The sequence below is a fragment of the Shewanella sp. Iso12 genome, from assembly GCF_012030025.1.
In the GTDB taxonomy this organism is placed as follows: Bacteria; Pseudomonadota; Gammaproteobacteria; order Enterobacterales; family Shewanellaceae; genus Shewanella; species Shewanella algae.
Genome location: NZ_JAAUHW010000003.1, coordinates 230,687 through 288,357, shown reverse-complemented (window position 1 = coordinate 288,357; position 57,671 = coordinate 230,687). Strand labels below are relative to the sequence as shown.

Below are 57,671 nucleotides of genomic sequence, written 5' to 3'. Positions count from 1 at the left end.
GGTTGCTCTGTGGTTTGTTGGCCTGGCACCTGGGCAAGCCGCTGCGTTCGTTGAAACAGAGTGCCAACGCTCTGGCGCTGGGGCAATTGAACAGCCGGGTCGACGATGCCACGGCCGGACGTCACGACGAAATCGGCGAACTGGCCCAGGCCTTCAACAGCATGGCGGCCGCCATCGAAACCATGGTCAATAATCAGCAGCGACTGATAAGCGACATCTCCCATGAGCTGCGAACTCCGTTGACCAGGCTGCAATTGGCACTGGCCCTGGCGCGCAAGAAGGGGATGGCCGGAGATGAAGCCGAACGTATCGCCTATGAGGCCGACCAACTGGAAAAAATGATTGCCGAGCTGCTGGAGCTTTCCCGGGTGAAGCTCAAGGCACAGGACAACAAGCTGAAGGTGGGGTTGGCCGAATCACTGAGCCAGGTACTGGACGATGCCGAATTTGAAGCCGAACAGCAGCAAAAGGAACTCAGCATCCTGATACCGGAAGAACTGGAGCTGCCCATCTACCCAAGACCGCTGTCACGGGCGATTGAAAACCTGCTGCGCAACGCCATCCGCTACTGCCGTACCCAGGTAAATATCTGCGCCGAGGCCAAGGGGCCATGGGTAGAGATAAGCATTACTGACGACGGCCCGGGTATTGAGGAGTCTGAGTTGGAGGCTATTTTCAAGCCCTTCTATCGACCGCATTCAGCCAGGGAAAGAGAGAGTGGCGGTTGGGGGCTGGGATTGGCCATTGCCGATGCCGCAGTGCAAGCCCACGGCGGCAATATCCAGGCAAGCAATCGCGCCCAAGGTGGGCTTGAGGTCGTCATCCATTTACCACGCGACTGAGACCTTCAGGCTCATACTCCAGACTGGGTTGGCGGCTTAGCCAGGCGGCAAACTGTTGCTTGGAGGGGCTGCGCTTATCTGAGTGCCCCATCAGATGGATCAGCGCATAACTGAACTGGTAATAGAGCTGCGGGTCGTCGTGGGCCTTGCAGGCATCGTCGGTATTGATCATGGCGCCACGCAGATAACTCATCACCAGCTCGACCCGATCGAATCCTGGCACCTCTCCCACAGCGGAAATGGTCTTGGCATTCCACTGCATATATTCATCGAAACGTCTTTCACAGCCATGCCGATAAAACTCGGTCGCCAACAACAACAGAGCTTGATTCGGCATTATCCGCTCAATGACAAATTTATTTGTCGACAAGACTTCATAGAGCCGCTGACAATGATGAAATATAAACCTTTCCAGAGGGTCTTTATATTGTATTTCATCCTGTTTGGCCTGCTTGAGCCAATACTCATATTCACTGCAAGCTACTGCCACCATGAGATCGGCTTCTGTAGTGAAATGATTATATACAGTGCCTTTGGATATTTGGCTGGCTTCAACAAGATGAGAACGACATAAACCAAAAGTCTTCTGTCCTCTTAAACAACGTTGCGCCACTTCAACCAAATAGTTTCCCCGTCGTTCCCATTTTCCCATTGGCCACTCCTGAGCAAAGCTTAAATACAAACTCTCCCAACTTCACAATAAAATAGTAACAAGCTTTCTGCGACTGCGATATTGAGTAATACTGATACCATTATGAGTCACGCCAATAGCCAATGTTAAAAATAGAATTGCTCGAGAGTTTTATTGCTGTGGCCGAATGCGGCAATTTATCCAAGGCTGCAGAAAAAATCTGTCGTACCCCGTCGGCATTGAGCTTACAGATCAAAAAGCTGGAAGAAAGTGTCGGTCAACCGCTGTTGCTCCGAGACAATCGAGGCGTGGTGCTGACCGAATCCGGCAATACCCTGCTCAACTACGCCTATAAGATGATGCAACTCAACACCCAGGCCCTGGATGAGCTGAAAGACTGCCAGAATCGCGAAGTGATTCGCCTTGGCGTTCCCACAGATTATATTACCTATTATCTGGACAACTGCCTGCTGGAATTTGTCCGTGAGTTCACCTGTATTGAGTTGGTCATAGACACAGATGTCAGCGGCAATCTGTATAAGCGGTTGCATCAAGGGGAATTCGACCTGATAGTGGCGACCCATTGGCAGCCTCCGGTGCAGGGAGAGCTCCTGTTCGAACGACGTTTTCATTGGGTGGCCGCCAAGAACGGCAGTGCTCATAAACGGGAAACGATTCCCATGGCACTTTACCCGGAAAACTGCCCCATCAGAGCTCAGGTGTTTGCCAACCACCAACTGTCGATGCGGCCCATCAATGTGCTGCTTTCTACCCCCTCACCCCAAGCCTTGTGCATGGCGGTTGAAAATGATTTGAGCATAGCTCCGATTGCCGAATTCAGGATCAACGACAAGATGCAGATCCTCGATCCCATAGAGCATGATCTCCCTCCCTTGCCCGTGTTTAATGAATCTCTCTATCTCAATCCGGAGAGCCAGACTGAAGCCTGCAATCAACTCATCGCCCTGTTGAAGGCCAATCTCAAAAACAGAAACACCACCGTAGAATAAGATGAAAGCCGACTCAATGCCGGCTTTCATCTTGATTAACTACCACTTGAGCTTACTCAGATCGCATTGAATGGTTTCGCCCTTTTTGGCCGGTGTGCCCGGCTGCTGCGCTGATTCACACAAGAGTGTTGTACCATAGTCATTGCGTGTGTCGTGGGCATTGCTTCTGGCCCAAACCGAGACTATCGCTCTCTCTTCCGGCTTGGCTTCACAGCTGCCATCAACATCGAAGGCATGGATGGTGTTCTGGTGAAAATACAACAGGGGATCGCGTTCGCTGCTGCCGGAAAGCCACATGGCATCGACATTGGGTTGCCCGGCATCGAAGCGGACCCGGCGCATCTTGTCATTCTCTTTTACAGTTTCCAACAAAGGTGAATCGGCTTTGACTGCCAGGCTCTTGAACTGATTGGTGCAAGCCGGCAGCCTCATGTTGTAGTACATTTCAGAAATGGCATGGTTGTGAAACGGGTAAAGAGTATCGACCGACTGTACTGTCATACCTACTTCGGCGCCGACTTTCTCACCATTGATGCTGTCAATTCTCAGTAGTCCCCAGTGACCGAAGATCTCTGCATAAGCATAACCGCCACGAACATTATTGAAGTTCTTGTCATTGCGCTTGCTTTCTTCGGCATACATGGGGAACCAACCGGCAGCGGCCCACAAGTTGGGCAAGGCGTTGGCGCTGATGTCATAGGGGAAAGCCGATGGCATCTTCACCTCATCACCTGTGACCATTTTGTAGAAGTTATCAGTAAAGATTTTTCCCTGCTTTTGCACCTGTTTATTGGTGACTTTCTGCTTGAAGAATTCATTAAAACTCATGCGTTTCGCCCACTGAGCCACCGGGGATTTTTGCTCCAGTTCCCCACCTGGGCTGTAGATCCAATTGACATCACGGCGAGCCCCGAAACAAGTTTTGGCACTTTGGGGATTGTGTAATACCTGATAGATATTTTTCACCATCAGCTGCATATCGCGGCGATCCATTACGCAGAACTTTTGTCCACCGGCGCTGGTGTCGTAAATAGCCTCATCCGAGTTCAGGCAATGAGCTTGCTCGCCATTGGTGAGCGCCTGGGCAAAGCCATTTAAATAACGCAAGGTTTCATCCCAGAGAATATCGACATACTTTTGATCTTGTTTGGAATACTCTGGCGTTTCACCCAAACAAACAAAGCTTGCATTTTCAATATCAGCCGGGTCTAAAAAATCCGGCAACTTTTCTGCCATCGCTGTATTGGAAATCAGCAGTGAAATTAATATTAGTTTCTTATTCATCACCTGGAACCTCAATTATATTTAGAGTAAATATCAGGCGAAGCATATACTTGGAATCCATTCCAAAAATGTTGTCTGAACACAGGCAACAAAAAAGATAACAGAATGAAAAAGAGTTGTGAGCCAGCAAACAAAAAAGGCCCACTTGTGATCAAGTGAGCCTATCATTGAATTAAAACAGCAATTGCAGGGACTATTTTAATCAAAGATATTTACGGGTCATGCTGCCGGTGGAGGAAACTTGAGGCAGCATATAAACCCTTTCATTATTCCTTATGTTTATCGTATTTAAAGGTATGGCAATTACTGCACAGAGGTTTTTTAGGCTGGTGTTCACCATGACACTCAACACAAGGCAGGTCTTTACCATAATGCAAGTTGTCATGGGGATTTTGCCATCTGTCCTCACCACTGCGGGCTGTCTTTTTTGCCAGCTCATCGACATCGTGGCACTTCAGGCAGGCACCATCTGAAGGGTACTGCTTAAGCCCTTGGTCGTGGCATACCTTACAATCCTTGCCTATCACTGCCTTGTGATAATCGCGCTGCTGAACGGCATGAACCGATACCGAAGTTAGCCCTGCCAACAGCAGTGCCCATACTAAGTTTGCTTTCTTCATTATTGAGTCCTCTCTCACCGTTCAATTCAGGCTTGCATCATGCTGCGGGCCGCAGTCATACCCATCACCATACATTCGGGGATAGAGCAGCTTCCCAGGCGGCTAACGCCATGGATGCCGCCACAGACTTCCCCTGCGGCATAGAGTCCGGCAACCGGCTTACCTGTGAGGCTGTCTTTGACTTCAGCCTTGGTGTTCACCTGGACTCCGCCCTGGCAGTAGTGCACCTTGGGCCATAGACGCACCACAGTGAAAGGCGCTTCAATATACTTATCTTTTGCCTTGGTCATGTTCTTGCCAAACTGCTTGTCTTCACCGCTATTGACATAGCGGTTGTACTCTTCGATTTGTGCCTTGAGTGGTTTCAAAGGCACCTCAAAGTGCTTGGCCAGTGCCTCCAGTGAGTCAAACTTCCAACCCACATTGTATTTGAGCACCTTGGCGGTATTGGGGTGCTGTTTGGAGTCCTTGTAGCTGGTGATCAAGATAGGTGGCAGCGGTTCTCCCTTGGCGTCGCGACAGGCCAACTCAGCATCGGCGCGGGTCTTGCGGTCGGCAATTTCATTCATAAAGCGCTTACCCGTCATGCGGTTAATCGCAATTGAATGAGGGAAGTTGAAGATGGAATAGTTGGAAACATAACCAAAACCGCCCTCATCGGGAGAGGCCCAGGGCCCGGACTGAATATGTGCCAGATGCACAGGCACAGCGCCGAGGCGGAACATCTCCAACATACCTTCACCTGTGGCGCCGGGAGTATTGGTACAACCCACTTCATGGGTCAGAGTCGGATCCTGCGCCATTCGCAGGCCGATATTCTGGGCAAAGCCACCGGTTGCCATCAAGACACCACGCTTGGACTTGATATACACCAAATTGCCAGAGTCCTCTTCGCCGAAGTAATAACCCTGACGCATCTTCACCCCTTCGACGCGACCATCCTTGCCGAGGACAAAGCCCTCAAACTTGGAGCGGTTATGGGTCTTGACTCCGATACGCTGGCACTCTTTATACAAAGGCTGGGTAATACCTGCGCCGCAACTGACCGCGGTTTGATAAGTACGGGCAACCGAGTGACCACCCAATTGTTGCAGGTAAGGATGGTATTCGGCGCCGGCATCCAGGGTCATCTGCAAGGCTTCCACCGCGTGTGAAGCCACATGACGCAGCAGTTCCTCATCGGCGATACCCCGGCCCGATTTCAACTGATCGGCAACCATCTGTTCTACTGAATCCTTGACACCTTCCTGTTGCTGCATAGGTGTACCCGGTGCGGCGAACAAGCCACCGTTAATGGCAGAGTTACCACCGAAATAAGGCATTTTTTCAAAGATATGCACATCTTTGGCGCCTTTGCGGGTAGCTTCAATGGCCGCTGCCAAACCGGCAAACCCTGAACCGATAATCAGCACTTCAACTTCTTTATCCCAACTCACACCCGTGGCTTTTTCCGATACAGCCAACACGGGAGCAGCCACGGCAACTCCGGCAGCGGCGCCAACGCCCTTAATAAAGTTACGGCGTCCCAGCAGATCTACTTTGCTCATCTGTCATCACCTTTTTCGTTTTAATCGACACTGACATCTTAGGGATGGAATCAATTCCAAAACGGGAGTTAAGCGTCAGTTGCTTTTTAAACAAAAGGGCAACATTTAAAAATGACATCTGGCTTGGGTTTTAACTGCAAAGCTGGACAAGTGACATTTTTTGGAATGGTTTCCAAACTTCGCCACAGCCCACAAGACAGGTAAGAAATCAGGGGGAAATGAGAGCGACAGATAAACCGCTATGACTTTAGCTCTTTCCCTAGCTCAAAAGCTAATCGAAGTCAAAGTTAGCCAAGCACCGACTCAATAAGAGGGAATATCAACAGAAAAGCTGGGGTGGAGCCGTATTGTTGGGGCCTAACTGTATTCAGGACAAGTCACAACAAACTGTTGGGGGCCCAGAGGCCCCTTTAGGCGAGTATCAGCCGACTTTAATCAGAGTGCGGCCGCTGATTTCACCTTTAACGATTTGCGCTGCGGCCTCGGGGACCTGCTCCAGAGTGATTTCATGGCAAGCCGCTTGATAGTAACTCTCAGGCAGCAAAGCCACTATCTGCTCCCAGGCAGCGCGGCGTTTGGCGGCCGGGCACTGCACCGAGTCTATTCCCAGTAGGCTGACGCCACGAAGAATAAAGGGCATTACCGTGGTTGGCAGGGCAAAGCCACCCGCCAGGCCACAAATCGCGGCGACCCCACCATAATTCAGTTGTGACAAGGCGCTGGCCAGCACCTTGTTCCCTACGGTATCCACTACGGCGGCCCAGCGCTGTTTATCCAATGGTCTGGCATCCTGCTCAAGCTCGCTGCGCTCAATTAAATCGCTGGCGCCAAGCTGCTTGAGCCAAGCCGCATTCTGCTCCAGGCGCCCTGTACTGGCGACAACCTTAAAGCCGAGTTTGGCGAGCAGCGTCACGGCCACCGAGCCGACCCCACCACTGGCACCTGTTACCAACACCTCACCATCTTCCGGTTTGATCCCAGCTTGCTGCAGCGCTTGTACACACAGCATGGCCGTGAGGCCAGCGGTGCCTATCATCATCGACTTGGCGGCTGTGCAGCCCAGTGGCATAGGCACCAGCCAGTCACCCTTGACTCTGGCACTCTCGGCCATACCGCCCCAATAGTTTTCGCCAACACCCCAGCCAGTGAGGATAACCTCATCACCTGGTTCATAATCCGGATGGGCCGACTCTCGCACCACACCGGCAAAGTCAATACCCGGTACCATGGGGAATTGACGAATAATCTTGCCAAGCCCGGTCACCGCCAGGCCGTCTTTGTAGTTCAGTGAGCTGTAGGCAACATCGACCAGGACATCCCCCTCAGGCAGATCGCTGTCCTCCAATTGGGTTATCTGGGCTTGGGTCCGTTTATCGTTTTGGGTCAATACGAGTGCCTTAAACATGATTACCGCTCCTGCTGTTGAAAATATGGATTCAAGACTAGTGGAAAAACCACCGCCGAGACATCGGATAATTCGCAGAGTGTCGAGGCGTGCAACTCATGGGCTATTTCGCGGCTTGGTTCACACTCAATAATCGAAATCTGTTGCCTCGGCCTCAATCATTGACTGTACCACTGCGAGCTTACTAACAAAATACCAACATCTAAAACTACTTCAGCGCCAACGCCTTAAGCTTACGGTATAGGGTGTTGCGACTAATCCCCAAACGGCGTGCCGCTTCACTGACGTTACCATTGCAGGCCAGCCAGGTGTCGCGAATTTGCATCTGCATTTGGCTGTGCAGATTGTTGCCCGGCGCGGGTGCCAAGCCGGCCATCGCCTCTTCTGCAGTACCCAAGGTCTGCTGCAGGCTCTCAGGCAGCGTTTGCCAGTTGAGTTCAGGGAACTCTTCGGCCATCAAACAGGCTACCTGCATCAGGTTATCCAGCTCCCGTAGGTTTCCCGGCCAATGATATTGCAGCAATCGCTGCTCCAGCACAGGACACAGGCTCTGGGGCCGAACTCGATAGCGCTGGTGCAATTTGTGGATCAGACGCCGCAGGTCGCTTCGCTGGCGCAATGCAGGCAGTGTGACCTGCAAGCCATTGAGCCGGTAATAGAGATCGGCGCGAAAGGCCCCCTGCTGCACCAATGCTGGTAAGTCCATATGAGTGGCGGCAATCACTTGAATGTCGACGCTGTGTGCCTGATTACTGCCAATGGGCACCACCTCGCGCTCCTGCAACACCCTAAGCAAACGGCTCTGGGCCGCTAGGGGCATCTCGCCTATTTCATCCAGAAACAGGGAGCCCTGGTGCGCCTGACGTATTTTGCCGACATATCCCTGCCTGGAAGCTCCGGTAAAAGCACCCGCCTGATAACCAAACAGCTCTGATTCCACCAGCTCCGCCGGGATCGCGGCGCAGTTGACCGCCACAAAAGGCTGCTGGTGCCTGGGACTTTGCACATGCAGCTGTTTGACAAACTGCTCCTTGCCCACTCCGGTTTCCCCCAGGATCAGCAAAGGGATATTTCGTGCCAACACCTTACGCGCCTGCTGCCAGGCTTGCTCCAACCTGGGTTCTTTAAAAACAGCGCTGCTTTCTCCGCTCTGGCTTTCTCTGCTCTGGCTTTCTCGGCTCTGGCTCGCTCGAACCACAGGCTTGGTATTTTGAGGTAACTCCAACGCCTGGGTTCTGAACACCAATCCCTGCTGCAAGCGGCCGCTGCCCCGACTCAATACCTGAGGGGACAAGGCCTGATGAATTTGGCCCAGGTTGATGCCTTTGAGCAACTGCCTTGCCATAGGGTTAGCGCCCAGCACCCGTCCATCAAGGTCGAGCACTAATACGCCTTGCCAGCCTGAATGCAACAGGGCCTGCTGCGGCGCCAGATCCAATCGAACAGCAGCGCCGGGGAGTCGGCACAATAAGGCCAGCTCCAACTGCTGCGCCAAACTGGACACCAAGATGGCTGTCTTTGGGGTATGGATTTGCTGCTCACTGGTGACATCCAAGGCTCCCAGCAACTCACCGTCCGGGGAAAACAGCGGGCTGGCGGTGCAACTCATAAATCTGTGGCTCTTGATAAAGTGCTGCTCACCGATAACCGAAACACACTGGCGTTCGCTGAGTGCCGCGGCTATGGCATTGGTTCCCTTGTATTGCTCCAGCCAGTTGACCCCGGTATCCAGGGCAATATTGGCAAGCTTTTGTGAGTAGCGGCTCACGCCCCAGTGCTGCAGCACAAAACCTTGAGGATCCGAGAGGATGAGCCGGCTCTGGGTTCGCCCCATAAGTTGATTGAACAGTGGCAGTGCACTGTGCTCCACGGCTTGCAGCAGCCTGCCATGGCGCTGGCGCCGCTCATCAAGAGCAGCAGTATTGAGCCTGAGTTCATCGGGTATGGCGGCGGGATTGAGCCCGGCCCCCTGGCAACGTTGCCAGGAAGCTGATAACCAGGATTGGGAATGGGTCTTGAGTGTCATAGCCCTGCTCCATTCTGGTACACCTGTGTGTACCTTTTTGCCACAGTTTGCGCGATAGACAACTCGAGTACCCGGCACCACGCCAAGATACAGCAATCGCAAATTTAGTTTTTCATCATACTGTTAGCACAATAAATGAACAAGCAGGCTCACACTGGCCCGGCCTTTGCGTTTACCTGAGCCAAGGCCGCTGTGGCCGAACAGATAAATACAAGAAAAATCTTTCAACAAGACGAGGAAACTCACCATGATTTATGCCCAACCCGGCACTCAGGGTGCCCTGCTGCAGTTCAAGGATAAGTACGACAATTTTATTGGTGGAAAGTGGCTCGCGCCGGTTGGCGGACAATACTTTGATAACCGTACCCCGGTCACCGGCGAAGTCTTCTGTCAGGCCGCCCGCTCTGACGCCCGGGATATCGAGTTGGCGCTGGATGCGGCCCATGCCGCCAAAGAGAGTTGGGGCAAGACTTCAGTCACCGAACGGGCCAATCTGTTACTGCGCATTGCCGATCGAGTAGAGCAGAGGTTGGAGATGCTGGCAGTGGCCGAAACCTGGGAAAACGGTAAGGCGGTCAGGGAAACCCTCAATGCCGATTTACCCCTGTTGGTGGACCACTTCCGTTACTTTGCCGGCTGTATTCGCGCGCAGGAAGGCAGCGCTGCCGATATTGATGCCACCACGGTCAGCTATCACTTTCCCGAACCTTTGGGTGTGGTTGGGCAGATCATTCCCTGGAACTTTCCACTCTTGATGGCGGCCTGGAAGATAGCCCCGGCACTGGCGGCCGGCAACTGTATCGTACTCAAGCCGGCGGAGCAGACACCGGTTTCCATCATGGTACTGCTGGAGCAGATTCAAGATCTGCTGCCTGCCGGGGTGCTTAATGTCGTCAACGGCTTTGGCGCCGAGGCGGGTCAAGCGCTGGCCACCAGCAAACGCATCGCCAAGTTGGCTTTCACGGGGTCAACCGAAGTGGGTTACCACATACTCAAGTGCGCCGCCGAATCACTGATCCCCTCGACCGTGGAGCTGGGCGGGAAATCCCCCAACATCTATTTCGCCGATGTCCTGGAACAGGAAGACGATTATCTGGATAAGGCGGTCGAAGGCATGTTGCTGGCCTTCTTCAACCAGGGTGAAGTCTGCACCTGTCCCAGCCGGGTACTGATCCAGGAGTCCATCTACGACAAATTTATCGAGCGGGTCATCGCCAGAGCCCAGAGTATCAAACAGGGAGATCCGCTGGATACCGACACTCAGGTCGGCGCTCAAGCGTCACAGGAGCAGTTTGATAAAATACTCAGCTATCTGGAAATTGGCCGCAATGAAGGCGCCAAAGTACTGCTTGGCGGTCAAGCCAACAATCTGCCGGGCTCCCAGAGTCAGGGCTATTATGTTACCCCGACAATACTCAGTGGCCATAACCGGATGCGGGTATTTCAGGAGGAGATCTTTGGCCCAGTCGTTGCTGTAACCACCTTCAAAGATGAAGCAGAAGCTCTCAGCATTGCCAACGACACTCAGTATGGTTTGGGTGCCGGCGTCTGGACCCGGGATATGAATCGGGCACAGCGGATGGGGCGGGGGATTCAGGCAGGACGGGTCTGGATCAACTGCTATCATGCCTACCCGGCACATGCCGCTTTCGGAGGATACAAAAAGTCAGGTATCGGCCGGGAGACCCACAAAATGATGCTGTCTCACTACCAAAATACCAAGAATCTACTGGTGAGTTACTCCACCAGTCCCTTGGGTTTCTTCTAAACCAAACACAGTAAAAACAAGCCCGGCTTCTGCCGGGTTTTTTATTACACAAATTTAATACAGTAAATTAACATTTACGAATGCAAAACATACCAGCAAATCAACTATTGAAAGAGATTTTTACAAATACTAGTATTGTTTAGCTACAACAAGAAACATAAATAACAATATCTAAACAATTTCATAGGGAGTTGGTATGTTAAAAGAGAAATTGCTGGCGAACGCCATTCGCTTTTCACTTTTTGCAGCAACGGGTTTTGCTTCTCTGGCAGTGGCCTCTCCGGCCATGGCAGAGGAACAAAATGAGCAGCAGATTGAAAAAATCCAGGTAACAGGCTCACGTATTCTGCGTGAAGGTGCGATAGCACCAAGCCCGGTTACCGTAATTTCAGGCGAGTCTCTGATCAAAACAGGGGCCGTGAACATAGGTGAAGCACTCAACGAACTGCCAGCTCTGGCAAACACTTACTCACTGGCCAACTCAGGAAGTTCTATCGGTACTGCCGGTTTGAACTTGCTGGATATGCGTGGCATGGGCGCCTCCAGGACTCTGGTACTGGTCGATGGCAAGCGTCATGTAGCCAGTAGCCCAGGTACTTCTTCTATTGACGTCAACACCATTCCAACCGAGTGGGTTGAGAGTGTTGAAATCATCACGGGTGGTGCCTCGGCCATTTATGGTGCCGATGCGGTTACCGGTGTTGTTAACTTCAAGATGAAGAAGAAGATTGAAGGACTGACAGCCTCAGCCGCCGCCGGTATCGCCGATGACAGCGACTACAATAACCAGCGCTTTAGCCTGGCCTATGGCTCCAACTTTGATAACGATCGTGGTAACGCCGCCATCTCGGTCGAATACGCTCAGCAAGACCGCCTGGAGATGCTGGATCGCGACCAAACCGCTATCTCATGGTCTTCACTGACCAACCCACCCGGTAGTGATACTTACAAGACCCTGTACCAGAATGCCGGTTATTGGGGTATCAGTAATGCAGGTACCGTTGGCTTCTACGGTGGCACCCCAGGTGTTTATACCTTCAAGCCAGATGGCACGCCGGTCGAAGTAGGAACAGGTGAATTCACCGACGGTGTACTCTGTGCCGGTGAAGGCTGTGACTATATCAACCTGCGTCAGTGGGAAGAGCTGCAACCTGAGTTTGATCGTACCACCATCAACTTCAAGGCCAACTACGACTTTACCGATAGCCTGAATGGTTATTTTGAAGCCAAGTGGAGCCGAACCAACGCCACCACTTCAGGGCAGCCGGCGTTCTTCTTCTTCGATCCGGACAACACTCTGGTTACCCGTGATAACCCCTACATCTCTGATGAATTGGGTGCTTTGATGGATCAGGCCGGAGAAGGTTATGTTGTGGTTAACCGCTTTATGACCGATATGGGGCCTCGCGCTGAAGATGACGAGCGTACCACTCAAAGGTATGTGATAGGTCTAAACGGCGTTGTACTGGAAGACTGGGAGATGGAAGCCTATGCCATCTATGGCCAGACAGAGCAGACCCGTACCAACTACAACAACCTGATCTTTGAAAACTTCCAGCAGTCAGTCGATGCCATCCGCGATCCTGTCAGCGGCGAAATCGTCTGTCGTGACGCAGATGCCCAGGCCGCAGGTTGTGTGCCAGTCAATCTGTTTGGCGATGGAGCAGTAACCCGCGAAGCTGCCGACTGGTTCAGCACTACCACTGAAGGTACCGCCAAGATTGAGCAGTATGTCATTGGTGGCTCTATGTCCAACTCTGCCTTGTTTGAACTGCCTGCCGGTATGGTTGGTTTCGCTTCCGGTATCGAATACCGCAAGGAAAAGAGTAAGAGTAAAGAAGATCCATTTGCCGCCACCGGCGCCACCTTCTTCAACGCCCTGCAAAGTGAAGGCGGCGATTTCGATGTCAAAGAAATCTATGCCGAGATCTCTGTACCACTGCTGGAAGACCTGCCTGGTATCCAGAACCTGACGGTCGATGGTGCTATCCGTTACGCCGACTACTCCACTATTGGCGATGCCACCAGCTGGAAGTTGGGTCTGGACTGGACCATCATAGATTCACTGCGTCTGCGTTCAACCCTGTCTACCGCTCTGCGTGCACCTAACATTGGTGAATACTATGGTGCCCAAGGCCAGAACTTCTTCAGTGTTGATGATAGCTGTAAAGCCAGTGAGCTGTCGGGTCTGAGCCCGGATCAGCAGGCGATTCGTGCAGCCAACTGTGCCGCTCTCGGTATTCCGGCTGACTTCGATTCCAACTATGACAGCGCCACCCTAGAAGGAGTTTCAGGTGGTAATGACCAGTTGGAGCCTGAAGAGTCTGACAGCTACACTGTCGGTCTGGTTTTCCAGCCTTCATTCGTTGAAGGTCTGGTGATGACTGTGGATTACTGGAACATTGAAATCACAGATGCTATCGCCAATATCTCTGCACAGAATATTATCGATCGCTGCGTGGATTCACCCACAGGTATCAACAACCAATACTGTGACTTGATCACCCGTGATCCCACCTCACACGAGATCACTAACATCACTCAGATTGTGCAGAACGTAGCCAAGCAGGAAGCTTCAGGGGTCGACTTTGAAGTCGGCTATGACTTCCCACTATTTGGCGGCGATCTGCGCACCAACCTGCTGGGTACTTATCTGATTGAACGCAACGAGTATCCTTTCCAGGATGATGCGACCGATTTTGAAGAGTATGCCGGCACTCTGGGTGAAGCACAGTGGCAAGGTCAGTTGGTGCTGAACTACAGCTACGACGCCTGGAACCTGAACTGGAAGACACGTTATCTGGACTCGGTAGATCTGTATACACCACAGTTCCGCGCCAACTATGACGTGCCTTACTCCAATGTTATGAGCTATGGTTCATACAGTGTTACAGACCTGTATGCCACCTATGCCATGGATAATGGACTGGAGTTCGGTCTCGGGGTGGACAATGTGTTCGACCGTGATCTGCCAGGCAGCACCACTGGTACAGGTGCAGGCAGTGCCAGCTATGACAACATAGGTCGTTTCTTCTACCTGACTGTCAAATACGAGATGTAAGCGATTACCTCGCCTGAAAAAGCCCCGTAAGGGGCTTTTTTACTTTCTAGCGACTTTGCATTCTCACTGAGAGAGTACACTCCTTAGCGGAATGGTATAATGCCCGCATCTGCATGCAATAAGGTAAACCCGTGTTCCACATCGCCCTCTATGAACCCGAAATCGCCCCCAATACCGGCAACATTATCCGTCTCTGCGCCAACAACGGCTGCGAGCTACACCTGATAGAGCCTTTGGGTTTTGATCTGGAAGAGAAAAAACTGCGCCGGGCCGGGCTGGATTATGGCGATCTGACCCGAGTAAACCGTTACCCGGATTTCCCGCACTTTCTCGCAGCCATGGCGGGCAAACGCATTTTGGCTTGCACCACCAAGGGCAGCCGGCCACATTCTGAGCTCGAGTATCGGCAAGGTGATGTGCTCTTGTTTGGCCCAGAGAGCCGCGGCCTGCCTCAGGAAATATTGCAGAGCATTGCTGCAGAGCACAGACTGAGGATCCCTATGGTGCCCTCCAGCCGCAGCCTGAACCTTTCCAACGCAGTGGCTATCATCAGCTATGAAGCATGGCGTCAACAGGGTTTCAGCGGCGCTAAATAAATCAGCGATGTTGCAGTGAGATGGCTCTGTAGGTTTGATAGCTATCCGAGTCCTCATCCAGATAGTGCAAATTCTGGCGCCAGAGCCAGCCGTCATTGTCGGCTTCGAATAGCAGTTGGATCAACGCCGGGCGTCCGCCGGACTGCCCTTCACCCAACAGGGAAAATCCGCGGCCCTGATGGTAAAGAGTGAAGGATTGAAAGCGTTCTTCGGTCACACCATCAAAGTACCAGAGCCCCACGCTGGGGTCTTGGTCTCTGAACCACCAGGTTTCACTCAGGGGATGGCGTGCCCCTTCACTGACGCTGAGTAACAACTGACGCTTGTCTTTACTGCAGATGGCATCCAGGCTGAGCTCCTTCGGGGGTTGTCCGCTTTGGGCGCCATCCCCCTGCCAATGGCCATTGAGCGCTTCACAGAATTGGCTAAAGGAGGCCTTGCCGGCCCAGGCGGGTTGCCAGGCCAAGGCCAGGGAAATAATAAACAGGCGTAGAAAATCAGAAGAGTTCGATATCGTTGTTGTTTTGCTTGAGATGTTCATCTTGATACTGGCTCAAAGCCTCGTGTAGTGGCATTCCCTGCAGCACAAGATCAAACATTTTGCGTTCACAGTCCAGCGAGTATGTCGACTTAATCGTACGCTGTAACATTTTCCAGGCATGTTCCGAGGTGCGACTATGCTCATCCCGCAGAACTTCCTCAGTCAGCGCCAGCCCGGTCACCACATGGTTGAGCCTTTGTGACAGGCGATCATAGAACTGAAAAGCCACTATGCCTTCATTGACCTTACCGGCCAGATGGCGGCCATGATCGCAGATCTCGGCCGGAGTATTCTCCTGAGTTTCCAACCAAGCATTCACCTCACGCAATTGCTCCGCCATGTCGGTAAACAGACTCCCTAAACCGGTGACATTGTGTTCACCGTCAGTCAGGGTCAACTCTATCTGAGCTATCGACAACAACAAGAGTTTTACCGTTTCCGAAATATGCAGCCATTGGGCCGAATCGAGTGAATCCAGAGTCGTGGGCGTTTCGAGCTGCTTGTTATCTGTCATGGTCATGGGGATCTCTGTGGCTGAGTGGCAGGCATAAAGAAGTTTAGGACATAAAACGCCTTTTGCCTCTTACCTGGCGCGGCCGGCAAACGGCAACCCGGTGTCGTGACTATGCGTTAGTGCCCGGAAGCTTTTTAACTCCGCCAAATCCCACAGTCGAACAGCACCTGGCTCAGAACAAAGTTTCCCGATAAACAAGCCGATAAATTTCTGTTTTCGTAGCAGATCTATTGCACAGTTTCTGCGACAATCAATGCCAATGCTGTTATTGCCGGAGATCTCATGCACAGACTCAAGAGCCGTATCATCAGAGAGTGGGATTTCAACCACAAAGGCTGGTTGCTGGAGGCCGCACGCTTCCTGGCACCGCAGTTATTGGCGCTGACTCTGTGGGACGAGTCAGAGCGTAAGCCGCTGCTGGCCATTTGGCCTACCGAGGCGGACTCCCCCGGCTTGCTGCTGGATCTCACCCAATTTAAGGGGCATCCCCAGGTCTGCCTCTGGCATCAACAACTCACCTTGGTGGATGAAACCGGGCTCTGGATCTGGGATTCACTGACAGAAGATAAGGCGCAGCACTACCCCTTTGCCAATCCGGATGTGCTTTCCATGACTGTGGAGCAGCAACACTTCCACTTTCTGCCATTGCAGCTTTGCCCGCTGGATGACAATCAACTGCTGCTGCGAATGAGTTCCCCCAATACCCGTAAGGGCCGAGCCATTTCCTGGTTATTTATCAAGGATGATCAGTGTCACTTGGTCAACAGATACAAGGAGCCGGACGAACCTGAGCTCACCGCCTTAAAGCCGGGCAGCCCACACTGGCTGGAAGAGATCCAGGTATGTGACAGGCAGATTTTCTGCCTCTGTCAGGGGCAGTCTGCAGCGGACAGTCAAGAGACAATATTGGCAGAGTACAGATATGGCCTGCCGGACAGCCTCTTTGGCAAGCTTTCCAAAATGCTCGGCAGTGGTCAGGAAAAAGATCTGCTCTTGCAGTCGTCTCGCCTTCTGGCGCCCGGCAGCGCCCGTTTCAGCAATTGTGGGCCACAGCTGTGGTTAAGAACCAAGGGCAACAATCGCTTCGAGTGTCATCCACTGGCCGAGGATCAAAGCGCCTTTGAACTGGCACTAACCCAGGTTCAAAGTCTCGGTGACATCAAACCGGCCAAGGCTCAGGTCAGCTTTATGGATGACAGGCTGTTTGTCGTGAACGACAAACGCAGGCTGAACTTGTGTGAAGTTCAAGCCCCAAAGTAAAAGCGCGTATGCAGAATGATATAAAAAGCCACCTCAATTGAGGTGGCTGTCTGATTAAGTTGGTCGGGTTAACCGCCGAAACCGACATCCTTGATATCGACCCGGGTCACCTCGCCATACTTGGCCGCTATCGGGGCTATCTTGTCGCCACTGCCAATCAGCACCATCTGCAACTTATCCTTGGGGAAGTAGCTATCAACCAACTGCTTGGTCTGCGCCAGAGTCAGCCCATCCACCCGTTGCTGGAATTGATTGATATAAGACTCATCAAAACCGTACAAGTACATGTCTGACAGCAGACCGGCCAACTGACCACTGGTTTCAAACTTGGGCGGGAACTGGCCTTTGACGTAGGCCTTGGCCGAATCCAGAGTCTGCTGATCTATCCCTTTCTGCCACAGGCGACTGTAGGTCTTGAGTGCCAAGTCAATGGCTTCCTCTGTAGTAGCCGACTTGGTGAAAGTACTGATCATAAACACCCCTGAGTCACGATAGGGAACGAAACCCGAGCGCGCGCCATAGGTCAAACCGGCATTCACCCTCAGCTCATCGTTGAGCCAGGAGGTAAAACGGCCACCGAGTATGGTGTTGACCACAGTCAGGCCCACATAGTCAGGGTTATCCTGAGTCACACCCAGGCCACCTATGGTGAAGGTGGTCTCTATCGCGTCCGACTTATCCACCAGCAAGACTCGGCTGGCAGACAGAGTCGGCAGCCCCTGCTTGAGGTCGACGGCACGCAGCGATTCACTGTTGTTCCATTGACCGAATGCCGCCTGCAGCTTGGCCTTCATCTGCGCCGGGTCGAAATCGCCCACCACGCTGATAGCGGTATTGGCCGGTTGATAGTAGCCCTTGTGGAAGGCTCTAAGCTGGTTGACCGTCAACTGGGACACAGATTCACTGGTACCCGAAGTGGCATTGCCATAAGGATGCTGACCGAAGACCAGCTTGTTAAAGTAGCGCCCAATCACGGACTTGGGACTCTCTTTCTCCTGCGCCAGCTCGGCGACTCTGCGGCTCTTGAGTTTATCAAACTCAGTGGCATCAAAGTCGGGACGGGTCAGCACATCGGCAAACAATCCCAGCATGGTATCGACATCTTTGGCCATAAAATCGGCACTGAGGTAACTGCCCTCACGGCCGGCATCGGCATTCAGACTGGCACCGAGAAAGTCCACCTCCTGCTCTATGCTGGCCTTGGTGCGACCGGCGGCGCCAAGCAACAAGCCCTGAGCCGTCACCTCTGCCACACCGGCTGTGGTGTCATTGACGCTGCCGACTTTCACCACGGCGTTCAGGGTGATCAGCGGCACCTCTTTCTGCGGCATCAGCATCAGCGTCAGGCCGTTATCCAGAGTGACTCTTTCATATGTTGGCAGTACAAAGTGGCCGGTATCCTGGCTCACCTTCACCTGGGTAGACTGACAACCTGAAACCATTAAGGCTGCGGCAATGGCCACGGCGCCCAGAGAGGCCTTGAGAGAAAAAACCTTGCTCATTGATCCGCCTCCTCTTGTGCAGCCAGTACCCCCACAGTGCGGTTGGCACGGCGCAGGTATGTTTCTGCCACCCTTTGAATGTCGGCCACTGTGACCTGGTTATAGGCATCCGGCGCCTGGAACAGCTTGTCGAAGCTACCGAAATAAAGTTCGTAGGTGCCCAGGGTGTTGGCCTTGCCATTGATGGTTTCCATACTGCGATAGAAATCCATCAGCTTGATATTTTTGGCTTTTTCCAACTCTTCAACCTTAACGCCGTCACGGGCAATACGGTTGACCTCTTCGATCAATGCCTGCTCCAGAGTGGTGGCGCTGACACCTGGGGCCGCCACCCCAAGGATATACAACAGGTTGGGGTCAAAAGACATGGGCATATAAGTCTCGGCGGCAATCGCCAACTGCTTGTCCACCAAAGCCTTGTAGAGGCGCGAGCTGTTGCCTTCACTCAGAATCGAGGTCAGCAGATCCAGCGCGTAATAGTCTTTATTGGTGGTGGCCGGTACGTGATAGGCCAGCATGATATTGGGCGTACTGACAGACTCTTTCTTGACGAAGACCCGTCGTTCCCCTTTTTGCAGCGGCTCGACTGTCTTCACAGCCTTGGGTGGCTCTTGCGCCGGGATAGGGCCAAAGTAACGCTGGGCCAGACGCTTGACCTCGGCCAGCTTAACGTCACCGGCAATCACCACAACCGCATTGTTGGGGGCATAGTAGGTCTTGTGATACTGCACCAGATCTTCCAAGGTCCAGGCCGCAATATCAGATTCATGGCCAATCACTGACCAGCTATAGGGATGCGCCCTGAAGGCCACACCTTTTACCTCTTCCTGCAGAGTACGCCAGTTGGAGTTTTCCAGCCCTGTGGTACGCTCGGAGGCAACTACGCCGCGCTCACTCTCTACCATCTCGGCATTGATATCCAGCGCCGCAATCCGATCGGCTTCCAGATCAAAAATGGTTTCCAGAGCATTGGAAGGGAACCAGTCGGTATAAACGGTCACGTTTTCAGTAGTGTAGGCGTTATTGGCGCCACCGGCCGCTTCCATGGTGCGGTCAAACATCTTGGGGCCGTATTTCTTGGAGCCATTGAACATCATATGCTCGAAGAAGTGGGAAATCCCTGTGATCCCGGGCACCTCGTTGCGTGAGCCCACCTTCCAAAACAGATACATGTTGGCATTGGGAATGGATGAATCCTCCAATACCATGATTTTCATGCCGTTATTCAGGGTAAAACTCTGAATATCTTCGGCCGTGGTCGCCTGTGTTGTCGCCGCCCCAAGAAGGCTGGCTGACATCAGCAGGGCGGTCAGCGTACGCTTCATTGGGTCGCTCCTTGGCTGATTGCTGATTTCAAAAGATCCAATATCGGGTAAAAAAGCACTGCAAATCAAGTAACAAGTGATACGGAATTGTCAGATTTTGTAAGCAAAATGCTTTATCCCGTACGGTTTATTTGCCGCTTAAGCTGGAGAGTGCCAGTGTGGTCAACGCCTCTACCCCCGTCTTGAACGCTGCTTCATCGGCATAGAAATAGGGGGAGTGATTGCTGGCCGCCGTTGCCGGGTCAGTCCCCTCAGGAGTTACCCCAAGAAAGAAGAAAACCCCCGGGGTTTCTTGCGCGTAGAAAGCAAAGTCCTCAGCCCCTGTGATAAGCCCGGGGTCCACCAGCCTCCCCTTGCCGACCACTTGCTCCAGCAAGGGCCTGACTTCGGCCGCCAATTCAGCACTGTTCACCAGCACGGGATAACCCTGGACTATCTCTGTCTTCGCCTCAGTGCCATTGGCTTGCGCTATCAATTCGGCGGTCTTGCTCAGTTGCTGTTTGATATTGGCCCGGCTCGGCTGATCAAAGGTTCTTATGGTGCCGATAAGCTCAACCTCATCGGGAATGATATTCGAACGTATCCCGCCGTTGATGGCACCAAAGCTCAATACTGCGGGGCCGGCAGTCAAATCCGTGCGGCGGCTGATAATAGTTTGCGAGGCACTGACAATTTGTGCCGCGGCCACTATGGGGTCGGCGCCATTCCAGGGACGGGAGCCATGGGTTTGACGTCCTTTAACCTGGATACTGAAAGAGTCTTCACTGGCCATGGTTGGCCCGCCCCTGAGCCCTATCATGCCTGTTGGGAGATTCGAGGTCACATGCAGTCCAAAAACACGTTCGGGTTTGGCGGCAAACAGCCCCTGCTTCAGCATCAACTCGGCGCCGCCTTCTTCCCCTTCAGGCGCTCCCTCCTCCGCCGGTTGGAAAATAAACATCACCTCACCATGAAGCTGAGATCGCAAGTTGCTCAGGGCTTCGACCACCCCCATCAAGATAGCCACGTGGGTATCGTGACCACAGGCATGCATGACACCCACCTCTTGCCCACGGTAGTCGGCCTTAACCTTGGAAGCAAAGGGAAGATCCACGGCTTCAGTAACAGGTAAGGCGTCCATGTCGGCCCGAAGAGCGATCAAGGGCCCGGGATAATCGCCCTTGAGCAAGGCAACGACACCGGTATGAGCCACACCAGTCTGTACTTCCAATCCCAAAGATTGCAGGTGCTCGCTGACCTTGGCGGCCGTGCGAAACTCACGGTTGGACAACTCAGGGTGCCTATGCAGATCCCGTCGCCATTCAATCACTTTTGGCTCCAACTTGGCGGCTTGCTGCTGCGCCAGCACAGTAGGGTCGGCAGCGAATACGGCAAATGGCAACAACCAGGCAGGAACCAGGCTCAGTCCCGAGACAAAAGATTTCATAACATCTCCCTGTTAGTCTGAATGGTTTGGACGGCAAGCACTTTAACTTGGGGGCTGAAGTGCAGCTCTGGCTTAAGGTTCTATCTGCTTCTGTTTCAGCTTCTTCATCTTGGGCTCTTCGATCTTGCGCTCTTTGGCCGCCGCCTCTTTGGCTTCCTGCAAATATTTCTGTTCCCGCTGCGCCCTCTCATCAAACTGTTTACTGGCTTTTAGCCTTTGCTCCTCCTGCCATTCACCGGATTGCTGGCGTTTGAGCACCTTCTGTTCCCGCTCGGCAGTTTCCTTGGCTGCGGCCCTGGCTTTTTCCAGTTGTTCCTGCTCCAGACGCCGGGCATCTTCACTGGCTTTTTCACTCAGTTGAGTCAAATCGGCCGCACTCACGCCAAAGGCCAGCAGCCAACTCAGTAACAGTATTAATCTCGCCATAATTCACTCCTGCATGAGAGAGAACAAAAATCCATCTTCCAAGGACTATCACACATTTTTTCACCAGTTTGACCGATAATGAACATTTTTAGCAACAAAACGAAATTTTGATTGAGCCACAGAGTAGATCTGTTTAGTTTTAAAACCAAAGGATTGAAGTATTGACAAAGGGAAGTGGTTCTCAGCGGGAGAACGACAAGGGAGTATCCTGGATGATCCGATGGACACAACTGCTGCAGAGTCTGGTGGCCGACACAAAGCTTGGCCCCCAGTTGCAACTCTGGCGCAGCGATCCACACTCGACACCTCTGGCACTGTTCAGAGGGAGTAAAATTTTCGCAGCCAACCAGGCCGCGCTGGATTACTTCGCCTGTGTCCACCAGGAAATTCTCGATGCCACTCTCTATGACTTTGCCCCCAGACTGCAATTGGGCGGCCAGAGCAGCATAGAGTTGGCGAAAAAACTACTGCAGGCCGCTACGGCTAAGTCCCAGGTGCAGGAGTGGCTGCATCTCAATCGCCACGGCAAAGAACTGCCAACCCGCCTCTACCTGGAACCAGTCAGAATAGACAGTAACAGGATGATCTTGGTGCGTTTCGAAGCCTTGGATCGTCGCCTGGGCCCCAGAGGTGAAGCTCAGGACGTATTTGGCTTGCTGCCCCGCAGCGTATTGGCGGGCATTCTTGAAGAAAGTGCCGAAGCCGTAGTCATCAGTGATACCTCGGGCAAAATCCTCGCAGTCAATCGGGCCCTCTGCCGCCTTTGCGGTTTCAGCCAGGCACAATTGATAGGCCAGCAACTGCAGATCCTCGAAACCGCAAACGACCCCAAACAGAGAGAATGCCGCGCCGCCTTGGCGCAGCGGGACTTCTGGCAGGGCGAGGTCAGCCATACCCGAGTCGATGGCAGTCACTTTCCCGCCTGGCAGAGCAGTCGCAGGTTGCAGACCGAATCCGGTTGTTATCTGGTCACCATCTTCAGCGATATCAGCGAGCGCAAGCAACTGGAGTCTCGCCTGACAGAACAAGCCATGTTCGACATGCTCACCGGACTTCCCAATCGTCGTCATATGAAGCGCAAACTGCGCCAGGCCCTCAGCGCCAGTCGCGAAGCAGCCAACCAAGGAAAACCAACCACAGGTGCCTTAATGTTTCTGGACCTCAACGGCTTCAAACATGTCAACGACAGCTTTGGTCACTCCATGGGTGACAGAATACTGCAATTGGTCGCCGCCAGGCTGGAAGCCGGTTGCATAGAGAGAGCCGACATAGCCCGCATGGGCGGTGATGAATTTACCTTGGTGTTACAGCATTGCCGCGACAGAGAAGATATCTACCGTTTCGCGCAGCAGATATTGGCCCTGTTCGAGACGCCGTTTGAGTTGGAAGGACAGAAATTCTACCTGGGTACCAGTATAGGTATCAGCCTGTTTGGCGACCGAGAGATAGATCCCTCCGAGCTGCTGAGCCAGGCCGACACCGCCATGTACAGTGCCAAACGCAGCGCCAGCCATATCAATTTCTATGACAGCTCCATGAGTGAGGCCGCCGAACATAAACTCAAATTGCTCGGCGATCTGCGTCATGCCTTGGGGCTGGGGCAACTGAGCCTGTTTTACCAACCCATAGTCAGGCTCAAGGATAACCGCATGGCCGGCGCCGAAGCACTGCTGCGCTGGCACAAGAGTCCACACGAACTACTGGAAGCGGCCGATTTCGTGCCCTTGCTGGAAGAAACCGGTCTAATAGTCACTGTCGGCAACTGGGTGTTGGAGCAAGCCTGCCGGCAACTGGCGCTTTGGCGGCAACAGGACAACGACTTTATTATTTCGGTCAACGTGTCGCCGCTGCAACTGGAGCACCTGGACTTTTACCAGCAGGTAAAATCGGCGCTGCAACATCATCAGCTTCCCGCCGAAGCACTGATTTTGGAGATCACAGAATCGGCACTGCTGGGCCATCCACGCCAGGCCAAACAAACCCTCAAACAACTCAGGGAGCTGGGGGTCAGAATCGTCCTCGATGATTTCGGTACCGGGCTGTCATCACTGAGCCGTTTAGGCAGCCTGCCCCTGGATGGGCTGAAAATTGCCGGTGAATTTGCCGAACAGCTGGAGCATCAGAAAGGCAAACGTCTGTGTCAGGCCATAGTGCAGCTGTCACAGGCACTGGAGCTCAAGTTTGTTGCCGAGGGAATAGAAACGGCCGATCAAAATGATATGGTGCGGCAGATGGGTGATGGGCTGGCACAGGGGTTCTTTTTCGGTTATCCCTTGCATCCAGAACAGTTTGCCCTGGCACATTTTCAGCTCTAGTCAGCGGAGTGAACAGGACTGCCGGCAACAGAGTCATTCTGCTACCACTCCCCTGCAAAAGCGGTAAGCCGACAGTCCCACTCCATCATCAGGGATGATGTACGCTAATTAAAACCGGATTAGCTTATAAATGTCGTGATCTACACGAAATTTTCGCTACCGCTTACTCAATACCGCTCCCGCACCTTGGCCGGCATCCGTCGCAGCCGCTGCGCCACCAGCTCAGCCAGTAACCCATGCATAGGCGCCACATCCAGCCCAGGCTCCAACTGAGACAGGGCCGCTGCTGCCGCCTCGATCGTCGACAGGCTATCGCTGCGACTGGCCTTGCGAATGCGATACGCTGTCGGCGCCGCCTGTGACAAATGCTTTTGGGGCAAGGCCTGTAACCAAGGGTTAAGTCGATACATTTTCAAGGTTTTGCGCCAGGTGCCATCCAGCAGGATAAGCCGTACCGCTTCAGATGATTCAGCCGCCTGTAACAGCTGACTCTCATCAGAGGGATAGAGTAAGAAAGTCGGCATGCTATCCCTTGCCAGTTCAGCTCTCAGCTCGGCAAAGTCCGCCTCGGTTTCGCCCACTACCACTCTGGTGTTCGGCACCGCCAACTGCAATAAACGCACGCTGTTCTTGGCATGTTCCACCTCGGAGGGATGCTGCAGTACCAACAGCCGGCTGCGTGGAGATATAGCAGACACGGCCCCGCAAACACAGGCCGTTTGTGGGTAACCACATTGTTCACAGTAAGGGCGCGACATAGGTCTTCTCTATCAGAGATTCAACACTTTTAAGACTGCGGACCTACCACAGCGCCAGCTATGGTAACACAACCCCCGCCGACAACCGGCACTGGCCCCCATGCACCATCCTGGCTCTAAAAAAATGCCCGCGGCAGCGGTCAACTGCAACGGGCCAAGGGTGATGCTTAAATCTGTTAAAACTCAGTGATGCGCAAACTGCTGCTCCTGATGCCAGGCATTGAAACGACGCTGGGCCATGATCAGCAGCAGCACCATAGACAGGCTGCCCATCACCAAGGTTACGGCGAATGGCGCACTGAGGTCAGTTTGCTGCACCAGACCGGCCAGTAAAGAAGCGCCGCTCATCTGAATACAACCGAGCAAGGCTGCCGCAGTACCGGCACGCTCGCCGAAGGCCGCCAACGCCATACTGGTTGCCGGACCCAGCAGGAAGGCGAAACCGACACACAGCAACATCATGGGCAACATAAAGCTCATGGCGGCAGCCATACCTTGTTGAGGGCCATAGATCTGCAGCACAGGTTGCATCGCGGCAGAAGCCAGCAGCAACCAGAGCGAAAACACAACGGTCGCGCGATTTCCAAGGCGTTTGGTGACCATGGGGGCGGCAAAACAGGCAATAATGTTCACCAAGGCGTTGAGTCCAAACAGGCCACTGAATGCCAGCTCTGACATACCCAAATGATCAATCAGCCACACAGGTGCGTAGGAAACATAGCTCAATATTGAGGCCATACCGGCCATGCAACAGAAGGCATAAAACAGGAAGTGGCGTTCGGCCAATACAGGCTGATAGCGACCCCAGCGGTACAGCGGCCCACTGCTGACAGTATTCTGCGGCCGGGTTTCTGGAAAACGCATACTCACCAGCAGCAGAATCACCAAGCCGTAAACAGCCATCAGTCCAAAGGTTGAACGCCAACCGAATTGCATCGCCATCACACCGCCAAGCGTTGGTGCCAGTGCGGGGATGACGCAAATCGCACCGTTGAGATAGCTGTAGATACGAGAACTTTCAGCCGGTGCGTAACAGTCACGCACTGCACTGAAGACGACGATAGAAGTGGAGCAAGCTGCCAACCCCTGCAATACCCTGGCGATCTGTAACCATTCGAACTCCATGGCAACCACAGCCAACAGCGCACTAAGCACATAGAGAGAAATCCCCCCCAATGCCACAGGCCTGCGGCCAAATCTGTCAGCCAAAGGGCCTATGAGGATCTGCCCTACCCCCATGGCGAACAGGAAAAGCACCAGAGTAGACTGGACTTCGCCGGCACTGACGCCATATTCAATCGCCATAGTCGGCAAAGAGGGCAAGTAGATATCGATAGCCAGTGGGCTTAACAGCACCATGGCCATCAGCATAGGCAGGAGGTTTTTTGCCATAGGTTGTCGTTCAATCCTGAGTGAAAACTGAGATGGGGCACATTCTAATGAACTGGAGGTATGAAAAGAAATGATATAATCTCACAACATAATTTCCTCTGAGGAATATCAGGGTGAATCTGGATAACCTGGCCCGTATCGACCTCAACCTGTTGGTCATGTTGCAGGTGCTGCTGGAAGAGCGCAGCGTGACCCGCGCCGCCAATCGGCTGCACCTGAGTCAATCTGCATTGAGCAAGAGCCTCAACCGCCTGCGCGACATGTTGGGCGATCCTTTGTTTCAGCGCACCGCCCACGGCCTCAAGCCGACGGCTCACGCCGAACAGTTAGCGCAACATCTGCCTATCGCCTTACAGAGTCTGCATCAACTGACCCAACCTCCCGTGTTTACCCCGGCCAGCAGCAACCGGCAGTTTTCGCTCACCATGGTAGAAAGCGCCTATGAAACTCTGCTGCCCAGTTTTATCGGTCGCTTGCTCAGCAACGCCCCTAATGTCAGGCTCGACTCCTATGTCTGGACCGAAAAATCCATGCAGGCACTGCAGCAGGGGCAGATAGATTTGGGAATTTCGGGAAGGGATCTGCAGCCCAGCTCCAGCTTTCACTTCAGCCAGTTGCCGGAAGGGATCCTGTATCAAACTCTGTTTCAGGATCATCAAGTGTGTCTGGTGCGCGAAGGGCACCCGGCGCTGCAAGCTCAAAAGAACAAGGTCTGGGATCTGGCTGCCTACCTGGCGCTGCCCCATGTACAGGTGCGTTGTGAGGGTAATGATTGGTGGGCGCTGGACTACTTTCTGGCGGATCTCGGTCATCACCGCCGCCTCAGTGCTACAGTGCCGGACTTCTACGGTGCTGCCAGTATTTGCGCTCACAGTGACTTGGTATTTACCCTGCCCTCCAGTTTTGCACTGCACGCCTGCAAGCTTTACTCGCTGCAGCAATTGCCACTGCCGATAGACTTTATGCCCATGGCTTATGTGTTGCTCTGGCATGAGCGCAATAACGACGACCCCGGCCACCGCTGGATGCGGCAGCTGATAGGTGACAGCATGAGCAGTAAAAAGACCGCCTGAACGGCGGTCTTGAGTTAAACGTGATTAGAGCACGAAGGTCGCGACCTTGGCATTGAGATCGGTCGCACGCACCTTGAGTGCCTTGGCGTGCTCAAGGTCGTCCATGGCGGTGGAGGTGATCTCATCGGTAACGTCCTTGATGGCCGTGGTGTTTTGGGTAATCTCCCCCGTTACCTGAGTCTGCTCTTCCGCCGCCGTGGCTATCTGCCCGGCCATATCGGATATCTGCGCCACAGCAACGGCTATCTCTTCCAGCGCCTTACTGGCCTCTTCGGCATCGCCGACACTGCGGCCTGCCATCTGGCGGCTGTTTTCCATGGAGGCTACCGCCCTGGCAGTGGTTTGCTGCAATGCCTCTATGGTGTCGTGGATTTCGGAAGCCGAATCCTGAGTACGCTGAGACAGAACCCTCACTTCATCGGCCACCACGGCAAAACCGCGCCCTTGTTCACCGGCACGGGCAGCCTCGATGGCGGCGTTCAACGCCAACAGATTGGTCTGTTCGGCCACCCCTTGAATTGCGGTGAGAATACCGCTGATAGCCTGGGCATGACGATTGAGCTCATTGATCACTTCGGTGGTTTGGCCTACTTCCTCGGCCAATGAATGTATTGAGTTTCGGGTCTGCAGTACCAGACTCTTACCCTGCTGAGAGCTGCAGGAAGATTGCTGCGCTGCAGTAGCGGTCAACTCGGCGTTGGCAGCAATCTCCTGGGTGGCACTGGCCATCTCGGTAACTGCGGTAGCCACCATGGTTACTTCCTGCTGCTGCCTTTGCAGCTCAACAACCGAGCTCTGGGTGGTATTCAACCCCCGCTCGGCATCCAGATCCAGTTCGGCCGCCAACTGACGTATATGGCTTATCAGCTGATGCTGGGCCGAGACAAAGCGGTTGAAGTTGTCCGCCAGCTCGGCCACTTCATCATTGCTGTCGACAGTGATCCTTTGGGTCAGATCGCCATTGCCGTCGGCAATCCGTGCCAGCGCCTGGGATACCCGCCCAAGCGGAGCCAACAAGAGTCCGAGAAACCAAGAGATAGCCGCCGTGCTCACCAGCAGCACAAGCGCCGCCAAGCCAACCTGGGTCCAAAGCAATTTGCCGAGTGGTGCTTCAAGCGTTGCCTTATCCAGCAGCAGCAAGAGCTGCCAGTCGGTATCCGGAATAGCCGTTGCCCAAACAAGTTTGTCCCGACCATCGGCATCAAAATACAGGGATTGCAACTGCGCCGTTTTTTGAATGTTGGCCAGAATGCCCGCACCGAGATCATCATCAATTTCGGCAACCGGACGCATCGCCTTGCTGCCATCCTTATAAGCGATTACGGTACCGTCGTTATGCATCATGACGGCAAAACCCGCAGCCGGGATCGCCATGCTGTTGACCTCGGCTACCAGAGTATCAATTGCCAAGTCGCCACCTATCACCCCTTTGGCGGTTGGCTGCGCCAAAGAGACCACCTGAATACCATAGCCACTGTCGATATAGGGTTTGGTGATAATGGCCCGGCCTTTGGCCATGGCATCCTGGTACCAAGGACGGCTGCGGGGATCGTAATGACTGTTGTCCACGCTGGGATCGGCATCCTGCATTTTGCCGTCACTGCCACCGAAGTAGACAGACTCCAGCTTGCCGGCCGCCCTGGCCTGCTGCAGTGCAGGCACAAAGTCATCACTTATATATTCCTGCAAGGATGAAACCACGTTGGTGCGAATCGCCAACCACTCGGTGACACGCTGTGCCTGCATATCACCAATACGCTTTAACTCTTGCTGGCTGGCTTGCAACAGTTGTGTTTTTTGAGTGCTGTAGCTTTGCCAGGAAAGCAGAGCCACAACCAGAGTCAATGCCAGTACCACACACACCAGCAACTTGTGTTTCAATGAGCGGAGTTTCATCTTCAGCGGGGTCCGATATTTGAGAAAAGGCCGACAACCATCGGAGTAGCGACCTACAGCTTTGTCGAAATGATCGCATATTCTGCTGATTTGACTGAGTGATAGTTCACAATTAGTTGAAAAACAGGTCAAAATTGCAACAAAAACTCTGGCTTTTGGGTTTTAAACCACAGTTGATGAATAATTATTTATTCGGGGAACTCCTGCCTCTTAACGCTTTCTTAATAAAGTCGTATTAAACATGATGAATAATGAAGCAGATTTAACGTGACCTGAGCCAGGGATGGGGTCACACTTGGACCCAAGCAAAGACCGGAGGAAGAAAGATGTACCGACAATTTGCGCAGAGTCAGCCACTCAATCCCAGAACCTTGGCGGGAGCATTGCTGAGTCTCAGTGCCTTTAGCCTGGCACTCTTGCTTATGCCCCTGGTGTTGATCCTGGCGGCAACTACACTCCTGTGTTTGAGCCTGTTTGGCCGCAGCTATTTGAAACGCCAGTTGGCCAGCATTCACCAATGCCGCCAAAGAGGCAGACAAAGAGATCTCTACGACCTGGATCCCAACCTGTGCCGGGATTCAGGCTTGAGCCCAAGGGGCCGTATCATAGAGCACGAACCGGACTAATCGGCGAGCAGTTCCTGTGCCCGTTTCAGGGCACGCCGCTCATCTGCCGATTGGCTCAGTTGCAATACATTCTCAACCTGTTGTTGCAGTGACTGCCACAAGGGGCCTATCACCTCCAGTTCACGCTCATCGGCGCGCTCTCGTGCCAGGCGCAACCAAGCAACAGCCTCCACTACGTCTATGCGTCCAAGGCAACCATCGGTCAGGGCTATCGCCAATTCAATCATGGCGGTCACACTGTGGCCATAGCGGATAACCTGTCTTAAATAACTTTCGGCCTGAGACAGATCCGAGCCAAATGCGGTGTCATCGTTGAGCATATGCTGCGCCCGTGCCAACATGGCATCCAGTTGTCCCTGCTCTGCCGCTTCGGCCAACCATTGTTCACTGGCACCTAGGTCTGCTTCACAGCCTTCGCCACGGGCCAACATCAGGGCTAGGTGGTATTGAGCGTGGGGATCGCCGGCTCTGGCCGCCCGGGTTATGTGTTCAAAGGCTTGTTGCAGCTCGCCGCGTTGATAACAGAGCACCCCGAGATTGGCCATGGCCTCAGATTGTTCGTTGGCGGCAGCAGCACTGAGGAAACGTTCTGCCTCGATTTCATCTTTAGCCAGCTCACCACTGCCCACCAGATAGAAGTAACCCAAGAGCGCCATGGCATCGGTCACGCCGGCCTCAGCGGCTTGGCGAATAGCCTGCTGCCCGGTAGCAAGATCAACATCACCTCTGTAGCCATGAATAAGGGCCACTCCGTGTTCAAACAACGCCTTGGGTTCAGTTGGCGCCGCCTCGGCAAACCAGTGTGCCGCCTTGGCCAGCATTCGCGCCGAGTCACCCGTGAGCGGTTCGTCGGCCTTATCTTGCAGGGCCTGCTCCTGGCCACGGGCAATCAGGGCCCGATTCTTGAGCGCCATACCCAGCAGATATTGCGCCTCGGCATCATCCTCCATCACGGCCCGATAGCAGAGCTCGCGTCCGGCCTGCAGATCAAAGTCATCGAAGTGGTATTCTGGCGCTTCCCGGCCCTTCAGCCTGGGGTAGGCCAGTTCCATCAGTTTCAACAGATCGCCGATGGCCTTTTTGGCCAGTTGCAGCAGTTGCGTTTCTGTGAGGTGGAACTTTTCCGGATGGGCGCCGCGGTTGCCATCGGCCCTCAGCCTATGCAGCGCCCGGGTGATGCGCACATCGATCAGCCGCTGGCGATTGAGCTGTTCGATACGATCATAAAGGTTGGGGCTGTCAAAACTGAGCTTGGCCGGTGCGGCCAACAGCTCAGTCAATTTGTGGGCAAAGCTGCGAACATGCAGTAGTGCCTGGGTTGGCACGTCCTGCACATAGCGCTTGGCAGTCCGGTATTCCCGGGCCAAGTCTTCCGACACACTGGCTATAAAGGCAACATCATCCAGCACAGTCTGACCTCACAGAGCCGCTTGAGCGGCTAGCAAAGAAGATTCAAGCTCGGCCCTTACGGGCAACGCGATAAAGGCGGAACAAGGCTACATTGACGAATAAACCAATGAAAGCCACAAAGGTATCCACCACCAACTGCAGTGGCATACCACCAGCCTGTCCCAGTTGCGACAGCACACTGCCGATGAGCAGCAGCGGAAAATAGCTCAGCAGTACCAAGATTGTCGTGCCGGTGAGCCCGCTACTGAACTCAAAACTGGCCTTGATGGCCTGCAACGGGCTCATGCGCTCGACCACTACCATAAAGTTAACAAAGGCCAGGCGGGCAAACAGATACAGGCTGATCCCCATCCCCAGGATCCAAATCGGCCCTATGGCCGCCAGGATCATAGTCGGCGCCGCGATCGCCATTCCGGAGAACACTCCGGCCAACATCAGCCCAGGCACAAATGCCAGACTGGATTTCAACACCTGGCCTGTACTGGGCTGCATGCCTTCGGTACGCAGCTCCATAAATAGCGTCAACGCCGCGATAAGCACTGAGAAGATCACCATCAAGGCGATCACTGCCAGCATATGAGGAGTGCCGAACTGCGGATTTTCAGGATCGGCATTTAGCAGCTCGGCACCGAGCCACATTTGAATACCCACCTGCAACAGCAGTAAGGGAACGGTCAGCATCGCCAGCTGAACGATATGATTACGGAAGAAGTTATAAGCTTCGGTCAGGATGGCAGACAGAGACATGCAGCTTTCCCAAAAAGGTTGTAATTAAAGGATCAAGATAGACGCCAAGGATACCCAAATTCACGCGCCAATGCACAAATGAAATACAGCAAAACGACCGCCTGTCACGCAAAAGCCGTGCATCGACGACTGAGATAAGACTAGAATATGGCCCCAGAAGACCTTTTATTTGCACAGGAAAGCAGAAATGAAAGCTTATATCACTGCAGCCGTAATCGTGGGATCACTGTTGGCGGCCCCAGCGCAGGCCGGTTGGTTCGACAAACTCACCAGCAACACCCAGACACAAGCCGATACGGCCACCAATACTCAGACCGCCACTCAAAACAGTGAGCTGGTTGGCACCGTGATGTCACAGCTGGGTCTGACTCAAACCCAGGCCGAAGGTGGCCTTGGCAGCCTGCTCGGACTGGCCAAGACTTCATTGGGGCAAGAATCTTTCTCTCCCATTGCCGACAGCATTCCCGGTATTGATGGCTTGCTGGCCGCAGCGCCCAAGCTGGATGGCACCTCAGGGATGACGGGCCTTTTGTCAAAAGCCGGCGACCTGGGTAACTCTCTACAGGGCAGCGCCATGGTCTATGATGCCTTTGCCAAACTTGGGATCTCCAAAGAGCTGGCTGCGCCCATGATAGATATAGTCAAAAACTACCTGCAAAGTAGCGGTGGCGAAGGCACAGCCGATCTCCTGGTCAAGGGGCTGGGCTCATTGCTGTAAAGCGGTTCACACTATCAAAGGGGAACCCGCGGCCACTGATGGCGTCTAAAAAATGTGGCCGCCCGGTTAAAGCGCGCATCGGCAAGGCTGGTTTTCACCCTGCCCAAGCCGCAAACCGCGCGGCCCGACACTCCCAGAGCCAACAGGGTTAGCCCAACACTGAGCCAACTGACAAGAGAAGCCTATGATCGCCAAACTCAAGCAGTTTTTGAATGCCCATCAGCAGAGCAAATCCCCGCAGGAACAGCAGAAACAACTGGAATTGGCAGCCGCCAGCATGTTGTTGGAAGTGGTTTATGCCGATGAGGAGATGTCCGGCACCGAGGCCCAGCTGTTACCCGAACTTCTGGAACAAACGCTGGGTATAGCCGCCGAAGCGGCGGCCGAGCTGATAGTTGAGGCAAAACAAAGCCGTCACGATGCCACCTCACTGTTTGAGTTCACCTCAGCCATCAATGATAGCTTTACCCTTGAGCAGAAGCAGCAGCTGATCCTGGCGATGTGGCGTGTGGCCTATGCCGACGGCGAGCTGTGCCGCTACGAAGACCAGATCATCCGCCGCTGTGCCGATCTGCTGTATCTCAAACACTCTGAGCTGATCCAGCTGCGCAACCAGGCCATGACTGGCAACTCAGACTGAACCCGCCCTTTATTGCGCGCTTTTATTGCATAGGGATCACCGGCGGCAATTGGCGTTTCTGCCACTGCTGTTGCAGTGTCAACAACACAGCCAGCACACAGAGCAACCCCAGGGCGTAGGCCATGGCGCTGCCGAGTGCAAACGCCAGCAAAACACAAAGCGCGCAGCTTAGCAGTACCAAAGGCAGGTAGCGTTTGCTCAGCAAGCGAATGGCTGCCAGCATGGACAAGAGATAGATCACCACAAATACCCCGTTACTCCACGCAATAAGCTGCTCAAGCTGTTGGCCTGAAATATAGGTCAGCACTATCACCAGCCCCATCACACCCAGCACGGCCGACAAGGCTCTGACCGGCACCTGATAGCTGTTACGCTCACGGAACCAGGCCGGCAATATCCCCTCGGTACTGAAGCTCCAAAGCAGCCGCGATACACTGGCGGCATAAACGTTAACCGCCGCCAGACCACTGGCAATACCCAGCACACCTATCACCTGAGCGCCGTATCCGCCGAGCAGGGTATCGAACGCGCCTATCATGGCGACCTTGGTATCCACTTCCACCAGCAATAACAGCAAGGTACAGGCCAGATAAACCGCGCCGACCAAAATCACCCCTATCACCATGGCGGGGATCAAGTCCCGATCCGGGCGCCGAAAATCGTTGGCCAAGTGGGTCATGGCCTCCACACCGAGGAAACTCCAGAAGGCGATGCCTATCGCCAGCATCACGCCGTCATAATCGGGAGTGGAATGAGCAGTCAAAGACACCAATTCACCGGCCTTGGCACCACCGGCGCCGAACATCATTACCACCACGGCCACAATTCCCAGTGTCAGGGCAAATTGCGCCTTGGCAGAAACCTGAATCCCTCTGAGATTGAGTAGCCAGAGCCCGAGCAGAACCAAGAGTTCGCAGCCCACCTGAACCCAGCCGGACACGGGAACCAGCGCATTAACGAATTGGAAAGTCATCAAAATGGCGGCGGGCGCACCGATAGGCACAGCCATCAAAAAGCTCAGGCCTATGGTGCGGCCCAGGGTACGGCCAAAGGCTCGTTCGACAAAATACGCCGGCCCGGCGGCGTGAGGGAAACGACTGGCCAGACGGGCAAACACCAGGGTCACCGGGATAATGGCCAGGGTCAGCAAAGCCCAGGCCAACAAGGCGCCACTACCGGCTTTGGCGACCGTCATCTGCGGCAAAATAAACACCCCGGTACCCAACAATGTGGTGGCCATTAAGCCGGCGCCCTGCCAGCGTCCTATGGTTCCTGTAACTTGATTCATCTGCTAAATTATCAGTATCTTGAATGGCGCCAGTATAGTCGTTCTCCGGCAGACTTTCTGTCATTCGTTTCCGTCAAATACGGCTTTTAGGCCGACGAAATGACGGCAAATCAGCAAAAAATACTCAAAATGTCAGGTAGCATGGATAAGTTCGATAAAGCAATCATTAATGCGCTTAAAAAAAACGCCCGTCGGAGCATTTCAGATGTGGCAGCCGAAGTGTCGCTGTCCCGCAGCGCTGTCTCGGACAGGATCAAGAAGCTAGAGCAAAACGGTGTAATCCGCGGTTACCAGCTGCTACTCAGCGAATCTCAAAAAGAAGCAGTGAGTGCTTACTTTGAAATTCAGCACAAGTGCCCCCGCTGCAGCGATGTAGTGCATGTGTTTCATGCAATTCCGGAAGTCGTGACCTGCCATGGTATCTCAGGCGACATGGATCTGCTGGTGTTTGTCAAAACCCCATCCATGCGGCGGCTGCATGAGATCCGCGAATATATCGATACTCACACCGAGATAGTGAAGATTAAAACCCATGTGGTGATGAGCGAGTGGATTAATAACCAGTGAACTAAAACCAAGAAAAGCCACCCGCGTGCTCAATAGGTGGCGAGTCCCGTGGAGGATCGGGAAATGCGTCAAAGGCGCAATAACAAAGTGGCTTCCTGCCCAATCACTTCCTTGTCAGCAACGTAAAAACGCTGCTTCAGGATGCGGCGGTGCTTGTTATTAACTGCAAAGCCGCCGCATTCCTTAACCTCTTATCAGTGGCAGTCTTTGCAACCCGCTGCCGGGTCTTTTTCTTCGTGAGCTGTATGACAGTCAGTACAGCTGAGCACGCCATCATGTTTCTTGTGAGCCTCACCTTCGAGCGACTTCATATCACCGTGACAGGAAGCACATTGCTCGTTTTCAAAGGCATAGTCGGCGGAAGGCGAACCATCTTTATGGCAGGCTTCGCAGCCAGACATTTCCGTGTGGGAATCGGCAATTGGGGCCGCCAGCAGCGAACCGGAGAAACCCAGAGCCATCATCAGAAGCATTTTTTTCAACATCACATTTTCCTTTTTATGGGGGTTAAGCAATCGTCATTTGTCCTGTGTACAGGATGAAGTGGCGCAGCAAAATGACCCCCAACAGACTCAGGGTTGCTGTCGCAGCCACATAAGACCATTTACGCTTGGCCGTGGCGGTCATAAACAGATTCATGGCCAGTGGAATAGAGAGACCACAACCCAGGATCCCCAGCCAGAACACCCAGCCCCAGAAACCTTCCCCTATGGCATTGAAGGCCGCGACTTTGCTTTGGCCACCGGTGAGTACCAAGCCGGCGAAGAAGGTGAAGATCACCGCAATTTCCACCAGGATCAGAGGGATCTCTATCTTGTGAATAAAGTGCACTTCCTTGCCGTCAGGATTACCCTTGAGCAGCACACCACCAAGCAGAGACGCTGCCGCACCGGAAGACAAACCGGAGATCAGGAACAGCAGAGGCAATACCGGGTTCTTCAGCATGGGGTAACCGGGCAGAGCCGACAGCAGGAAGCCGGTATAGGCCCCCAGCGCCAGGGAGAAGATCAGCAACAGACCTGTCAAACTGGGCTCATGCTTGGCCAAAAATCCGGTCACTTTAAGCACTACGGGGAAACGTTGCTCACACCAGTCATCTATCGGTTGACGGAATACCATGACAATCCAGGCAAACATGAACACCATGTAAACCATGAGGATCATCACCCCGATGGACATCACTGAAGTGGGGTTATAGAACACCAGAATCTTCCAGAAATGGAACGGCTTGGTCAGGTCGATAACCAAGATCCCCAAGCCCGCCATCACAGTGAGCGGCGCCACCAAACAAGCTGCCTGGACAAAGCCGGAACGCCAGGCATCCTGCTTCAGACAAAGGTTTTTCAACAGCACGGCAAAGAACATGGCGCCCGCCGAAACCCCGGCGAAGAACAGATAAAACGCAATGGGCCAGTGCCAAACCAAAGTATCAAAATGAAAAGGACTCATAGCTTAATCTCCCCCTGTTTGGCCACAATCTTGAACAGCTTGGGCCGGGTGCCGAGATCGACCTTGGATCTCTGGGTTGGGTTGGCCCGAATCATCTGCACCACTTCTGAACTCGGATCTTTCAGGTTACCGAATACCAAGGCTTTGGTTGGGCAGGCTTCCACACAGGCCGGCTGTTTACCCTGCTTGAGTTGAGTCTCACGGCAGAAGTCGCATTTGTCGGCCGCTTTGGTAACAGGGTTGATAAAGCGCACCTGATAGGGGCAAGCCGCAATACAGTACTGACAACCGACACACTTCCAGGCGTCGACCGTCACTATGCCGGTTTTCTTGTCCTTGAACGCCGCACCTGTTGGGCAGACGTTGACACAAGGCGCGTCTTCACAGTGCTGACAAGACTTACGGCTAAAGTGATAAAACTGGTTCGGGTATTCGCCGTAAGGGCCGGTGCGAATAATCTCCAACCGGGAAACCCCTTCAGGTACCTGGTTGACTTCCCGGCAGGCGTCACTACAGGCATTACAACCAATACACTTGGTTTCATCATGGAGCAGGGCATAATTGATGCCCGAGTCATGATCGGCACTGGCAACCGCTTCATTGCCACTCAATGGATAGAGAGAGGCACCGGCCATCAGGGCACAGCCCCCTTTTAAAAAACGTCTTCTGGAATTTTCCATTACTCTTACCCCTTAGTTGGCCGTATGACAGTCGCGGCACAACTTACTGTGCTGTTTGCCTGTTGCTTGTTTCATTGGATCGTCCAACGGGTGCAGCTTGTGGCAGGCGGCGCAGCTCAACTTGTCGGCGTGAACATTGTGGGTCCACTCTTTTTCAGCCAATTTCTGCGGCTGGTGACACTTGAGACAGGTGGCATTCTGGGTTGCAGGTGCAATCCCTTCCTGAGGAGTAAATACCCTTAAATCATTGGGCTTTCTTGGATGGTTTCCTTTTTCGCCATGACAGGTACTGCAACTCATATTGAGCTGATCCTGGCCATGGTGTCCCTGCATTAAGCCATTACGTTTGTGGCACTTCACACAGGGATCACTGTTGATTTTCAACGCGGTCTCGGCATAGACAACGCCGCTCACTCCCAACAAACAAGTCAAAGAGGCCGCGCCTAATATTGCACGCCATCGAATACTGGACATCTCGGGTCCTCACTTTCAATTGGATCTAACAGGGACTCAAGGGTGGCAGCGCAGCACCGCCACCCGTTATTGCAGCCTAAGCCGTCAACATCTGCTCAAGATGCTGTGCATCCAGGGGATTGGAGCGTTTCATATCGATGAGGCGAACGTTGAGTTTTTCGAGTAGGCTCTTTGAATTGGCACTTTCAGCATCACTGAAATCTGAAATTACCATTTTTATTTCTGAAGAATTCTGATCTATCAATACATAGTCCAGACGTGAGTGACTTGCAGGCGCATGTGGGTCAATATCAACCACTGACTCCAAAGCTACATTGCTGCAAACTTCGTATCGACCATTGGTTAAAGACTTCAGAGATTTAAAAAAGTCTAAACTCTGTTTGTCAAAGAACCGATTCTTGAGCTTTATCGCTTCGGCGTTTTTTTCGTCTGACTTAAAGAACTTGATACATGTCATCACAAATACCACCAGCACGAATGGTACTGCAATAAAAAGCACGAAGTAGATAAAGGCATAACTTAGAATAACTGAAGTATCCATATAACCCTCCAAACATCATTTTTAGTTTTTAATGCGCTTATTGCGCAGTTGAATTATTACTATCTACAGCAATATAAATTTTGATCATCATCAAATAACCATCCGGAGAAAGACTGAAAAAACAAAACATAAGACACTGACTACATTGCCATTTTCTAGAAAACAAACTGCTAAAAATAAGAAATTTAATTTAGATAAAACGATATTTGAAAATACACTATTTCACTATTTGAAATATGCAGGCGTAATGAGAATCCCTCTCACATACAACCTTTAATTAACCTAAAACCCAGCATTTAGTGATCTAGAATACAGAATCAAAAATAGCTTCGAATAAAATTATTTTTTCTGAAAAAACTGGTTAATATAGATATCGAGGGTACCACTAAAGGAGTATTGCAGATGAACCATATTGACTTTGAAAAACTGGATATTCTTAGTCTTTCCATTCTTGTTAGCTTATATGAGAACAAGTCTGCAACACATGTTTCCAAAATTCTAAATGTACCCGCACCAAAAATAAGCCGTTGTTTAAAAACTGCCAGATCTATTTTTGGTAACGAGCTATTTTTAAGAAAGAAGTATGGCCTTATTCCAAATGAATTTGCAGCCAAGGTTTACCCTATTGCCAAAGAAATAGTCGACTGTGCCAAGGGCTTCAATCATCTTGGAAACCCAACCTTGGCTGGAAACAAAAACTTCGAGCTGGTCACCCCCGGGCTGATATCCTACGCCTACCCAAAAGCCTTGATGCAGGCCATTAAACAACAGAACAAGCAGTTGCATATCAATTTGAACTCCTGGGGCTGCAACTCATTGCAAGGAATAATAGACGGCAACATCAGTGCCGGGCTTTGCAGTTGCCATTACCCGCAGGATTTACTGGCAATCGGCAATAAGTTACAGATAGAAGCCTTGAGAAAGCTGGATAGCCTTTACCTTATCTGCAACAAGAATCATCCGCTGTTGTCCCGTGAACTGACACTGGAAACCATAGCCGAGTATCCCTATATCAATACAGACCTGGGCCTTGGGCCCAACAGCCTGAGCCCATTTGAAGACTACTGCCGGATCAACAATCTGGATTTAAATGTCGAGATGACCATCACCGGCATCTCCTCCCTGAGTGCCTATCTGGAAGCCTCTCAGGCGGTGGCTTTGGTGCCCTATAAGGCAGTATTCGATCTGCTGGGCGAAGAACCCCTGCTACACCTTTGCAAACTGTCGGAAATGGAAACCACCCGGCTGTTCAATGTCACTGAGCCACTGACTCTGACACTGCTCAGCCCCAGCGGCCAGCAAGACCCGGATCTGGAATGGATTCGCTCACAACTGCGTTTGGTGAGCGGAACCTTGCTGTAGGCTTGCCATATCAATCTGAACCCGATCTCAGCCGATCTTTGGCCTTGAGGTATACAGACAGATTTGCCCAAGAGTTCATACAATAGCGCTGCCAAAAGCGGTACACTAATGAGCATTCGATACTGGGTAAGCTGTTTATGCAAATCAATTCTCACGCCGAACTCAATCTCCTTTGGGGTTCCCTCATACTTGAAGAACTGGCACGCCTTGGGGCTCAGCATGTGTGCATGGCGCCGGGCTCGCGCTCCACGCCCCTGACGCTGGCAGCCGCCCGCCAGGACAAACTAAAACAACACCTGCACTTCGATGAGCGTGGACTGGGCTTTATGGCGCTCGGGCTCGCCAAGGCCAGTCGGGCTCCGGTGGCCATTATCACCACCTCGGGTACGGCCGTTGCCAACCTGTATCCGGCCATCGTTGAGGCCTGGTTGACTCAAGTCCCCTTGGTCGTGCTTTCCGGCGACAGACCGCCTGAGCTGATAGCTTGCGGCGCCAACCAAGCCATACTCCAACCGGCGATTTTCGGCCAATATGCCAAGCAGTTGAACCTGCCAACACCGGATCTGGCCATAGCCCCTCAGGCACTGCTAACTCAGATTGATGAAGCCGTGGCCAACCAAAGCATGCCGGTCCACATCAATTGTATGTATCGTGAGCCGCTGTACCCAAGCAGCCTGGATGCCCCCAGAAGCCAGGCCATAGAGCACTACCTACAACCTTTGGCGAGCTGGCAACAGGTAAGCACACCCTATAACCAATATGCAGCTGTAGGCATGGGACAAGTCCCCAGTTGGGATACCATGGCGCGTTTTGTTCACGGCAAGGGTGTTATCATCGCCGGCACCCTGGATAGTGCCGATAATCCACAAAAGTTGGTCGAACTGGCCAGCAAACTCGGTTGGCCGCTGCTGACAGATGCCCAGTCTCAGCTGCGCCAACATCCTGCCGCAATAGGCAATGTCGACCAACTGCTGCTCAACCCCAAGGGCCGAGCCCTGCTGCAACAGGCCGACCGGGCACTGGTGTTTGGTGGACGCCTACTGTCGAAACGCTTGATAAGTTATCTTGAACAGCAGAACTGGCACCAATATTGGCAAGTATTGCCGCAGCAGATGCGCCTGGATCCCAGCCATAAACCCAAGCAGATCTGGCTGGCAGAGCTACAGCAGATAGCCGCGCTTGAGTGGCCACGCTCGTCCTCCGCCAATTGGGCGCTGGAGCTCACCGCCCAGAATGAGACGCTCAATGAGCTCTTTGTACGCCAAATCGATAACGGCGAGTTCGGTGAGGCCCAGGTGATCAGGGCCATAGCGGCAATCCGAACCGGCGAGCAGCAGCTTTTTATCGGTAACAGCTTACCGGTGCGACTTTACGATATGTTCGCGCCCATCAGTTGCTGCGCCGCCATCACCTATACCAACCGCGGCGCTTCGGGGATAGATGGCCTGCTGGCCAGTGCCTGTGGCGTCGCCAACCACAAGGGCCAGGCCACCACCTTGGTGCTCGGTGATCTATCGGCGCTGCACGACCTCAACTCTCTGGCGCTGGCACGCCAGGCTCAGGGGCCATTGGTGATAGTGATACTCAACAATGATGGCGGCAATATCTTCAATATCCTGCCGGTACCGGACGAGCAAGTAAGGGCTCACTATTACCGATTAAGCCACGGGCTGGAGTTTGGTTATGGCGCAGCCATGTTTGGCCTGCCCTACAATAGGGTAGAAGACTTCCAGGGCTTTATGGATGCCTACAGTGAAGCGCTCAACTATAACGGCGCCTCGGTTATTGAGGTTTGCATCAGCCAAACCCAGGCCAGCGACCAGATAGCCAGCATAGGCCAATGGGTAAAGCAAAGCTGATGTTAGCCACAACGACTCAGGGTTCAGCAACCCAGCCGCCTTTGGTGCTGCTGCACGGTTTTCTCGGCAGCAGCCATGATTGGCGCGAGTTGCTGCCGCACCTGAGTCAGGACTACTACTGTATTGCGGTCGATCTCCCGGGCCATGGCCGCAGCTGTGATATCCAAATCGACAGCCCGGGCTTCAGTGACTGTGTTGCCTTGCTGCGTCATACACTGCTCAAGGCTGGCATCCCACGCTTTCACTTATTGGGATACTCGCTTGGTGGCCGTATCGCGCTGCATCTAGCTCAAACCTGGCCCGAGGCGCTGCTGAGCCTGCATCTTGAGTCCTGTCATCCTGGCCTGTTATCCCATGATGAACGCCGGCAGAGGGCGATGGCCGATAAGCTGTGGGCCGAACGTTTTAACACTATGCCGATTGAACAAGTGCTGGCCCTCTGGTATCAGCAAGCGGTATTTGCCGACCTATCAAGCGCCGAGCGTGAACGTTTAATCGAAAAACGCCGCCATCAGCAGCCGCTTGGCCTAATCAACTGTTACCAGGCCACCTCACTGGCACTGCAACAGGATCTGCGCCAGGTGCCGGCCAAGCTTGCCTGCCCAAGCCACTACTACCTAGGGGAGCAGGATGCCAAGTTTAGCGCTCTCGCCAAGGCCTGGCAGCCACAAGCCGGATTCAAGCTGCATACCATTGCCGATGCGGGCCATAATAGCCATCAGGCCCAACCCGGCGCTTTTGCCACGGCGCTCAAAGGCGCCCTGAACGCGATTTCAAGGGGTGAATGATGCATCCAGACTCACTGTCACTGGCCCGCTATAGGCTACCGCTGGAAACCTCACTACCTGTGGGCAAGCAAAGAATCGAACAGAGAGCCGGGCTGGTTATCAAAGCCAGTTGCGGCAATGAAAAGCATTTTGTGGAAGTCGCCCCCTTGAGCGGCCTTGATGCCAACGGCGAGCCACTGCTGGGTTTCAGCCGTGAATCGCTGGCGGAGGTGACAGAAGCAGCCTTGGCGCTGATGCCAGCACTGGCAGCCAAAGAGCTGGAGTTGAGTCAGGCGGCCGATGCCTGTCAGTATCCCTCGCTCGCTTGGGGGCTAAGTCTGCTCGATGCCAAACTCAAGGGACAACTGCCACAGCGTTGGCCGGCCTTTGAAACCATTCCACTCATCTATCACAGGGAAGAAGAGCCACTGGCGCTGCTGCAACAAAGGCTGGCGGCGCTTCCCGATACGATTCTCAGAGCCAAGATCAAGGTCGCCCAGACCAGCATGGAGCAGGAGCTCAGACTGATCCATGCTGTATTGGCCGCCAAACCTCATCTCAAACTCAGGCTGGATGCCAATCAGGGCTTTGAGTATCAGCAAGCAGTGGATTTTTGCGCTTGTCTGCCCAAGGCCAGCATTGAATATATTGAGGAACCCTGCCGCCGCGCCGACGATAACCCGGCCCTATTCAAGGCCACAGGGATCCGCTATGCCCTGGATGAAAGTCTGCTGCAACGTGAGTTTGTACCTGACTGCAATGACTTCGCGAGCGGTCTCACGGCGCTGGTGCTTAAACCCATGTTGCTCGGCAGCTTAACCAGACTGCAAACCCTGATCGAACAGGCCGAAGCGGCCGGCGTGCGTGCCCTATTGAGCTCCAGCCTGGAATCTTCTCTGGGAATTACCGATCTGGAGGCGGTGAGTGCCCTCTTGACCCCCAACGAAGCCCCCGGACTGGATACTCAGGCGCCTTTCGGACGCGATATTATTGTCGGCCAAGGGCACAAACCTTGTCTGGACTTTGCTGAGCTGGAACTCTTGGGTCAGTGGCCCTGTCTGTAACTGCCAAGCTCTGACAGCCTCTGTAACCTCCAATTTCATTAACAGGAAAGCGCATGACCTACTCGCCCCTTCACCTCAGTGGCCAACAGACTCCAGATGCCATCGCCTTGGTAGAGGGCGGTATCAGCCATAGTTATCAGGCAGTAAGCCGGCAGGTGTTGGCGCTCGGCGCCGAGCTTCGAGCCTTGGGGTTGCAGCGCGGGGATAAACTGGCCTGTGTGGCCGCCAACTGCCGTGAGCTGATGTTGCTGTATTGGGCTTGTTTGGATCTGGGGCTGCTCTTTTGCCCGCTGTCACCCAAGTTTCCGGATAGTCAGCTCCAGGAGCTGCTTGAACGTTTTCATATTCGCTTTATCTGGTGTCCGGATAACGCCCGGAATGAGCTTTGGCAAACGCGGGTTATCACTCGAGTGCAGGCGGATTTTGCCATTCTCGAATCGAATGCTACCCCTGCCGAGATAGCCACTGTCTCGGCCGATACGCCGCTCAATATCATTCTTACCTCGGGCTCCAGTGGCAGTCCCAAGGCCGCAGTCCACAGCCTTAACAACCATATCGCCAACGCCAATGGCAGTCGGCAGTTGATCCCCTTGGCAAGTGGTGATGCCTGGTTACTCTCGCTGCCGCTGTTCCATATCGGTGGTCTGGCAATCCTCAATCGCTGCGCCCTGGCGGCCGCAGCCGTGGTGCTGCCGGATAATAAGCTGACTATGGCGGCGCAGTTAAGGCGCGATGCCATCACTCATCTCTCATTGGTGGCCACCCAATTGCAACGCCTATTGGACGACAGCCCCGAAAGCCTTATGGGGATAAAGTGCCTGCTACTTGGCGGCGGCGCCATAGGTCAAGGCCTGCTGGACAGGCTATCCCCCTTGAAGGTGAAAGCTTTTACCAGTTACGGCATGACAGAGATGGGCTCGCAGATCACCACGGGAATGGCCCGCAGCGATGGCAGCAGTGGCCGCCTGTTACCCGGGCGCGAACTCAAAATAGAACAAGGAGTTATCTGGGTCAGGGGTGAGACCCTGTTCATGGGTTACCTGCAGCCGGATGGCAGCATAGTTAAAGAGACCCAAGACGGTTGGTTCTGCACCAAGGACAAAGGCTTTTGGAGCCAGGATGGGCTACTGCATATTCAGGGGCGGCTCGACAATATGTTTATCTGCGGCGGCGAGAATATTCAACCGGAAGAGGTGGAAGCGGCGCTGAAACGGCACCCTGCCATCCTGGATGCCATCGTCTTTGGTGAAGATAACCCCGAGTTTGGTTTACTGCCGGCCGCCATTTTGCAATATCGAAGCATAGAAGTACCGAGCGAAGCCGAGTTGACCGCCTTCCTGGCAGACAAGCTGGCCCGCTTTAAGCGCCCGAGGCACTATTATCCCTGGCCGCAACAGGTTGCAGAGGGGCTCAAGGTGCAGCGTAAACAGCTTATTGCGGCTGTCAGCTCAGCCGCGAAGCATTAGGGTCTGACTATTCAAAAAACGCTTGCAAAAATCGGCTTCACTCAAGGGCTTGGAAAAGTAGAATCCCTGCCCCAGATTGCAGCCAAGATTTTGCAGCAATCTGAGCTGGGCCTCGGTCTCAATACCTTCAATCACCAACTGCATGTCGAGCGAGTCAGATAATGCAATTACACTGGAAATCGCTGCCTTGCATCTGGGCTCTGTATCCAGACCAGCCACAAAACAGGCATCCAGTTTCATTTGTGAAAAAGGCAGTTCACACAGACGAGCCAAAGATGAATGTGCGGCCCCGAAGTCGTCAATGGCCAGTTCACAACCCAACATGCGTAAACGGATCAGGTTTTCCATATTGAGGGCCGGCGCCGAGATAAGCCCGGACTCGGTGATCTCTATGGTGACCAATTTCGGTGGCAACTTGTAGTCACGGATCAACTTGGAGATCTGATATACCAGCTCAGTGGAGTTCAGTTGAGAAATATCCAGGTTATAGGCCAGCGACAAGCGATAATCTTGTTCCAGCAATTGCTTTTGCAGCCTTATCCCCTGGCGAAATAGCTGGAGAAACATTTCATCCAGCAGCCCATAGCGGATCAAAGGCTCAATAAACAGTGCCGGGCTCAAGAGACCAAATACGGGATGATTCCAGCGCGCCAAGACTTCGGCGCCTTCAATCTGCAAATCAGATACGTGGAACTTGGGCTGGTAAAAGCCGACAAACTGCTGATCCATAACTGCATCCTTGAAGTCTTTGAAATTCAAAGATACCCAGTCTGTTTGTCTTTCAGGCTCAAGCGATTGCTGACGAGGTTCGTTCAACTCACGATAACGACAAATCATTGAGCTCAGGTTTTCAATTGTGGGAGACTTGGCCAAATCCCCTAAGTATTGAAACCCCAACAGTTTGACCATCTGCGATACTGCCCGGCGCAGATCTCTATCCACATCACTATAGAGCGCTACGGCACGAATTTTAAACCTAGTCCTTGCCTGACGCAGAAATGACAGTCCATCGGTTCCGGCCATCATCAGGTCGCAGATGACTATGTCGACTTCGCGATTCTGAGTTAACCAAGAGAAGGCTGCAGTTGCACTGCCGAAACTAACAACATCCACACAACCCACACAAGCCAATGATTTAAGATTATGCTCCAGCACAGTGCGTTGAAATGGATGATCCTCAAGGATCAACACCTTGACTTTACTCATAGAAATTTGCCTAAATACAAAAATTAAGATCCCATGACCTACATAAATCCAACATAAAAAACACCAAATAAGCATTGATATCAAGGTGTTTCATCTGCCTGCCAAAAATTCGTCTAAACTCTATTTACAGCCGTTATCCAACAGTAAATATTTTATCCTTCCTTCGGAAAGGACGTATCTGAAACGGCAGTAAGAATCATCCTACTTACACAAAACTTGTAAGCCATCAGACTAACCGAGTAGAGAAGCAATGAAGAGTAAGTCAAAACATGAAGAACGTTGTTATTGTAGATGATCATCCCGTAGTGGTGATGGCAATAAGGATCATGCTTGAACAAAATGGATTTCATGTTACAGCCACTACAGATAATGGGGTAGATGCCCTGAAACTCATTCGGGAACACAGGCCTGATGCCGTGATTCTGGATATAGGTATTCCCCAACTTGACGGATTGGAGGTGATTAATCGCCTCAATAATCTGGCACTTCCACCCAAGGTTTTAGTGCTGACAGCGCAGCCATCTGAATACTTCGTGACTCGCTGCATTCAGGCCGGCGCCTCAGGGTTTGTTTCAAAACAGGAAGATCTGACGGAAGTCTTGGGGGCTCTGAGGGCGGTATTGTCCGGATATTCCTATTTCCCCAATATCGCTAGCATGCAGCGCAATCAGGGTAATCAGTTGGCCGAGGCCGATAAACTGGCCAAGCTTTCTAGTAGAGAAATGATGGTATTGCAGCAACTAGCTAATGGCCTTTCCAACAAGGAGATTGCCGACCGTATGTTGCTGAGTAATAAAACCATCAGCACCTACAAGACCCGGCTATTGGAGAAGCTCAACGCCCGAACCCTAGTTGATCTCATTGAGATATCAAAGCGAAATCAAATTATATGAATACAGCACCTCTTATCCGGGTGCTTTATCTGATATTGGTTTGTTGTTTTGTGGTTTCACCACAAGCAAAAAGCGATGAAATTCACCCGCTGACACTCTTCGGCCACACCACCATAGGTGAGGTTAAGGTACAACTGTCCGATGAACAATGGGACTGGCTGCAGACAAAGAAAATAATCCGGGTAGGGATCTCCACACCTGACTACCCTCCATTTGATATGACAATGGACGGCAGTAGTGATTTCTACGAAGGCTTGAGTGCAGATTACCTACAGGTTATTTCTGAAGCTCTGAGAGTCAAAATCGAGTTGCATTTCTTTAATTCACGGCAAAATGCCATCGCTGCGGTGAAGGCCGGAGAACTGGATCTGCTAACCACGTCCAACCGCTACGAAGAGTTTCATGAGCTGCAGTTGAGCCAAGCCTATATTGATGATGTGCCTGTGCTTTATGTTTCGGAAAAACTGCCGGTAACAGAAGCCCCGAATCGTATCGCCATGGCTTATGATTATCTACCGGATGCCGAAGTCAGTGAGCTGTTTCCTGATGCCGAACTAATCAGCTATCCCTCCAGACAGCAAGCCGTTGCCGCTGCGGTTTTCGGTCAAGCAGATGGTGTCGTAATCGACTTTACGTCGGCAAACTATCTGGTCAATAAGAGCTTTTCAAAAAAGTTATCCCTAAAAAACATACTACCTATTGATACTAAAGGGATAGGATTTGCGTTAAACGAAGAAAATCAAATCCTCATCAAAATCATTGACAGTGTACTAAAACAAATTCCTGAAAGTGAGAATTGGGCAATCAAGAAGCGTTGGAGCGGAGGAGGTCTGACACTACCCAATGAGAGTAATACCATTAAATTAACTCCTGAAGAGCAAACATGGCTTAACCGACATAATCCTTTAAGGGTTGTAGTAAACCAGTTCAATGCACCTTTAAGTTACTTTGACCAACGCAGAAATATGCATGGCTATTTAGAAAGCATTCTGGATATTGTGAAACTCTATAGTGGAATGGAGACTGTAATAATCAAGACTCAGGACTTTAAGGAGATGGAACGATATCTTAGCTACAGTAGTGCCGACTTAGCTGTTTTCTCACCCTCGAGTAAACGTAAGGAAAAATTTCTATTTAGTAAAGAGTTTGCTAGGACACCATTTGTATTGATGTCTCGGGTTGGCCAAGATCTTGACATCAATAAAGCAAATCTGAAGATAGCTCTCCCAATAGCACATATTTCCAATGAAATGTTGCCCAAAGCCCTACCCCACGCAAAAATTATCCCGGTTGATAATTATCTGGATGCTATGGATGCCACTGTAATTGGCAAAGCTGATGCGACTGTGGCTCCTCTTGCCCTCGCGGATTTTTACAGCAGCCATTACTTTGATCAGCAAATAATGATAGACAAAGTATTGGATGGTATTCCACCGGCTACAGCCGCATTTGCCACAAGTAAAGATAATCCTGAACTGATCAGTATTCTGAACAAAGTTTTGGCAGTGATTCCCGCAGATGAATTGCAGTCCATAGAGAATCGATGGCGACGCAACGCAGTGCCAGGCCAAGAAACCTGGCGAGACTACAAGTACACCATATACGCAATAACTATAGCGTCAGTTCTGTTGATTCTGGCATCCTTGGTATGGGCCTGGTTTACCCGTAGTCACTATATCAAGAGACTCAACGCCAAACGTGAACTTAAAGAACAGCTAGTGTTTATGCAAGAGGTGGTCGACAGTATTCCTCACCCTATCTATGTCCGTGATCTCAATCGACGTTTAATCCTCTGTAATCAGAGTTACCTAAAAGTATTTAAAGCTTCGAGAGAAGATGTTTTACATAAGACTACATTGGAAGGAATTAACAGAGTAGACGAGGTAAATGAGATTGATCTGGAATATCAATTGGCACTTACGGAGAACCGTGCGTTTTATCGTGATAGGAAAATGCACATTGATGGACAATCAGTAGATATTTACCATTGGTTTCAACCTGTTAAAGACGAGCAAGGGGAAATCAGAGGAATAGTTGGCGGCTGGGTTGATGTCAGCGACAGGGTCAAACTCATGGAGCAACTGACCCAGGCTAAAGATATGGCCGACGGTGCCAGTAAGGCAAAGACCCAGTTTCTCGCGACCATGAGCCACGAGATCCGCACACCGATGAATGCCATCATAGGATTGCTCGAGCTATCGTTGAAACGTGCCCAAGAAAATCAATTTGATTTCAACTCGATCCGGGTCGCTTACGACTCAGCAAAGGGCTTGTTGGACCTTATTGGCGACATTCTTGATGTCGTACGTATCGAGGCTGGGCAACTGAGCCTCAATCCAGTACAAGTTGAGCTGAAACAGACGCTTGATTCAGTGATCCGAATTTTTGACGGTATCGCCATTCAAAAAGGGCTTACATTAACATTGGAGTTTGACCCTGAACTACCCAAGTATGCTCAGTTGGATCCTCTCAGAGTCAAGCAGATACTTTCTAACCTGATAGGCAATGCAATCAAGTTTACCGATCAGGGACATATTGATGTCACTGCACAAAAAGAACGGGATGCAGAGGGTAATGAACAGTTGCTCCTCAGAGTCGCAGATACAGGTATAGGTATTCCAATTGAAGAGCAACAAAAGCTGTTCCGCCCATTTGCCCAAGTTCATAACGGCGCCCATAACAAGGGAGGAACCGGCTTGGGACTCATGATATGTCGCTCACTTTGCGACATGATGGGTGGCACACTCAGTATGATGAGCGAACCCGGACAGGGAACTTGCATCAGCATGCGCATACCCTTATTGGCTGCCAAAACTCATCTATTTGGAGAGAACAAGGTCAACTCTACCGCCGATGTTATCCCCTCGATTCAAGCGCAACACGTATTGATCGTTGATGATCATCCGGCCAATCGACTGCTGTTATCTCAACAGCTAAGGTATCTGGGCCACACTGTAGAGGAAGCCAATGATGGCAAAGAAGCGCTACAGCTATTTAGCCAACACTCCTACAAGATTGTCATCACCGACTGCAACATGCCGGAAATGGATGGCTATGAGTTGAGTCGCCGCTTGAGACAACTGGAGCAAAATCAGAACTTATCACCGGCTGTATTGCTGGGTTATACCGCCAATGCTCAACTGGAAGCTAAGCGGGCCTGCATTGAAGCCGGCATGAATGATTGCCTGTTCAAGCCCATAAGTTTGGAGGAGCTACAACAAAAGTTGAACAGCTTTAGAAATGAGCTGAATCAGGAAGGTCCACGGCAGAGTTTCCTGCCCAGCTCCCTAGATAAACTCACCGGTGGTAACAAGCAACTGACTGAGCAATTGTTGCAGGAGTTATTGAGTGCCAACGAGGCCGATCTTGCCAGGTTACAATCAGCAGTACACAGCGGTGAGCTTGATGAAGCCAAGAGCATTGCTCACAAAATCAAAGGCGCAGCCAAGATCATTGCCGCTACCGACATAGTCACGCTATGTGAACAGTTGGAGCAGAGCGAAACAACCGAAAATTCCTGTACGCATCTGGCCAAGTTGACGGTTGCAATTACGCGTCTGGCCAGTGAAATCAAGGGATTCTTGGCATCCGGCAACTAGCAAACGGCATTATGGAAGGTGGGCTATAAGGCCACTTTCCATAACTGCTCGACCCCATAATCATCCAGATAATAGATAGAGGCTGATTGAGCCAATGGCTTAATCGGCAGTTCCAGGCTCTCACTGGAAAATGGCGCCAACATTTGCGGTTGCAGTGGCGGAGTCAGGTTATCAAATTCAATGCGGGTGATGGTCAGAAAAAATGGGCCTTGGTTGTTAATTTGCAGCTTACCTTCGCGCCAATCAAGTTTAATAGATTCAATCATATTGGCTGCTTTGGCACTCAAAGATTCCGGACGGAAAAACAACTTCATTTGAGTACGCATGGTCAGTAACACCAATTGCTCGGCACTACTTCCTTGTCTCAAAGGTTTTGGCGGCACCTCGTAAATATTAAGCCAATAGAGACTTTCTCTATCTTCCGGTAAATCTTCTCTCACTCGTACCAATCGAATACTTCGCTGCTCGCCGGCAGCCAGATTAAAAATGGCGGGTAACGATATTACCGGCGCATAAGTTGCTTTATCCGGTGTACTGCCAGGGTTACCATCATCAATCCACAGCTGCACCAACACAGGATAATCATTGAGGTTGGCCAGCTGTAGCGATTGTTCTGGCTTTGCAGCCTCATATACTACCCGAGAAACCTCTGCTGTAACCCCTCCCCAAGCCAACTGAGGCACGCAGAAAATTAGCCAACCCAGGCTATTGAACCCGAATAAATACTTCAGCAGTTGCATACACTTTCCCAGGCGTAGGTGCCGTATTCTCATCCAAAGCAGAGAGATACACATTATAAACTTCCAGATATTCGTTAGAAACAGCACCACTACCGATTTGCACTCCCTGCAAAGCATACCAACCATCATTATTACCACCAGAGATAATATTCTCGTTACTTAGCCAATTCATTGATGAACCATCAGAATTGGCTAATTCAATACCAACACCTGTTGCTACCGAAGGATCGGTTCCATAGCCGTGACTGAGCAAATGAGTAACACCATAACCTGAAGTCTTGAGACCGGCTGATTCAGCGGCTAAATAAGCTTCCACACTTACTTTAAAGCCCACCGCGTTCTGATTCGCACTCACACCATAAGCAGCCCCCTGCTGACAGTTGTAAGTTAAGCTCAATTGCCCAGCAGCTTTCTCACCTCTATTCAATGCTTCCACTGAAATAGTCGGAAATAGAACATAGGGTGTGACACTTTTAAATGCACACATCTTAGCACGCCTAATCGCAAGGTTATTATGAATCGAGACATTTCCAGGCCAATTATAGTGCCAGCCTATATAACAAGTTCCGAGCAATCCCTCTGCACATCCGTTACCCTCTCCCGGGCCAACAAAGGTGCTATATGCAAGCGGTTGAGCATAAGTATAGTTATAGTCGTATACTGTTGACGGTTGATATGGCCCATCTGTTATTGCGGGATAAGATATTTTTACTAACTCAACCGACATATTGCTGAAATTCTTTGCTTTTACCAAAATTTTCCCTTGATCATCTCTGTCCAGATTAGTCAAAGGGCGGTAACGCCAATTACGAGTAACATACTCTCCTGTTGTTTCATTTTTGACCCTAAACCCAATATTTTTACTATTAAGCATATAGGTATACTCAGGAACACCTGCCTCAGTTACCAAAGAACGACCACTAAAGTAATTATCTGAATTTGTTGCATAACTTTCAAATATTAGCCCTTCATCTCCAGCGTCACAGCGAAAAAGAACTTGTTCAGGATCAAAACCGCCTATTTGCCCATATTGAGTCATAGATGTGCTAGGAGATTTGGCCAAAGTAGTTCCTACAGGTTGAAACTCACTATCTGTAATGTTAATTACATTCTGTAACCCTAATGGGCCAAAATTATTGTCACTAGCGCCACTCCATGATGCATTTTTTCCATAATCCGGATTAATGTATCGTGCGTTGGTTGGTGATAACGTCCCGTTATAAGTTATACGGTAACAATAAGCCTCAACCTGCAGTGTCATACCAAATATTGAAAGCATTAATACCAAAAGCCTAATCATCATAGTATACCCTAGCCCCAATTTAACTCTATGTTTTAAACATCTAATGACATATTGCAGGAACTCGCAACAAACGTTGCGATACTTGCGCTTCCAGCGAGTAATTGAGTTGACACTGCTGCTCCCCCCAACGAAACACAAGACTGCCGCTCAATTCACTCAAGCGCACATAAGCCAAGCCCGCTTGCCCAACAACCCCCAAGGTTTCCCCCCCACTACCGAGCACATCTGCTCCCATTGGGACTGCTTCGCCGGAAGCTAACTTGGAAACGAACAAAACGGCTATGCCTTTGCGGGTTTTATACTTGAGCCGAACAGCAGCACCGGCGAAGGGTACAACTTGCTGTTGCGTATTCAACAATTCAACATTGTCGCCCATATCACCGGTCTCAAGGCCGATGGAGTTCTCCCTGTAAGGCAACAAATTAGACATTAGTGCATATCCATTACCATCAACAAAGGTTCCCAAACTACTTCTAACGCTTGCGCCTTCTGCCCCCTTGGCTTCGACTATCGCAAAAGTATCGCCCACGGTTTGCCCCATAGTGACACCCCCGGAATGCAGCACAACAGCGCCGCTAATATTGGCTCCCCATTGTTGATATTGGCCACTGCGGGAATAGTTGGCCCCCATGCTGGCCAAAGAGGTGCGTTTGTGAACAGAAGCACCAAAACTATTGCCCCCATAACTATCGTTTTCTTGACGGCTGGCATTAATGCTGTAGCTCAGAGTGCGAGCATCATCCAAAGTGCCGGACATCCCCAAGTTATAGTCATCAGCACCTGAGCTACTGCTGTGACTGGCTCCCGTTGATACCATATGGCTACTAGCGCCAAGGGGCATGGAAAGATTCAGCGACCAGACATCATCTTTTATCCGCTCTTCCTGGAGAAAAGATTCCTGCGGTCTATCCATGCTCAGGTATTGACGGGCGTAGTTAAGGCTAACACTGACAGGACCAAACTGATTGCTGTAACCAAGCTGATACTGATCGTCATCCTCACGGCCATTGCGATATTGCCGTTTGGAACCTGAGACCGACAAGATCCCCCACTCCCCCATGCTCTGATTCATGCTCAGGGTCATCTGAGTCTTCTGCAGGTAATCTGCCGAAAGATATTCGTAACCACTGTCCAGGTATTCCCGTTGGCGCAGCACATCACTCAATTCTCGATATCCTTCGGTAGAGTACTTATACCCCGCCAAAGTTACCGAAGTGCCACTGTCAAAAGCTCGGCTGTAATTAAGCCCCAAACGCCAACCAGCTTCAGACTCATCTTGGCCCACTTCCCGGCTCAAACGCGAATGGGAGTAAACCGCTGTGGCCCCAAACGAGCCGATATTGGAACTCCAAACTCCACCCGAGCTCAGTGCCAAATAATCATCGGCCAAGCGAACACCGGCATTCCAGGTCAAAGCATTTGATAAACCCAACTCATAGGTAAAATCGGCAAAATAGTCGTCATCCCCTGTGTCATAACTCTTGCCCATAGAGAGGGCAAACTGAGACTGTCCGGCTCGCATGGCCCCCGGTACAGCGCTAAATGGCACGGTAAAAGAGGATACTCGACCGTCCGCTTCCGTCACCTCAACAAGCAGGTCACCTTGATAGCTGGTCGGATACAAATCATTGATTTCAAATGGACCGGCAGCTACTGTTGTCTGATAGATCTCACGACCATTTTGTTTAATAACGACTTTGGCCGTCGTCTGGGCGATACCAGTTACAACGGGAGCATATCCCCGCTGAGAGACGGGCAACATTCTGGTATCAGTTTGAATCTGAAACCCTTTGAATCCAATGCTGCCAAATACAGTGCTGCGGGTATAAAGCTCACCCAAGGTCAGCTCAGCTTCCCAGCTCGGTAGCGCACGACTGACGTAAGTGCGCTGCGAATTGAATTGGCTGTCTGATCCATAACCGGATCCATAACCATAGTCACGGTATTGGTAGGTTGATTGGTTACGAATCCGCCACAATCCCAGATTGAATCCGGAATTCAACCCAACATAACCGGAATCGCTACTGGTGCCGCCGCTAACCCTGTTCTCTGAGCGATAGTAGTTGGCGGTATAGTTGATGAATAAAGCCGTTTCACCGGCATCCCATTTCTCTGGCGAAACATATCCTCTGGGTTGCCGCTTCATATAAGCCTGAGGAATCGATAGTTCCAGACGCAATTTGCCAGGGTCAAAACTGAAACTGTTACCCTCGACCCTATAGCCCAAACTGCAACTACCGGTCACAGGTGCAGGTTGCACATGCTCCGACATGACACCCGCATCCAACCATAAAGATTCTTCAATACAGGGCTCAACGCTACCATCACTCAAAGCAAAAAACTGCAGTTGCTCTCTGGAATAAAAACGGCCATTGATGAAAAGATCAACTTGGTACTCACCGGGCAATACATCCGGCCCTTGTGCCAAACGTGTCAAAATATCTGTGTTATAACCTTGTCCGAGCAGCAAAGACTCATCAAAACTGAACTCTATCTCCTCATCAGCCATAACCTGTGTTGACATAAACAACAAGGCATATATACAAGCGCACCGAGCAGACTTCTTCTGTGAGTAAAATCTAAACATCGAGACTCCCTCAACGGACAACGCGTTCTTGAGTGATCTGTGCACCCTGATCATTGATCAGAGTGAATTTAAGTTGAGCGCTGGTTCCTGATGCCACTATCAGGTTTGCCACGGGCCAACTGATGCGGGAAAAAGGTGCCACCATGGCTACAGGTATTGAGCTCAATCGCTCATTCACCTGCAAACTTGCTTGGCTGAATGAGACAAAATAGGGGCTGGGATTATGCACTTCCAACTGCAGTCCCGAAGCATCACGGCGTAGGGAAAATGCCAACATAGAAGGTACTTGGCTTGGACTGACCGTCAGTGATTCAGGGCGATAAAACACCTTGTTCCGATTACGCAGCATGACCAGCATCTTGTTGCTGCTGTCAGCCTTGTTGGAAGGAGGTATCTGTAGGGAGTTAAGGTAGAAAACAGATTCCCTGTCCTGTGGCAAAGCTGTGCCTGTATAGAGCATACGCACTGTCTGGCCACCGTTGGCCGGGACTTTAAAAATTGCCGGCAGCAACACAAATGGCGCATCGGCCGTCTCCGGTGTCGATTCAGGGTTATCTATGTCCATCCATAGCTGCACCACATTGGGGAAATTATCCCTGTTGCGCAGTTGGATACTGTGGTCTTTGGCATCCCCGGGATAGATCACCCGGGTTCCCGTCAATACCACACTGGCGTAGGCCCACTGGCTAACCAAGACGAGTAACAAAATAGAAACTGGACGTAACCAAGACACGGTAGTTGACCCCATTCAGGCAGATAGTGGCCCATAAGATATGGGCCGGGAATAACTTACAGGTAGCTGATGGCGTACTGTACAGAGCCGGTAACTGTACCTGCAGTTGCACCACCGGCAACAGAGATGTATTGCACGGCATAGTCAACCGAGCCTTCTGTCTCACCCGCAGCCAGAGCTACGCCGGTAACAGCAACATCTGTATTCAGGTCAATAGCAGCACCGCCAGCGGCATCCAGCAGCTGCAGCGCAACATTGGTGGCAGTTCCGGTATTGGCCAGGTTGCCGTCTGTATCAACATTGTTGCCGACAAACTTGGTCGTGGTGCTGATAGCGGATGCACCACTACAGCCTGTAACACCAAGAGTAAAGAGAGTTTCACCTGCAGTTGCGCCGGCGGCAGTCAAGTCAGCCTCGCTGACAGTAGGCAGCAAAACCACAGGATTGGCTGCATTGCCATTGATGGTAACTTCACAGGTTTCGGCAGTAACTTCACCTTGGAAGGTAATGGTGTTAGGGCCGGCAGCCATAGCCGCAGAAGAACCCAATAATGCGCCGCTTACGGCAAAGGCTAAGGTAAGTTTTTTCATGATCATTTCCTTTAGAATAATACGGAATATAAAACGATAAGAGTGCTTATCGAATTCGCAGGGATTCTAAAATACTGGAAATAATTAGACTGTCGGACTAAGCGTGTAGGAATGTAGGAAATATCTTAAAGACATGAAACCCTCAACCTTGGTTGACGACTAACTAACAACCAAGGAAAAGGAGTAATCTTTTAACCTCAGTTGAAACTGGCAGAGATCAGCATTTCCGCTTCAGCGACTCGTCTCACCTCGATTAAATCCAATCTGGTAGATGGGGAAACCAATGAGAGGCTCTCTCCAACATCAAGCGCGAGTGCTGTTTGCCCAAAAGGCAAGGCAGTATATTGAAAAGCTGACTTCTCGGTCTGATAGCAGTTTATTCCCTGTAACTGCAACTCACAACCAGGGTCGACGACTGAGCCAACAAAACTTATTTGCCCGTCGGCAGCGTTAGCCGCAAAACCGCCACAGGCCAACAGAACTGTAGACAACAGGGTTGTGCTGGTATAACTGAAGGAGTATCTCATAAGTAATCTTCCATGATATGTAGGATAATTCCTAGTATGCTCCCAAACCAAAAAATCAACAATATATTTACAAGAAAAAACGATATTTAATTGAAATTCAGAAGAAACCAGCAAGTATTTCTAGCCGATAAAGATTATTAAGTATAAAAATGATCTATATTGGTGATTAATTTTTGAGAATGGAGGGGAAACAATTCAAAAACGCTAAAAGGGTCTTTGTTGATCAAATCATTGTACGAATAGTAACAGCCCCTTAGTGTTGATCGGTTTAGCGACCTGCACCCCACGAAGGCATATCCGACTCAACTTTGTGCTTGATAGTTGTTTTAGGGCGGCATCGCGGCTTCTGCCAGTGACCTTATTACCGTTGCTATTTTGCAGCTCCCGGCCTAATCGACAGACACTTGGTCAATGTGGCAGCGCAGTTTGAGTAAGGTGCCAAGAACTTCGTTGTAACCAGTGCTTTCAAGACTAACCTAAACCGCGATAATGGCTGGGTTTGCGCATCGACAGCCAGATGCAGCTTGATCCAAACCCTTAGTTTTTTCTCTCTATGATTACAGGTTTTTCATTTGTAGCGGTCAACTAATTCCGAACAGTAAATTAAGCCGATTTTC

Annotated in this window: 48 protein-coding genes and 1 pseudogene (2 of these 49 running past the window's edge); 19 read left to right on the top strand and 30 right to left on the bottom strand. The window is 51.8% G+C overall.

Annotated elements, in window-relative coordinates; translation table 11 throughout:
- Positions 1-842, top strand: the 3' portion of a protein-coding gene (locus HCX89_RS07995) for an ATP-binding protein (protein ID WP_096142111.1). The gene continues 526 nt to the left of window position 1, outside the view; the window shows 842 of its 1,368 coding nt (coding positions 527-1,368); its start codon lies beyond the left edge, outside the window; it ends in the stop codon at positions 840-842.
- Here HCX89_RS07995 and HCX89_RS07990 read toward each other — a convergent pair.
- A complete protein-coding gene (locus tag HCX89_RS07990; RefSeq protein WP_044735437.1) occupies positions 820-1,494 on the bottom strand; it encodes a TetR/AcrR family transcriptional regulator in 675 nt (224 codons plus the stop codon). The two genes, HCX89_RS07995 and HCX89_RS07990, sit on opposite strands and share 23 nt — an antisense overlap.
- Before the next feature lie 122 nt (positions 1,495-1,616).
- Between HCX89_RS07990 and HCX89_RS07985 the strand changes: the two genes are divergently transcribed.
- Positions 1,617-2,483, top strand: coding sequence for a LysR family transcriptional regulator (locus tag HCX89_RS07985; RefSeq protein WP_167715625.1), 867 nt, complete (start codon positions 1,617-1,619; stop codon positions 2,481-2,483).
- A 39-nt stretch (positions 2,484-2,522) separates the two neighbouring features.
- Here HCX89_RS07985 and HCX89_RS07980 read toward each other — a convergent pair whose 3' ends face one another.
- From HCX89_RS07980 to HCX89_RS07960, 5 genes are all read right to left on the bottom strand, one after another.
- Complete coding sequence (locus HCX89_RS07980) at positions 2,523-3,767, bottom strand: hypothetical protein (RefSeq protein ID WP_167715623.1); 1,245 nt, start codon at positions 3,765-3,767, stop codon at positions 2,523-2,525.
- Between the two features lie 266 nt (positions 3,768-4,033).
- Positions 4,034-4,387, bottom strand: coding sequence for a cytochrome c3 family protein (locus tag HCX89_RS07975; RefSeq protein WP_044735439.1), 354 nt, complete (start codon positions 4,385-4,387; stop codon positions 4,034-4,036).
- A 26-nt stretch (positions 4,388-4,413) separates the two neighbouring features.
- Positions 4,414-5,934, bottom strand: coding sequence for a flavocytochrome c (locus tag HCX89_RS07970; protein WP_167715621.1), 1,521 nt, complete (start codon positions 5,932-5,934; stop codon positions 4,414-4,416).
- Positions 5,935-6,355: 421 nt separating this feature from the next.
- Positions 6,356-7,339: an MDR family oxidoreductase gene (locus tag HCX89_RS07965; protein WP_167715618.1), complete on the bottom strand. Its 984-nt coding sequence runs from the start codon at positions 7,337-7,339 to the stop codon at positions 6,356-6,358.
- A gap of 208 nt (positions 7,340-7,547) precedes the next feature.
- Positions 7,548-9,365: a sigma-54-dependent Fis family transcriptional regulator gene (locus HCX89_RS07960; protein ID WP_167715616.1), complete on the bottom strand. Its 1,818-nt coding sequence runs from the start codon at positions 9,363-9,365 to the stop codon at positions 7,548-7,550.
- Between the two features lie 247 nt (positions 9,366-9,612).
- Between HCX89_RS07960 and HCX89_RS07955 the strand changes: the two genes are divergently transcribed.
- The 3 genes from HCX89_RS07955 to HCX89_RS07945 all read left to right on the top strand — a co-directional run bounded on the left by HCX89_RS07955 (position 9,613) and on the right by HCX89_RS07945 (position 14,790).
- Positions 9,613-11,133 (top strand): aldehyde dehydrogenase family protein, encoded by a 1,521-nt coding sequence (locus HCX89_RS07955; RefSeq protein WP_071238011.1) that lies wholly within the window; start codon positions 9,613-9,615, stop codon positions 11,131-11,133.
- Between the two features lie 196 nt (positions 11,134-11,329).
- Complete coding sequence (locus HCX89_RS07950) at positions 11,330-14,194, top strand: TonB-dependent siderophore receptor (RefSeq protein ID WP_025010761.1); 2,865 nt, start codon at positions 11,330-11,332, stop codon at positions 14,192-14,194.
- Positions 14,195-14,325: 131 nt separating this feature from the next.
- Positions 14,326-14,790, top strand: coding sequence for a tRNA (cytidine(34)-2'-O)-methyltransferase (locus tag HCX89_RS07945; RefSeq protein WP_025010760.1), 465 nt, complete (start codon positions 14,326-14,328; stop codon positions 14,788-14,790).
- A gap of 1 nt (position 14,791) precedes the next feature.
- On the opposite strand, the gene HCX89_RS07940 is transcribed toward HCX89_RS07945, so the two are convergent.
- Together HCX89_RS07940 and HCX89_RS07935 are read right to left on the bottom strand one after the other, a co-directional pair.
- Positions 14,792-15,331, bottom strand: a complete 540-nt coding sequence (locus HCX89_RS07940) for a hypothetical protein (protein ID WP_167715614.1) — start codon at positions 15,329-15,331, stop codon at positions 14,792-14,794.
- Positions 15,288-15,851 carry a hypothetical protein gene (locus HCX89_RS07935; protein WP_129979781.1) on the bottom strand — a complete coding sequence of 188 codons (564 nt, stop codon included), beginning with the start codon at positions 15,849-15,851 and terminating at the stop codon, positions 15,288-15,290. The genes HCX89_RS07940 and HCX89_RS07935 overlap by 44 nt, the downstream gene beginning before the upstream one ends.
- 276 nt (positions 15,852-16,127) lie before the next feature.
- Here HCX89_RS07935 and HCX89_RS07930 point away from each other — a divergent pair, with 276 nt between their 5' ends.
- Positions 16,128-17,105 (top strand): hypothetical protein, encoded by a 978-nt coding sequence (locus HCX89_RS07930; protein ID WP_144218609.1) that lies wholly within the window; start codon positions 16,128-16,130, stop codon positions 17,103-17,105.
- 68 nt (positions 17,106-17,173) lie between these two features.
- Here HCX89_RS07930 and HCX89_RS07925 read toward each other — a convergent pair whose 3' ends face one another.
- From HCX89_RS07925 to HCX89_RS07910, 4 genes are all read right to left on the bottom strand, one after another.
- Positions 17,174-18,607, bottom strand: coding sequence for a pitrilysin family protein (locus HCX89_RS07925; RefSeq protein ID WP_144165088.1), 1,434 nt, complete (start codon positions 18,605-18,607; stop codon positions 17,174-17,176).
- A complete protein-coding gene (locus HCX89_RS07920; RefSeq protein ID WP_025010755.1) occupies positions 18,604-19,932 on the bottom strand; it encodes a pitrilysin family protein in 1,329 nt (442 codons plus the stop codon). Before HCX89_RS07920 ends, HCX89_RS07925 begins: the two co-directional genes overlap by 4 nt.
- A gap of 127 nt (positions 19,933-20,059) precedes the next feature.
- Positions 20,060-21,358 (bottom strand): amidohydrolase, encoded by a 1,299-nt coding sequence (locus tag HCX89_RS07915; protein WP_167715612.1) that lies wholly within the window; start codon positions 21,356-21,358, stop codon positions 20,060-20,062.
- 72 nt (positions 21,359-21,430) lie between these two features.
- A complete protein-coding gene (locus HCX89_RS07910; protein ID WP_025888910.1) occupies positions 21,431-21,784 on the bottom strand; it encodes a hypothetical protein in 354 nt (117 codons plus the stop codon).
- Between the two features lie 212 nt (positions 21,785-21,996).
- Here HCX89_RS07910 and HCX89_RS07905 point away from each other — a divergent pair, with 212 nt between their 5' ends.
- Positions 21,997-24,099 carry a bifunctional diguanylate cyclase/phosphodiesterase gene (locus tag HCX89_RS07905; RefSeq protein ID WP_071238005.1) on the top strand — a complete coding sequence of 701 codons (2,103 nt, stop codon included), beginning with the start codon at positions 21,997-21,999 and terminating at the stop codon, positions 24,097-24,099.
- 167 nt (positions 24,100-24,266) lie between these two features.
- On the opposite strand, the gene HCX89_RS07900 is transcribed toward HCX89_RS07905, so the two are convergent.
- On the bottom strand, positions 24,267-24,857 hold the full coding sequence (locus tag HCX89_RS07900; protein ID WP_044735449.1) for a tRNA-uridine aminocarboxypropyltransferase: 591 nt from the start codon (positions 24,855-24,857) through the stop codon (positions 24,267-24,269).
- A 183-nt stretch (positions 24,858-25,040) separates the two neighbouring features.
- On the bottom strand, positions 25,041-26,249 hold the full coding sequence (locus HCX89_RS07895; protein WP_025010751.1) for a multidrug effflux MFS transporter: 1,209 nt from the start codon (positions 26,247-26,249) through the stop codon (positions 25,041-25,043).
- 113 nt (positions 26,250-26,362) lie between these two features.
- Between HCX89_RS07895 and HCX89_RS07890 the strand changes: the two genes are divergently transcribed.
- Positions 26,363-27,322 (top strand): LysR family transcriptional regulator, encoded by a 960-nt coding sequence (locus HCX89_RS07890; protein ID WP_025888907.1) that lies wholly within the window; start codon positions 26,363-26,365, stop codon positions 27,320-27,322.
- 24 nt (positions 27,323-27,346) lie between these two features.
- On the opposite strand, the gene HCX89_RS07885 is transcribed toward HCX89_RS07890, so the two are convergent.
- On the bottom strand, positions 27,347-29,218 hold the full coding sequence (locus tag HCX89_RS07885) for a methyl-accepting chemotaxis protein (protein WP_096142124.1): 1,872 nt from the start codon (positions 29,216-29,218) through the stop codon (positions 27,347-27,349).
- Positions 29,219-29,544: 326 nt separating this feature from the next.
- Between HCX89_RS07885 and HCX89_RS07880 the strand changes: the two genes are divergently transcribed.
- The gene (locus tag HCX89_RS07880; RefSeq protein WP_025010750.1) at positions 29,545-29,844 is read left to right on the top strand and encodes a hypothetical protein; all 300 of its coding nucleotides are present in this window, start codon (positions 29,545-29,547) and stop codon (positions 29,842-29,844) included.
- On the opposite strand, the gene HCX89_RS07875 is transcribed toward HCX89_RS07880, so the two are convergent.
- Together HCX89_RS07875 and HCX89_RS07870 are read right to left on the bottom strand one after the other, a co-directional pair.
- Positions 29,841-31,253, bottom strand: coding sequence for a tetratricopeptide repeat protein (locus HCX89_RS07875; RefSeq protein ID WP_167715610.1), 1,413 nt, complete (start codon positions 31,251-31,253; stop codon positions 29,841-29,843). The two genes, HCX89_RS07880 and HCX89_RS07875, sit on opposite strands and share 4 nt — an antisense overlap.
- 43 nt (positions 31,254-31,296) lie before the next feature.
- Positions 31,297-32,001, bottom strand: a complete 705-nt coding sequence (locus HCX89_RS07870) for a hypothetical protein (protein ID WP_025888906.1) — start codon at positions 31,999-32,001, stop codon at positions 31,297-31,299.
- A gap of 187 nt (positions 32,002-32,188) precedes the next feature.
- Here HCX89_RS07870 and HCX89_RS07865 point away from each other — a divergent pair, with 187 nt between their 5' ends.
- Complete coding sequence (locus tag HCX89_RS07865) at positions 32,189-32,719, top strand: DUF2780 domain-containing protein (protein ID WP_096142126.1); 531 nt, start codon at positions 32,189-32,191, stop codon at positions 32,717-32,719.
- A gap of 184 nt (positions 32,720-32,903) precedes the next feature.
- A complete protein-coding gene (locus tag HCX89_RS07860) occupies positions 32,904-33,359 on the top strand; it encodes a TerB family tellurite resistance protein (protein WP_028780009.1) in 456 nt (151 codons plus the stop codon).
- A 22-nt stretch (positions 33,360-33,381) separates the two neighbouring features.
- Here HCX89_RS07860 and yjeH read toward each other — a convergent pair whose 3' ends face one another.
- A complete protein-coding gene (yjeH, locus tag HCX89_RS07855) occupies positions 33,382-34,647 on the bottom strand; it encodes an L-methionine/branched-chain amino acid transporter (protein ID WP_028780008.1) in 1,266 nt (421 codons plus the stop codon).
- A 141-nt stretch (positions 34,648-34,788) separates the two neighbouring features.
- Here yjeH and HCX89_RS07850 point away from each other — a divergent pair, with 141 nt between their 5' ends.
- Positions 34,789-35,214 carry an Lrp/AsnC family transcriptional regulator gene (locus tag HCX89_RS07850; RefSeq protein ID WP_028780007.1) on the top strand — a complete coding sequence of 142 codons (426 nt, stop codon included), beginning with the start codon at positions 34,789-34,791 and terminating at the stop codon, positions 35,212-35,214.
- A gap of 194 nt (positions 35,215-35,408) precedes the next feature.
- Here the strand turns inward: HCX89_RS07850 and HCX89_RS07845 are convergent, their stop codons facing one another.
- The 5 genes from HCX89_RS07845 to HCX89_RS07825 form a co-directional block, all read right to left on the bottom strand.
- Positions 35,409-35,699 (bottom strand): cytochrome c3 family protein, encoded by a 291-nt coding sequence (locus HCX89_RS07845; RefSeq protein ID WP_025010747.1) that lies wholly within the window; start codon positions 35,697-35,699, stop codon positions 35,409-35,411.
- Positions 35,700-35,721: 22 nt separating this feature from the next.
- Positions 35,722-36,663 carry a cytochrome c nitrite reductase subunit NrfD gene (gene nrfD / locus HCX89_RS07840; RefSeq protein WP_167715608.1) on the bottom strand — a complete coding sequence of 314 codons (942 nt, stop codon included), beginning with the start codon at positions 36,661-36,663 and terminating at the stop codon, positions 35,722-35,724.
- Positions 36,660-37,343 carry a 4Fe-4S dicluster domain-containing protein gene (locus tag HCX89_RS07835; protein ID WP_025010745.1) on the bottom strand — a complete coding sequence of 228 codons (684 nt, stop codon included), beginning with the start codon at positions 37,341-37,343 and terminating at the stop codon, positions 36,660-36,662. Before HCX89_RS07835 ends, nrfD begins: the two co-directional genes overlap by 4 nt.
- Before the next feature lie 12 nt (positions 37,344-37,355).
- A complete protein-coding gene (locus HCX89_RS07830; protein WP_044735454.1) occupies positions 37,356-37,817 on the bottom strand; it encodes a nitrite reductase in 462 nt (153 codons plus the stop codon).
- A 76-nt stretch (positions 37,818-37,893) separates the two neighbouring features.
- Positions 37,894-38,358 carry a hypothetical protein gene (locus HCX89_RS07825; RefSeq protein ID WP_025010743.1) on the bottom strand — a complete coding sequence of 155 codons (465 nt, stop codon included), beginning with the start codon at positions 38,356-38,358 and terminating at the stop codon, positions 37,894-37,896.
- 681 nt (positions 38,359-39,039) lie between these two features.
- On the opposite strand from HCX89_RS07825, the gene HCX89_RS07820 reads away from it, so the two are divergent.
- The 5 genes from HCX89_RS07820 to menE all read left to right on the top strand — a co-directional run bounded on the left by HCX89_RS07820 (position 39,040) and on the right by menE (position 44,876).
- On the top strand, positions 39,040-39,720 hold the full coding sequence (locus HCX89_RS07820) for a LysR family transcriptional regulator substrate-binding protein (protein ID WP_157771182.1): 681 nt from the start codon (positions 39,040-39,042) through the stop codon (positions 39,718-39,720).
- Between the two features lie 137 nt (positions 39,721-39,857).
- Complete coding sequence (gene menD / locus HCX89_RS07815) at positions 39,858-41,579, top strand: 2-succinyl-5-enolpyruvyl-6-hydroxy-3-cyclohexene-1-carboxylic-acid synthase (RefSeq protein WP_096142128.1); 1,722 nt, start codon at positions 39,858-39,860, stop codon at positions 41,577-41,579.
- The gene (menH, locus tag HCX89_RS07810; protein ID WP_025010741.1) at positions 41,579-42,367 is read left to right on the top strand and encodes a 2-succinyl-6-hydroxy-2,4-cyclohexadiene-1-carboxylate synthase; all 789 of its coding nucleotides are present in this window, start codon (positions 41,579-41,581) and stop codon (positions 42,365-42,367) included. The genes menD and menH overlap by 1 nt, the downstream gene beginning before the upstream one ends.
- Positions 42,364-43,410, top strand: coding sequence for an o-succinylbenzoate synthase (gene menC / locus HCX89_RS07805; RefSeq protein ID WP_240539428.1), 1,047 nt, complete (start codon positions 42,364-42,366; stop codon positions 43,408-43,410). The genes menH and menC overlap by 4 nt, the downstream gene beginning before the upstream one ends.
- A gap of 53 nt (positions 43,411-43,463) precedes the next feature.
- Positions 43,464-44,876, top strand: a complete 1,413-nt coding sequence (menE, locus tag HCX89_RS07800) for an o-succinylbenzoate--CoA ligase (RefSeq protein ID WP_167715606.1) — start codon at positions 43,464-43,466, stop codon at positions 44,874-44,876.
- Here menE and HCX89_RS07795 read toward each other — a convergent pair.
- Positions 44,859-46,082, bottom strand: coding sequence for an EAL domain-containing protein (locus HCX89_RS07795; RefSeq protein ID WP_167715604.1), 1,224 nt, complete (start codon positions 46,080-46,082; stop codon positions 44,859-44,861). The genes menE and HCX89_RS07795 overlap by 18 nt on opposite strands.
- A gap of 269 nt (positions 46,083-46,351) precedes the next feature.
- Between HCX89_RS07795 and HCX89_RS07790 the strand changes: the two genes are divergently transcribed.
- Positions 46,352-46,975: a response regulator transcription factor gene (locus HCX89_RS07790; RefSeq protein WP_167715602.1), complete on the top strand. Its 624-nt coding sequence runs from the start codon at positions 46,352-46,354 to the stop codon at positions 46,973-46,975.
- Positions 46,972-50,574, top strand: a complete 3,603-nt coding sequence (locus tag HCX89_RS07785) for a transporter substrate-binding domain-containing protein (protein ID WP_167715600.1) — start codon at positions 46,972-46,974, stop codon at positions 50,572-50,574. The genes HCX89_RS07790 and HCX89_RS07785 overlap by 4 nt, the downstream gene beginning before the upstream one ends.
- A 23-nt stretch (positions 50,575-50,597) precedes the next feature.
- Here the strand turns inward: HCX89_RS07785 and HCX89_RS07780 are convergent, their stop codons facing one another.
- The 6 genes and pseudogenes from HCX89_RS07780 to HCX89_RS07755 all read right to left on the bottom strand — a co-directional run.
- Entirely contained in the window at positions 50,598-51,314 is a 717-nt protein-coding gene (locus tag HCX89_RS07780) for a molecular chaperone (protein ID WP_167715598.1), read from the bottom strand.
- Positions 51,280-52,617: a fimbrial protein gene (locus tag HCX89_RS07775; RefSeq protein WP_254428365.1), complete on the bottom strand. Its 1,338-nt coding sequence runs from the start codon at positions 52,615-52,617 to the stop codon at positions 51,280-51,282. Before HCX89_RS07775 ends, HCX89_RS07780 begins: the two co-directional genes overlap by 35 nt.
- A 40-nt stretch (positions 52,618-52,657) precedes the next feature.
- On the bottom strand, positions 52,658-55,249 hold the full coding sequence (locus HCX89_RS07770) for a fimbria/pilus outer membrane usher protein (RefSeq protein ID WP_368039292.1): 2,592 nt from the start codon (positions 55,247-55,249) through the stop codon (positions 52,658-52,660).
- Positions 55,215-55,937, bottom strand: coding sequence for a molecular chaperone (locus tag HCX89_RS07765; protein ID WP_338401977.1), 723 nt, complete (start codon positions 55,935-55,937; stop codon positions 55,215-55,217). Before HCX89_RS07765 ends, HCX89_RS07770 begins: the two co-directional genes overlap by 35 nt.
- 56 nt (positions 55,938-55,993) lie before the next feature.
- Entirely contained in the window at positions 55,994-56,527 is a 534-nt protein-coding gene (locus HCX89_RS07760; RefSeq protein WP_167715594.1) for a fimbrial protein, read from the bottom strand.
- Between the two features lie 1,108 nt (positions 56,528-57,635).
- Positions 57,636-57,671 (bottom strand): annotated as a pseudogene (locus HCX89_RS07755) (integrase core domain-containing protein) (its annotated part continues 241 nt past the right edge of the window); the annotation flags it as partial.

Coding starts and splice junctions, on each gene's coding strand:
- HCX89_RS07955 (WP_071238011.1), top strand. CDS start 9,613: ATGATTTATGCCCAACCCGGCACTCAGGGTGCCCTGCTGCAGTTCAAG.
- HCX89_RS07905 (WP_071238005.1), top strand. CDS start 21,997: ATGATCCGATGGACACAACTGCTGCAGAGTCTGGTGGCCGACACAAAG.
- HCX89_RS07845 (WP_025010747.1), bottom strand. CDS start 35,699: ATGTTGAAAAAAATGCTTCTGATGATGGCTCTGGGTTTCTCCGGTTCG.
- HCX89_RS07910 (WP_025888910.1), bottom strand. CDS start 21,784: ATGGCGAGATTAATACTGTTACTGAGTTGGCTGCTGGCCTTTGGCGTG.
- HCX89_RS07870 (WP_025888906.1), bottom strand. CDS start 32,001: ATGTCTCTGTCTGCCATCCTGACCGAAGCTTATAACTTCTTCCGTAAT.
- HCX89_RS07900 (WP_044735449.1), bottom strand. CDS start 24,857: ATGTCGCGCCCTTACTGTGAACAATGTGGTTACCCACAAACGGCCTGT.
- HCX89_RS07775 (WP_254428365.1), bottom strand. CDS start 52,617: ATGATGATTAGGCTTTTGGTATTAATGCTTTCAATATTTGGTATGACA.
- HCX89_RS07850 (WP_028780007.1), top strand. CDS start 34,789: ATGGATAAGTTCGATAAAGCAATCATTAATGCGCTTAAAAAAAACGCC.
- HCX89_RS07860 (WP_028780009.1), top strand. CDS start 32,904: ATGATCGCCAAACTCAAGCAGTTTTTGAATGCCCATCAGCAGAGCAAA.
- menE (WP_167715606.1), top strand. CDS start 43,464: ATGACCTACTCGCCCCTTCACCTCAGTGGCCAACAGACTCCAGATGCC.
- HCX89_RS07925 (WP_144165088.1), bottom strand. CDS start 18,607: ATGAGCAAGGTTTTTTCTCTCAAGGCCTCTCTGGGCGCCGTGGCCATT.
- HCX89_RS07960 (WP_167715616.1), bottom strand. CDS start 9,365: ATGACACTCAAGACCCATTCCCAATCCTGGTTATCAGCTTCCTGGCAA.
- nrfD (WP_167715608.1), bottom strand. CDS start 36,663: ATGAGTCCTTTTCATTTTGATACTTTGGTTTGGCACTGGCCCATTGCG.
- HCX89_RS07985 (WP_167715625.1), top strand. CDS start 1,617: ATGTTAAAAATAGAATTGCTCGAGAGTTTTATTGCTGTGGCCGAATGC.
- HCX89_RS07885 (WP_096142124.1), bottom strand. CDS start 29,218: ATGAAACTCCGCTCATTGAAACACAAGTTGCTGGTGTGTGTGGTACTG.
- HCX89_RS07915 (WP_167715612.1), bottom strand. CDS start 21,358: ATGAAATCTTTTGTCTCGGGACTGAGCCTGGTTCCTGCCTGGTTGTTG.
- HCX89_RS07825 (WP_025010743.1), bottom strand. CDS start 38,358: ATGGATACTTCAGTTATTCTAAGTTATGCCTTTATCTACTTCGTGCTT.
- HCX89_RS07920 (WP_025010755.1), bottom strand. CDS start 19,932: ATGAAGCGTACGCTGACCGCCCTGCTGATGTCAGCCAGCCTTCTTGGG.
- HCX89_RS07780 (WP_167715598.1), bottom strand. CDS start 51,314: ATGCAACTGCTGAAGTATTTATTCGGGTTCAATAGCCTGGGTTGGCTA.
- HCX89_RS07880 (WP_025010750.1), top strand. CDS start 29,545: ATGTACCGACAATTTGCGCAGAGTCAGCCACTCAATCCCAGAACCTTG.
- HCX89_RS07935 (WP_129979781.1), bottom strand. CDS start 15,851: ATGACCATGACAGATAACAAGCAGCTCGAAACGCCCACGACTCTGGAT.
- HCX89_RS07940 (WP_167715614.1), bottom strand. CDS start 15,331: ATGAACATCTCAAGCAAAACAACAACGATATCGAACTCTTCTGATTTT.
- HCX89_RS07990 (WP_044735437.1), bottom strand. CDS start 1,494: ATGGGAAAATGGGAACGACGGGGAAACTATTTGGTTGAAGTGGCGCAA.
- HCX89_RS07790 (WP_167715602.1), top strand. CDS start 46,352: ATGAAGAACGTTGTTATTGTAGATGATCATCCCGTAGTGGTGATGGCA.
- yjeH (WP_028780008.1), bottom strand. CDS start 34,647: ATGAATCAAGTTACAGGAACCATAGGACGCTGGCAGGGCGCCGGCTTA.
- HCX89_RS07795 (WP_167715604.1), bottom strand. CDS start 46,082: ATGAGTAAAGTCAAGGTGTTGATCCTTGAGGATCATCCATTTCAACGC.
- HCX89_RS07950 (WP_025010761.1), top strand. CDS start 11,330: ATGTTAAAAGAGAAATTGCTGGCGAACGCCATTCGCTTTTCACTTTTT.
- HCX89_RS07865 (WP_096142126.1), top strand. CDS start 32,189: ATGAAAGCTTATATCACTGCAGCCGTAATCGTGGGATCACTGTTGGCG.
- HCX89_RS07965 (WP_167715618.1), bottom strand. CDS start 7,339: ATGTTTAAGGCACTCGTATTGACCCAAAACGATAAACGGACCCAAGCC.
- menC (WP_240539428.1), top strand. CDS start 42,364: ATGATGCATCCAGACTCACTGTCACTGGCCCGCTATAGGCTACCGCTG.
- HCX89_RS07785 (WP_167715600.1), top strand. CDS start 46,972: ATGAATACAGCACCTCTTATCCGGGTGCTTTATCTGATATTGGTTTGT.
- menD (WP_096142128.1), top strand. CDS start 39,858: ATGCAAATCAATTCTCACGCCGAACTCAATCTCCTTTGGGGTTCCCTC.
- HCX89_RS07975 (WP_044735439.1), bottom strand. CDS start 4,387: ATGAAGAAAGCAAACTTAGTATGGGCACTGCTGTTGGCAGGGCTAACT.
- HCX89_RS07930 (WP_144218609.1), top strand. CDS start 16,128: ATGCACAGACTCAAGAGCCGTATCATCAGAGAGTGGGATTTCAACCAC.
- HCX89_RS07835 (WP_025010745.1), bottom strand. CDS start 37,343: ATGGAAAATTCCAGAAGACGTTTTTTAAAAGGGGGCTGTGCCCTGATG.
- HCX89_RS07760 (WP_167715594.1), bottom strand. CDS start 56,527: ATGAAAAAACTTACCTTAGCCTTTGCCGTAAGCGGCGCATTATTGGGT.
- HCX89_RS07895 (WP_025010751.1), bottom strand. CDS start 26,249: ATGGCAAAAAACCTCCTGCCTATGCTGATGGCCATGGTGCTGTTAAGC.
- HCX89_RS07980 (WP_167715623.1), bottom strand. CDS start 3,767: ATGAATAAGAAACTAATATTAATTTCACTGCTGATTTCCAATACAGCG.
- menH (WP_025010741.1), top strand. CDS start 41,579: ATGTTAGCCACAACGACTCAGGGTTCAGCAACCCAGCCGCCTTTGGTG.
- HCX89_RS07970 (WP_167715621.1), bottom strand. CDS start 5,934: ATGAGCAAAGTAGATCTGCTGGGACGCCGTAACTTTATTAAGGGCGTT.
- HCX89_RS07830 (WP_044735454.1), bottom strand. CDS start 37,817: ATGTCCAGTATTCGATGGCGTGCAATATTAGGCGCGGCCTCTTTGACT.